Origin of the sequence: Cypionkella sp. (assembly GCF_030652235.1) — a bacterium.
Classification (GTDB): domain Bacteria; phylum Pseudomonadota; class Alphaproteobacteria; order Rhodobacterales; family Rhodobacteraceae; genus Cypionkella.
Window position 1 is genome coordinate 1 of record NZ_JAUSBA010000043.1, and the last position, 56,614, is coordinate 56,614.

The following is a 56,614-nucleotide window of genomic DNA, read 5'->3' on the forward strand; positions in this document are numbered from 1 at the left end:
GCACGGATGCTGGATAGTCTCACCAATGGTGACTCAATCGACGTCCAGTCTCACATACCCTGAATCAGTCTCAGAAATGCGACATAGGCAACCTATTGAAAACAAATGGACCCCAGCCTCAGAAACCTCGACCATCCGACATTCTTGTCAGCAGACCGGTTTTCGTGAGACTCGTCGGGATCCAAGGCGCCGAAATGTGGGCCACAGACCGCTCTCTGATGCCGGATTCCCGCTAATCCGCTGAAATCCGGTCGACATGGCCTTCACGCGAAACCACGCCGCATCTGTTGCATAGTCTCACAATTTCCGCTTCACCCTTCGCCCCGCCCCGTTCTTCCGGCGTGCCGCGAAGCTGCGAATGATCGCCATTCGAATGGTCACCGGCCAGGAGTCCATCTGCGCCATCAGCTTGGCGCGGCACGGCTCCTCACTGGCACTCAGGACGTGGACTGCGGTATTGATCGGGTTCTTTAGGATGCGCGCAACGCCGATCGCGAGCGCATAGCGCTCCGCGCGCGGGGCCATCGGCAAATCCGCGATCCTTGATGGATTACACCGGTCATAGATCGGCACGGCCAGATTGAATTCCGGCACAACAGCTGACAGGACCTGCTGTGTGAACCCTCGCGACCGCAGGGCCGGATCCCCCTGACGACATGGCGGCAGTCGCGCCAATTCCCAAGGCGCCGGCGGTGCCGGCCTGCGCAGGGACGACAACAGAAGCAACAAGGCGGAGTGGACTGAAACCGCCCCTCCATCTTCGCCCATAGCCCATCGGCGCAGCAATTCGGCGCCGCGATAAGCGGACGCTTCACCGCCGAGGAGGCTGGCACCCCGCATATCACTGCTTTGCAAGAGCCGGTGGTGTCGATCGCACCAGAACGAGAAGGTGAACGCCCAGGCCCGGAGCCTTGGCGCCCTCGCCAGACTGTCAGAACATGCGGAGCATGTTTCCCGCCCATTCAGCCGCAGCAAGCTCCGATATCGGGGCGGATCAGCGTGAAACGTCATCGCCAGCAACTGGTCGACCGACGTGTGCATTCCATAGGCCATCCGCGCCAGATCGCCCGGGTCGGGATCAACGTCCAGTTCAATTGCCGCACGCGCCCATCCCACATGTGTCTGGAACTCTTCCGGCGAGACCCGGTAAACATCGGCACTGCGTGCGATCTAGGAACTGAGGCGTTCGTCCGCCAATGGCGGCGGCACGACCGGCAGCGGCTCCCTCCCCTGCCCCACCGTTGTTAGGATGCCCCCGATGTGGAAACACGGTAGTTGAGGATAGCTTCCGGCGTGATCCGCTCAGCGCCTGCAAGAATGGCGTTCACTGCAAGCTCCGTGATCATCCGGAAGACCGCCGCCGTTATGCCTCCGCTGGCATCGACCAGCCGACGGAGCGCACTGTCGGTCAGTTCCGTTGGCAGGCGCAACGGCAAGGATCGCAGGAGTCCGCCGATCAACCCCTGAAAATTGGCATCGTTGCGCCAGGGCGGCAGCCCATAAGGCTCGAACCTGCTGTTCAGATGAGCATCCCCGCGGATCGCGTCACGCGCCTCGTGCGAGCCCAGACAGACCAGCGGTATCCGCAATTCGTTTCCCAGAAAGCGCAACAGATTGAGCATCCTGCGCTGTTCCCTGTAGGTTCCGGCGATCAGGTTCTGCACCTCGTCGATCACCAGCATGCGGGGCTCAATCTCCTGAAGCAGGCGGAGCGCCTGGGTTTCCAGTTGCCCGATCGTCGCACGGGTCGGCGGTGGCGCGCCGATTACCGACAGCAGCCGATGGTAAAAGCGCCCCTCATCCGGAGATGCGACCATCTGCACGACGACCACGGGGCGACAATGGATGCCCGTCTCGCGGTTAAAGTCGGCCGGATGCGCGCGCACGAATTTTTCGATGATCATCGTCTTGCCCATGCCCGAAGCCCCGGAAATCAGCAGGTTCGGCATCCGTGCACGTTTGGGAAACATCAGCAGTTCCTCAAGCTTGTCCAAGGCTTCGCGGGCCCGTGGGTAATCGATCCAGCGATCTAGGCGGATGTGCTCGATGCGCTCGCGCTCAGGCAGATCGACATAGGGCCACACAGCCGGATCGAGATGGCGCAGCGCGGTCATTCCCAGACCTCCGTGGGGAAATGCGGCAGCGAAATCACCGGCTCATCCGTCGGAATGTTCACGGTCTGCTTCGGTTGTGGCCTCTGCAGATGCGCGCGCCGTGCCCGCGACCTGCGAGATTGCATTGTGTCTCGGGTCGCCTGATCGACCAGAGCGCGTTGCGCGGCGATCGTCTCGAAGATGGTTTCTTCATCGATCTCACGGCGGCCACGTGCGCGCAGCGCACGAGACGCCGCTTTTTGCTCCCATAGTGTGATGGCTGGACGCCCAAGGTTGCGCGTCGGCGCCATGAGCCAGGCCTCATCCAGCTTGACGAATATCCGGCTGAGATCCCTCGGGTCATATTTGACAACGACCTTCTCCTCGCATCGCCCGATCCAAGGAGCAAAGCCATCGGACCAGTAGCGGATGGCGTGAATGTTGATGCCCGTCCGACGCAGCACACGGGTATCAAACGGCAGGAAATCGATCAGAAACACCAGCGGATCGCGCGACTGCCGCACCGGGCGGGCGCCGACCCCCTCTAGCCAGGCGGCAACAGGGGGTCGCCCGATTCCCCGATGCAGACCTGCATGGTAGCCAATGATCTCCAGCGACAGCCAGATCTCCAGCTCCCGCAAGGTCATCACCGCGCGCGCCTCGGAATCATACTCGCCCTTCTCCATGACATTCGAGAAATGCGTCCCTGGCAGCAGATGCACTGCTCCCATCATCGTGCCGATCAGGCGCTCGATATGCCCTCCGAACCTTGGTGTCCCCGGCGGGCGGTAAGTCAGTGCGATGTTGTGCTCGTCGCAACCGCGCCGGAAGGCGCGTGAGTGAAATTCGGCGCCGTTATCGACATGGATGCATTCCGGGATACCACTGGTCGGCCAATCGAGAGAGATCCCGCGATCTCGCAACCAGCCTGCCTTGTCGATGATCACATGCGTCAGGCACAGAGCCACAGATGTCACCGATGGCGCCTCAAGGGAAAGATGGAACCCCAACACCATCCTGGTACAGACATCGATCGCGATGGTCAGGATCGGTCGGCCGATCGGAAGCCGTTCGATCGGGTCGACCACCGTTACGTCGACCTTGGTATGGTCGATCTGGACAATCTGTAGCGGATGCTGGGCGGTCAACTCTCCTGGCAAAGCCAAAAATTGCGCTTCCGCCCGGGATTTTCCTTCCCGTCGACGCACCAGCGCTTCTGTGTCGAGCGTCGCAAGATAGGCCTTCAGGCGCCTGATCGACGGCGGGATCAGTGCATTCTTCCGGCAATGGAGGGAGATATGGTTCCAAAGCCGGGTCAGCGTTGGCCGTTCCAACGTAGCGTAGAAGGTCCTGATCGCCTCATCGACAATCGTCTTCACATCCGGATCGAAGGCATCAATCCCTGGCCGACGACCAGCTTTTCGGCTGATCAGGACACTGGCACGATCATCCTGCTGGAAGCGCTTCAGCCACCGAAACAGAGTAGCCCGGCTCACCCCAAGCTCAGCTGCCGCATCCGCGAGCTCGACCTGGCTCGGACGGCTCGGCAAACGCCGCAGCACCTCGGCATGAGCGACGGCGCGCTCCCACTCCGCATCATCGACATCCGTGCGATCCATGATCGTCCCGTGAGCAGGTGAAAAACGTAATCTCACTATATCCGAATCAAATTATAGCCTAGTCTCAACATAAATGCAGCTGTCTCAGTAAATCTGAATCGGATAACACCTTGGAAATGAACGATCCGACGTCTCATGAAAAACGGTCAGCTGACACTTCAGACCGGTCAATTGGCCCCGATGCCCACGAAGGCGACGACAACATTCGCTTGGGCGCGCGCCCGATTACCCTGCCCTCTGCTGTCGCAGGTTCCGGCACGCTCGACCGGCTGGTGGAGACCGCCCGCGACTACGCCCGTCAGGCGGTTTCAGAAAATACCCTGAAAGCCTATGCCAAAGACTGGGCGCAATTTGCCCGTTGGTGCAGGATGCGGGGCGCGGACCCCCTGCCCGCCTCACCCGGGCTGATCGGCCTTTACATCGCGGATCTCGCGGCACCTTCCGGCAGGTCCGCTGCCCTATCGGTTGCGTCCATCGAACGCCGGCTCTCGGGTCTCGGCTGGGGCTATGCGCAACGCGGTCAGCGGCTTGACCGCAAAGACCGCCACATTGCCAGCGTGCTCGCCGGGATCCGCCGCAAGCACGCAAGGCCGCCGGTGCAGAAGGAAGCGATCCTGCCCGACGACATCCGCGACATGCTGGCCACCCTGCCCCACGACCTGCGGGGCCTGCGCGACCGGGCGATCCTGCTGGTGGGCTTTGCCGGGGGCTTGCGGCGGTCAGAGATCGTCAGCCTTGACCACGGTCGCGACGACACGCCCGACAGCGGCGGCTGGGTCAAAATCCTCGACGACGGCGCCGTTCTCACGCTGCGCGGCAAGACCGGCTGGCGCGAGGTTGAAATTGGTCGCGGCTCCGCTGACCAGACCTGTCCGGTGCAGGCCCTGACGCAATGGCTGCACTACGCCAGGATCGACTTCGGTCCGATCTTCGTCGCTGTCTCTCGCAACGGGCTGAAGGCAACGCAGGACCGGCTCAGCGACAAGCATGTCGCCCGCCTGATCAAGCAGACGGTCCGGGAAGCAGGCATCCGACCTGACCTGCCAGAGGCGGAGCGGATCAAGCTCTACTCCGGCCACAGCTTGCGCGCGGGCCTGGCCAGCAGCGCCGAAGTGGATGAGCGCTATGTCCAAAAGCAACTTGGTCATGCCTCAGCCGAAATGACCCGCAGGTATCAGCGCAGGCGCGACAGGTTCCGGGTCAATCTGACAAAAGCGGCGGGGCTTTGAAGGCGGAAGCCACAAAATGCGATCAGAACTCAAGGGGCATGCCCAATTGGCCCTGCTCGTTTCGCTCTAAGGACAGATGCAACATGTAGCGCGTCGATCTGCCGCCTTCGGTGCCGCGCAGGATTGCGCCTCTGGCCTCCAGTTCAGCCAAATCCCGGGTCGCTGTGGCAAGCGAAACTCCCGCCATCTTCGCGAAAGGACTGGCACTAATACCCTCGGACACCCGTTGCGCTCCTTCGGCAAAGAGTCGGCGCAGAACCTTTTCGCTGCGGGGTGGAAGACCGGGAAACCGCAGGAAGAACCCGTTTCGCGCAACCAGAAACCGAGCCTCGGCCTCGGCTTCGCTGATCCCGGCAGTCAGGCGTTCCAGAAACCACAGGACGAACGGCGTGGCATCGATATGGCCCCCCGAGACAGTGCGACCGGCTTGAAGGGCGCGATAGTAGCCCAGCTTGTCGGCCTCGATCTGGCGCGACAGGGAAAACGGCAAAGCCGCATCCTGGGCAAAGACATCTTCGACAAGCGCCCGGCCAATTCGCCCGTTGCCATCACTGAACGGATGAATGGATTCAAACCATAGATGCGCCACAGCAGCGCGAATGGGCACTGGGCGGTCGTCAGATTCAAGGCTGCTCAGAAGTTCCTGCATATTGCTCGGCACCCCGATGGGCGCGCGATGCCACCACAGATGCTGCAATATCATCGGCGCGCTAGGCGGCACCGTCGATCGCGAAGCTGGCAACCGCTTCGCTTGTCACCGCGCGCAGAAAAATCTCGCGCCGTTCGTCTGCACTTAGTGCGGTTTGAAGGCCTTTGATCGACCCAAGACGCGCAGAAAAGTCCGCAAGCGGTCCTTCGGTTGCGGTCGCGTCATGCCGGAAGCGCGGCCATGCAGGGGTTCGCCAAAGATCCATGAGGAGAATATGTCGCTTATTCTCCTCACATTCCAGCAAGATATGAAGAGAATATGAAGGCTTTTCCTCTCTTCAGGGCAGTTCGTTGCGTTCAGGGGCGGCGCGCGGCGGGGTTGTTTGGAAATTTTTGAGGCACAAGCCTTGGGTGGCTGTCGCAACCGACCCATCCTTGCGCGACTGATTGATCTGCTGCGGCCCGGTGACGCGTTGATCGTTATCCGCCAGGCCGCAGGAAGACGAAAGTTTGCGACACCCCCCGGCGGGATGGCGTCATTGCAGATTATCCTCAGACGGCAAGGCGACCACCAAGGCAAGCGCTGCCAGTTTCAGCACGCAGGGGATCACCGCATAGGCCATGTTCAGGGTGGTCAGGGCTTGTGGGCTGTTCACTTGCCCCGGCATGAAACCGTTCCATTGCAGCAGCGGCATCACGATAAAAGCCGCCAGCGCCAGCCCCAGTTTGCCCGCAAACGCCCAGATGCCGAAGGCAAGCGAGGCTTTCAGCCCTGCCCGTGTCAGCGCCACCGAAAACATCGCGGGCAGCAGGATGGTGTCAGACCCAAGCGCCGCCCCGGCTGCCACGCAGATGATGGCAAAGCCCAGATAATCGCCGGGCGCAAGAAAGGCAGCCCCCGCAAAGCCAAGGATTGCCAAAGGCATCGAGATCAGCAGCGTGGTCTTGGCCCCCAGCCGTTGGCTGATGCGCGTCCACACCGGCACGCTGAGGCCTGCGCTCAGGAAGAACAGCGCCAGCAACCCCCCTGCCCTGCCCGGCAGTTGCAACCGATCTTCGACAAAGAACAAAAACAGCGTCGAGGTGATGGCGACGGGCAGGCTGTTGACCAAGGCCAGCACCAGTATCCGCAGCGCGCCGGCCTGGGCCAACCCGGCAAGCGAGAACGACTCTCCCATAACCACCGGGCGCTGCCAGATGGAATAGCTGAACACCGCCGTGATCACCGCCAGCCCGCCCAACACCAGCCCAAACGCGGCATAGCCCTGCCCCCCGGCCCCCAGTGCCACCAGAACCGCCGGGGCCATTGCCGCAAGTATAACGCCAGCCAACATGCCGCCTTCACGGTAGGCGGCGAGGGTCAGCAGGGCTTGGGGTTCAGGGCGCTCGGCCAAGGTGGCGCTGCGGCCATAAAGCAGAATTGTGCCAAGGCTGTAGGCGGAAAACAGCAAGACCAGTGCCGCCACCAGTTGCGCCACGACATGCGGCCCGCGTGACAGCGAAAACAACAGTGGAAAGCCCACCGCCAGCCCCGCCACGGCCGCCATCGCGAAAGTGCTTTGCAGGCGCGGCCAGCGGTCTATCGCCCAGCCGATCAGCGGATCTTGCGCAAGGTCGATGACCCGGATCAGCAGCAGAATGGTGCCGATGGTGCCCAGACTGATGCCCAGATTGATCGCGGCGAACTGCGGCAGGTGGATGTAAAGCGGGATCCCGGTTGCGGCCAGCAGCAGCGCATAGAGGCTAACGCGGGGGTAGTGGCGGGTGCCACGGGTGGGGTGGGCGGTCTGCATGCGTTGGGGGCCTTTGCAACGAGGTGCGTTAGATATGGTCCTGCTGTGCGGCGGGGCCAGTGAAATCGGAAGGGTTCACGCCGGCGCAAACTGCGGAAAGCTGGCGCCAAGCGCCCAAGCCAGACCCAGACCGACCCCCGCCGCAAGCGCGCCCGACCGCTGCCCGATCCACCGCCCCCTTGCCCTGCTGGTGCGGATCGGTTGGCGGCGCTAGCCTAAAGCGGCGCAGAAGGCGGCGACGGCAGATTCGAGGCGGTTGCGCGGGGTTTGGCTGAAATCGCGGTCAAGGTGCAGTTCCACCCGACCGGGGGCCATCGTGCAGGTGACGGCGCCGCCCATCAGATCCAGCCGTACCAAGGCTTCGGCGCGCGCGGGGCTGCGGGCTTTGCCGGGTTTTGTGGGGGTGTAAAGACCACGCGGTGCAAGCGGGTTGTCTTCAAAGCGGTCGGGGGCCTCGGGCTCGGTTGCGAAATGGCGCAGGATGTCGAGCTCGGTCGCCGCATCGCGCTGGGGATTGGCGCGCAGGGCGCGGCACAGGGCGGCGGTGCGCCCGGATTCGCTTTTCAAGGCTTGGTTCAGCGCAATGCCAAGCGCGCGCGGCATGGCTTCGGGAAACGCCAGCACCTTTTCCAGACGGTGGGTCAGCTCGGCAAAGTGGCGGATGTAGTTGCGCTTTTGCGGGCTGGCCGAGGCGAACAGGGTGTCGATGGCTTCTTCAAGGCTGTCAAAATCGGCTGCATTCTGGTCTTTATACACCATGGCGATGCGGCCCATTTCGGCCCAAGACAGATCTTTGCGCACCATGTTTTCATCCACCATGCGACGGTAAAGCTTTGCCGTGGTGGTGTATTCATCGACCGGAATGGCGGGAATCGCGGCGAAGCAGTCCAACCCTGTATCTGCCAACAGGGCGCGGTAGGCAGACAGTCTGCGCCAGCCTTGCACCAGTTCCACCGTGCCGGGACGTGAGATGTCAATGCGAATCGGATTTGACAGGCCTGTGGCAAGAATCGAGGCTTTCAGATCATCAATTTGTGGGTCGATGTGACAGGAGCGATCGCGTTGCAATCTTTTGGTGCTGATTGCATCGAGTGGGATAAACTGGATCTGCACGCCTGCGGGTGTCATGTGGAGGGGGTCCGGCAGGGTTTGCATCGGCAGTTCAGGGTTCGGCGCGGCGAGAAATGGGCGAGTCAGGGACATGGCATTTCCTGTGAAATAAGGCTGCTTCTGTGGAGAGCTTGACTGCAAAGCTGTTTCAGAAGGTTTTCGCGCCCGCGCGCCGTAAAAACCCCTTCCCCGCGGGGAATGACTTGTGGTTTTCACTTCACTCACCACAACATACAGAAATGTCTTGCGCGACTCGGATTCCTACGCCATTCAATTACGGTATAAACGGAAATAACCGATAAATGCCGTAACAAACGGTGTTAGACACAAAGTCTGGGCAGTGGGCAATGCAACGAAAAGACCGGATCGACCGTTTGGTCGGGGAACATGCGGCCAAGCTATCGGAGCGCCTGATGGCGCATCGCACGCAGCTTTTCCCGCCCAATGCGCAAAAGCAACTGCGGTCGTTCAGCAGTGGCGAGGTCGCGGGGCTGCTGGGCGTCAAGGATGCTTACCTTCGCAAGCTGTCGCTGGAGGGGCGCGGGCCGCAGCCGCAAACCGGGGCTGGCGGGCGGCGGTTGTATTCTTCGCAAGATATCATGGCGTTGCGGCAGATGCTGGAACTGGGCGCGAAGGCACCGGGCACCTACCTGCCGGGGCGGCGGGCGGGGGACCATTTGCAGGTGATCACCGTGATCAACTTCAAGGGCGGCTCTGGCAAGACCACCACGGCGGCGCATCTGGCGCAAAAGGCGGCGCTGGATGGCTATAAGGTGCTGGCGATTGATCTGGACCCGCAGGCCAGTCTGTCGGCGCTGCACGGCTATCAACCCGAGTTTGATCTGGCGGATGGCGGCACGCTGTATGATGCGATCCGCTATGATGATCCGGTGCGCCTGCGCGATATTATCCGCCCGACCTATTTCACCAACCTGCATCTGATTCCCGGCAATCTGGAGCTGATGGAATTTGAACATGACACGCCGCGTGTGCTGGCCGAGCGTGGCGGTAATCTTTTCTTTACCAGAATTTCCGATGCCTTGGCGCAGGTGGAAGGCGATTACGATCTGGTCGTGATCGACTGTCCGCCGCAACTGGGGTTTCTGACCATGTCGGCTTTGTCTGCGGCCACTTCCGTTCTGGTGACGGTGCATCCGCAGATGCTGGATGTGATGAGCATGTGTCAGTTTTTGCTGATGACCTCGAACCTATTGGGCGTGGTGGCGGATGCGGGCGGCAATATGAGTTACGATTGGCTGCGCTATCTGGTGACGCGCTACGAGCCGGGGGATGGGCCGCAAAACCAGATGGTCAGCTTTATGCGCAGCCTGTTTGGCGATCATGTGCTGAACCATACCGTTTTGAAATCAACAGCAATTTCCGATGCAGGCCTAACCAAGCAGACCCTGTATGAGGTGGAAAAAGCCGATTTCACCCGCGCCACTTACGAGCGCGCGATGGAAAGCCTGAACGCGGTGAATGGCGAGATTGAAGACCTGATTCAAGCGGCATGGGGGCGGTAAATGGCACGCAAAGATGTGTTGATCGGATTGCTGGCGACCCCTGCCCCCTCGACGGCAGCCGGGCCACCTCGGGCGCAAAAGGGGGCGATTGGGGCGGTTTCACGCTCGATTGCCGATCTGAAGGCGCGGGCGGTGATCGAGTTGGACCCCGATCTGATTGAGGCGGGCGGCTTGCAGGATCGGCTGGAAAGCGATCCGGTGGACGACAGCGCTTTGGCGCGCTCTATCGGTGAATATGGCCAGCAGGTGCCGGTTCTGGTGCGCCCGCACCCTGATCAAGATGGGCGCTATCAAATCGTTTACGGCCGCCGCCGGGTGCTGGCGATGCGCGCGCTTGGCCAGCCGGTCAAAGCGCTGGTGCGTGATCTGGATGACCGGGCGCTGGTGCTGGCGCAGGGGCAGGAAAACACCGCGCGGCGCGATCTGTCGTTCATCGAAAAGGTCAACTTTGCGCGGCAGTTGCAGGATGCGGGCTATGATCGCAAGGTGATCTGCGATGCGCTTTCGGTGGATAAAACCCTTGCCTCGCGGATGCTGTCGGTGGCGGGGCGGTTGCCGTCTGCGCTGATCGAGGCGATTGGCGCGGCGCCGTCTGTTGGGCGGGATCGTTGGCTTGCGTTGGCGGATCTGATCGAGGCGGGCGGCGACGGTGTGGCCGCGGCTGTGGGCGAGAGTTCGGACGCGCGGTTTCAGGCGGTGTGGCATCATCTGACCGCCAAGCCTGCGCGCGCTGCGCCCCCCCTGCCCCGCGAGGCCCCGCGCGTGGTGCTGGCCGAGGGCGGTGCGCCGCTGGCCGAGGCATCTTTGGGGGCCACAACAATGACACTAAAGCTGCGTCTGGCGCAAACCGCTGGGTTTGAGGACTGGCTTTTGGACAATCTTCCCGCCCTGCTGCGCGACTGGCAGAACGGCAAGCCTGATGCGTAACCCTGAACCAGAAAGGAGGCACGCTTCGGCATAACAAAAAGCCCCCCGGAAATGACATTCCGAGAGGCCCATTCTTGTCTTTGCACTTCAAGAAATAGGCCCTCTTATGCTCGGCTGTCAACCGCTGATTTCAGCGGCCGGAGCAGTTTTGCCGCGTGATACCCCAATGAAGCATATTTCCGTGACGCCGTTTGGGCGGCAAGCGATGACGGCTGGGCTGTTGGCGGCGCGTGCCTTAAGGGATGAAGCCCCCCTGCCCCGGATTGATAAATGGTCGCTTTTCAACGACTTGCGCACTGCGCGCGGGCGGTTTGGCGTTAGTGACCGCGATCTGTCGGTGCTGTATGCGCTGCTGACCTTCCTGCCTGCCAAGGCGCTGGAGGATGGCGCCGATCTGGTGGTGTTTCCATCAAATGCCTCGCTGTCAGACCGGGCGCATGGCATGGCGGAAAGCACGCTGCGGCGGCATTTGGCGGTGCTGGTGGGCGCGGGGCTGGTGTGGCGGCAAGACAGCCCGAACGGCAAGCGCTATGCGGCGCGGGATCGGTCGGGCGCGCTGGTGCAGGCGTTTGGGCTTGATCTGCGGCCCTTGTTGCTGCGCGCGGGCGATATTGTGGCGGCAGCGGCGGAGGTGGCCGAGGCCGCTGACCGCCTGCACCGCGCGCGCGCGGCTTTGGTGCTGCGGATGCGCGATGCGGCCAAGCTGCTGGCTTATGGCATCGAAGCCTGTCTGCCGGGCGATTGGGCGGGCCTGGAGGCGCGGTTGCTGCCGCTGCGGGCGGCATTGCGGCGCAAGATGGACGCGGGTGTCGTGGCGGGACTTCTGGGCGAAGCTGGGAGTATTTTACAGGCTTTGCGGCTGATGATTGAAAGCAATACAGAAGAAAAGTATGGCACTGCCGCTCATAATGAGCGTCACCATACGAATTCAAAACAAGACTCTTATGTATTTGAACCTTGCCTAGAAACAGGCAGGGGCGCGGGGCAGGAGAATCTTGTCCCTGAACTGGCGCAGCAGGATGACCCGGATGATGGGGCGCAAGATGCAGCGCAGATGCCAAGTATTCCGCTGGTATTGGTGTTGAAAGCCTGCCCGGATATTTTACCCTATGCGCGATCGAACTTGACGCAATGGCGCGATTTGGTCGTGGTGGCGTCGGAAGTGCGCGGCATGATGGGGATCAGTGCTTCGGCTTGGCAAGAGGCGCAACGTTTCATGGGGCCAGAGACGGCGGCGATCGCCGTGGTGGCGATGATGCAGCGGATTGGCAGTATTTCCAATCCGGGTGGGTATCTACGGGCGCTGTCGGGCAAGGCTGCGGCTGGCGGATTTTCGGCGGGGCCGATGATTATGGCTTTGTTGAACACTGAAACCGCGCGGGCGGCGTGAGGTTGACAGCTGTCAACTGGGCGCGAAGTTGTCAGCTGTCAACTTAATCGGGGTAGGGCAAACTTACCCCGATTGATGTTAGGATTGCTGCCGTAGCAGGGCCAGTGCGACATCCAAAGGCATCGCGCGCAAGCCATCGCCAAGGGGGGCCTCGCGCGCGCCTGCATAGACCAGAATACGGCGATCTGCCTGAATGTCGGCGGTCGCCAAGTGGAAGCCCCGCGATACTTTAGGGGCTGTGCTGCGCTTGATCTCTATCGCCCAGACCGCGCCTTGGGGCAGGCGCAGCACAAGGTCCAACTCGGCCCCGGCTGAGGTTCGATAAAAGAACGGCGCGGTCCCCCTGGGTGCGGCAGTGATCAAGGCTTCCAGACAAAACCCTTCCCAACTGCCAGCGACAACCGGGTGGCCCAGCAGGTTTTCCAGTGTTTCAAGCCCCAGTAAGGTGTGCAGAAGCCCGGTGTCGCGGACATAGACTTTGGCCGATTTGACCAGCCGCTTGCCGGTGTTTTCATGCCACGGTGTAAGACGGCGCACCAGCATCAGATCGACCAGCAGATCCAGATAGCGCCCGACGGTCTGGCCTGAAACCCCCAAGCCGTCGCCCAAGGCGGCAGCGTTCAGCAATCCGCCTTGGGCATGGGCAAGCATGGTCCAGAACCGGCGCAGCGTCGTGGCCGGAATACGGGGGCCAAGGGCAGGGATGTCACGCTGCAGATACCTGCGCAGAAAGTCTTCGCGCCAGTTGAGGCTTGCGCGGTCACTGACGGCCCTGAAGCTGTCGGGAAAGCCGCCACGCAGCCAAAGCCTGGTCATTTGATCATCGCCGACTTCATCCAGTTGCAGCGGCGGCATCTCGACATACCGCACATGGCCTGCCAGAGATTCGGCCGATTGGTGCAATAACAGGTTTGAGGCCGCGCCCAAAAGCAGAAATTGACCGCTGCGCAACCCTTTGCGGCGTCGCATGTCGATCTGACCGCGCAGGCTGTTGAACAGGCCGGGCATCTGCTGCACCTGATCCAGAACAACCAGTTTTCCGGCCTGCTCGTCCAGATAAAGATCTGGCTCGGTCAGAACCTGCCGATCCGCCGCGCGTTCAAGGTCAAGATAGACCGAGGGCATTTGCGCGGCGATCTCTAGCGCAAGGGTGGTTTTTCCGATCTGATGCGGGCCCAAAAGCACGACCGCCGCGTGTTCAGCAAGCGCCGAGATGACAAGGTGATTGCTGCTGCGTGGGTACATAGCGTGTAAATATGCCGTGAGTTGGAAGTTTTGCAAGGTTAAACGCGGATTATGCAGTTTAGGGTGGGTGGGGCCGCGCTTGCGCATGGCGCTGCCGTGATCGCCGTGCCGGGATACCCCGATGCGACAGCACAGCGGATTTCACCGATGCCGCCCCGCGTGCAGACCCATCCGTACCGGGTTCTGTGGGCGAGCTTTGGCCATCAGCGTGCAATGCCTGTCCCAGCTGTGCGCGGTGCGCTTACCGGGAAATGTTGCCATTTCAAGGCTTATCTCTAAGCTGTGTTGCAGCAATTTCGCGCGGTTATTTTTATATAAACCAGACTTGCCACAATCTTCAAATTTCCTATAGTCAGGTACGCAAAGGCATACGGAGACCGGTTGTTCTCTCGGCGGGCCATTGACGTTGATGGCTTTGGAGGAGGTCAACATGTCACGCTCTGCTACGTTTGACAGGCAAATGCTTGAGACAGCATTTTCAGAAATTGACGCTGTGCACCGGTCATTGCCGGAAGCCACATTAAGCACCCTTGCCGCCGAAGTTGTGACGCGGGTCGCGAACAATCTGCGGTTTGCAGTGCAGCCTGATATGGTGCCGTGCCTTGATGAAATAGATATGCTGTGCAACGCTTTGCTGTCGGATGATCCGCACGCGGCGACAGCCTTTATCGAGAATGTGCAGACCAAAGGGTCCAGCTATGAAACCCTGTGTCTGCTGTATCTGACCGTTGCCGCGCGACGCTTGGGCGAATGGTGGGACAATGATGACGTCAGCTTTTACCGCGTGACGGTGGCGGCGGGTCGGATCTATGCCATTCTGCGAATCCTGCGGATGGAGCGCCCGATCGGTGTGCCCGACATGCAGCGCGCTGCCGCCTTTGCTTCGGTTCCGGGCGAGAATCACACTTTGGGAATCACCATTGCCAGCGACCTTGCCCGCGAACGCGGCTGGGATATCGACCTGTTTGTCGGCCTTACGCATGACGCTTTGGTTGAAACGCTGGAACAACGTCAGCCCGCCCTGATCGGCCTGTCTGCCAGCGGCAGGCGATCTATGCCCGCGCTGACCCGGTTGATCGTGGCGCTGCGCATCAGCAATCCCAATGCGCGCATTTTGGTGTGCGGTCAGATCGCCGCGGCCAACCTTGCTTTGGTTGGTCTGACGGGTGCAGATGCCGCCGCGCATGATTTTCAAGGGGCGATCGGCCATATGGAACGCTTGCTGGATCTGCCCACGGGTCGGCTGATCTAACGGCTGCTGTTTGGGGCGATCAGAAAACCGCATGGGCCCCGCGATCATCAAGGGCCGCGCCGCGCACCAAACGCGCATAGTGGTCAAACAGCGTCTCTGACCCCGTGGCGGGGGTTGCATCCGCCGCATAGTGCCCGGTTGCCGCATCAAAAACCAACATGGATTCAGTGGCATAATACCGCCCGATCCGCGCAAGTTCCGCTTTGTCTTTCAGCCGTGGCGCAATCCGACCCAAACCGTCCAGCACAGCAATAACGCCGTCCAGCATCCGCACCGGCACCCGCCGAAACTTTGGCGCAAGACCCAAAAGCCGGAACAACGCTTCACCCTGCTGACGCGGTGTGATCGCAGGGCCGGGGCCGCCGATGGGCAGGATGCGGTTTTGCAAGTGAGGGTCGTCAAGGCAATCCGCCAGATAACGCCCAAGATCGCCGTCGCTGATCGGCTTGCATGCCGTCAGTGCCCCATCGCCAAACAGCAAAAACGGCTTGCCCGCCTTCACACGGTTCAACTGCCCGGACAGCGACTTGAAGTAAGCCGTCGGGCGCACGATGGAATAGATCAACCCCGAGTCGATCAGCGCCCTCTCAAAGGCGAGTTTTGCGTGCTGAAACGCCAATTTGGGCCGTTGCACGCAAATTGCCGACACCAGCACGAACTGTCGGACCCCTGCGGTTTGCGCCGCCGCCAAAGCCTGCAGATGCGCCTGGTGATCAATCGCCCAGGCATCCAACGGCGCACCCGTGCGCGAGGCAAGGCACGAGACGATGGCATCGAACCGCTCGCTGCGAAAACCGTCCCGCGCCAGCGATGCAGGGTCTGTCACCTTGCCAAAGCGAAAGCTGGCAGCGTAGGGCAGGGGGCCAGAACCCGGCCTGACAAAACACACCACCTCATGCCCGCGCGCCAGCAGCGCCGCAACCGTGGCGCGCCCGATGGTGCCGGTTGCCCCCAGCACAAACACCCGCAGGGCAGGGGCCTGCGCGCTCATCCCGCCCGCACCGTGTCCACCATCCGCGCGACGTTGTCCGGGCTGGCATCTGGCGTGATGCCGTGGCCCAGGTTGAAGATATGCGGCCCGCCCTTGAACGCATCGACCACGCGGCGGGTCGCCTGCACCAACGCCTGCCCGCCCGTCACCATATGGGTGGGCGACAGGTTGCCCTGCACGCAGCCGCCCGGTTGCAGATGCTGTGCCGCCCATTCCGGGCTGACCGCGTTGTCAACCGCCACGCAATCTGCCCCAGTCGCTTGCGCAAACCCCCCATACCCCGCGCCTGCTTCGCGCGGGAAGGCGATCACCGGCAGGCCGGGGTGTTTGGCCTTCAACGCGCTGATGATGCGGGCGGTGGGCTTCACCGCAAAGTCGTGAAAATCTTGCCCTTTCAGCGACCCGGCCCATGAATCAAACAGCTTCACCACCTCGGCCCCCGCCTGCACTTGCGCCGACAGATAGTCGATGGTGGCTTCGGTAATCACGTCGATCAGCGCTGAAAACGTCGCGCGGTCGGTGGCTTTCAACGCATGCGCCGCCGCCTGATCCTTGCTGCCACGCCCGGCAATCATATAGGTCGCCACCGTCCACGGCGCGCCTGCAAAGCCGATCAGCGTCGTCTCACCTGGCAATTCCCGCGCCAGTATCCGCACGGTTTCATAAATTGGTGCCAGCGTGTCGTGGATCGCCGCCCGCGGCTTCAAGGCCAAAATCCCCGCCATCGTGGTGATGGTGGAAAGCCTTGGCCCCTCGCCGGTTTCAAACCGCAGATCCGCCCCCAACGCCTGCGGCAGCAGCAGGATGTCGGCGAAAAGAATAGCCGCATCAAAGCCATAGCGCCGGATCGGTTGCAACGTCACCTCTGCCGCGAGTTCCGGGTTATAGCACAGTGACAGGAAATCCCCCGCCTGCGCCCGCGTCGCGCGATATTCCGGCAAATACCGCCCGGCTTGCCGCATCATCCAGATCGGCGGGGTGGGCAGGGTTTCGCCCGCAAGGGCGCGCAGGATCAGCTTGGTCATAGACCCTCCAGATACAGAAAAGCGCAAGATTGTTCGCGGGTGTTGTCAGCGCAGAGTGACAGCGTTATTCCTTCACACATGACACATCCGCTTCCCACCCCCGCCCAACCGTTCAAAATCGGCACCCGAGGCTCTCCGCTTGCCCTGTGGCAAGCGCATGAGGTGCGGCGCTGCCTGATGGCCGCCCATACCCTGCCGATTGAGGCGTTTGAGGTGGTGGTGATCAAAGTCACCGGCGATCAGATTCAGGACCGTGCGCTGAAAGACATCGGCGGCAAGGGCTTGTTCACGCGTGAAATTGAAGACGCCCTGCTGGCGGGCGGCATAGATATTGCGGTCCATTCGATGAAAGACATGCCCACGCTGCAACCGGATGGTCTGTGGCTGGATTGCTATTTGCCGCGTCAGGATGTGCGCGATGGCTTTGTGACGCTGGGCGGTGGCGGGCTGATGGATTTGGCCCAAGGTGCTGTGGTGGGTTCCTCCAGCTTGCGGCGTCGCGCGCAACTCGCGCACCGTCGCCCCGATCTGCATTTGGTCGAGTTTCGCGGCAATGTGCAGACCCGGATGAAAAAGCTGCATGACGGCGTGGCGGCGGCAACTTTCCTTGCAATGGCCGGGCTGAACCGCCTTGGCATGGCCGACGTCGCCCGCCCGGTCGAAGTGACCGAGATGCTGCCCGCCGTCGCTCAGGGTGCCATCGGGGTCGAGCGTCGGCAGAACGACCCGCGCGCCGAAGCGATGCTGGCCGCCATTCACCACACCCCCACCGGCCAGCAACTTGCTGCCGAGCGCGGCTTTCTGGCGCGGCTGGATGGCTCGTGTGAAACCCCCATCGCGGGGCTTGCGGTGCTGACAGGCGATCAGCTTTGGCTGCGTGGCGAGATTTTGCGCCCCGATGGCAGCAAGGTCATCGCCGGTGAAATCCGGGGCGGCCTCGCAGATGCGACCGCCTTGGGTCAGACTTTGGCCGATGAGGTGCTGGGCCGCGCCGGGCCGGGATTTTTCGACTAGGCGCATAGCGGATCCGCCTTTGCGCGGGCCTCTAGAAAATAGCGGATCAGGGCTGCGACCTGATCGGGCGCTTCCTCATGCACCAGATGCCCAAAGCGCGGCAGGTCGATCCATTCGGCGTTTGGCATGACCGCTGCGGCGCGCTGCGACACCACAGGCGGCACCGCGCGGTCGGCGGTCGAGGTGATCAGCAGGCACGGCCCGGTCTGTTGCGGCAAGCGCCGCATCAGCCCGGCAAGGTTCCATTGCGCCATCATCGCCAAAGTCGCTGCCACATGCCCCGGTTGGCGCAGCAGATGCAGATATTGCGCCTCACCGCCTGCGTCGATCCGCGACCCGGTCGAGGCCAAAAGCTGATGCACCTGACGCTCTGTGCCGGCCAGTTTGCTGAACAGCTGCGGCACCAAGGGCAGCCGCGCCAGCAGGTTGGCCAGCGCCGGAAACAGCCAGCCCGCCACGCCCTCAAACCCGCCCAAGGCTGCATTGATGCCGATCACGGCCTTGGTCGGGGTGATCTCGGCCAAGCGCAAAGCAACGGCGGCTCCGGCAGAATGGCCAATGATCGCAAGCGGTTGCCAGCCTTGCTGGGCGATCAGTGCTGCAATATCCTCGGCCATCGCATCCAGATTGCAGCGCGCGCGGTTGCCAAGCGTGGTAAAGCCCTGACCGGGAAAATCCAGCGCAATCACCCGGTATTCAGGGCTTAAAAGCGGGATCAGATGGCGAAAGCTATGCGTCGCCCCCCCCGCGCCATGCAGCAGCAGCAGCACAGGGCCAGCGCCTATCTCTTGCACATGCCACAGATGGCTTTTGCCGCGAATATGCTGCGAGGCGCTGCGATACGGCCAATCTGCGGGGATCACCGGGGCCAGCATGTCACGCCCCCAATGCCGATTGCAGCACGCCCGACAAGCGGTGCGCATCGGCGCGCGGCAGCGGCACATAGGCCGCCCCAAGGCTTGCCGCCAGCCGCTGCAATGCCGCTTGCGGGCGGCTTGCGATGTCCAACACCAGCGCCGGGATCGCCGCCGCACAGATCAACCGCGATAGCCGAAGCGCATCCGCCTCGGCCTCCACCCGGTTGGCGCTGCCATCCAGCGCGATATTGCCGCGCCCATCGGTCAAGAGCGCAATCGTCGGCGTCATCCCTCGGGCGCGGGTTTGCAGGCCCAGATCAAACGCCATCCGCAACCCCGCCGCCAAGGGCGTGCCACCGCCGCCCGGCAGGCCAGACAGCCGCCGTTTGGTCTGCACCAGCGACCGGGTCGGCGGCAAAAGCAATTCCGCCGCCAGCCCGCGAAACGCAATCAGCGCCACATGATCGCGCCGCGCATAGGCCTGCGCCAATAGCAGCTCGATCGCCCCCTTCGCCTCGGCCAAGCGCGACAGCGCCGACGAGCCCGACGCGTCCACCGCAAAGATCAGCACCCGGTCCGAGGTTTCCTGATACCGCTTCAACCGCAGATCTGAAGCCCTGATTTCCAACCGCACCGCATCAGGCGCGTGCCTGCGCAGCGGTTGCCAAGGGGCTGCGGCGCGCAAGGTCGCCACCAGATCAATCCGCTTACCCGACCCCGGAACGCCGGGGCGCGGCGGCAAAGGTCGCCCCCGATGATTGCCCTTGCGCGCAGCCCCGGTGCCGCCGCTGCCCTTCGCCGCCCGCGCCGCTTTGCCCGCCGCCAGTCGCGCCAGCAGATCAGCGGGCAGGGCGGCGCGCACGGCTTCCAGCAAAATCTCATCCGGGATGCGGTCGGATTGCGGGGTTTGCGGCTCCTCTGCCTCACCCGGTTCAGGCGGCGGCGGCGCGCTGTCCTGATCCTCCGCCACTTCCGGCAAATCCCCCCGATGCGCCAGCGTCAATTCGGCGGAATGGCGCAGGGTATCGTCCGAGGCCACAGCCTCCCCCCGCCAAGCCGCCAGCGCCCGTGCCACCGCAAGCGCCAACAGCGGCGCGCGTAGGCTGGCGATGCCCATGGCAAGCGCCACCGTCGTCAGGCTTTCCAGCGCCCCCGCAGGCAAAACCACCCCTGCCAACCGCCGCCGCGCCGCCGCAATCTGCTCTGCTGGCAGTACCAGCGCGCCGATATCCGAATACGCCAACTCTCCAAGATCAAGGAACAATCCCAGCCGATCCGCCAGCGCCGGGGCCAAAACCTCTTCCGCCTCTGCCCCTTCATCCAGTGCCACCAGACACGGGCCACTCTCATCCAACCACCGCGAAAGCCGCGCCGCAAGGGCAGGGGGGCAACGTTCCGCCATCGTCAGAACCAATGGCTCCGCCCCCGACAAAATCCCCATACTGCGCCGCAGCTGCCCCGCCGCCAAAGTCGCCGCCAGATCCACGCCGCCAAACAGCGCCACATCGTCGATGACGGGATGGATCCGCCGCGCCACCGGCAGCGCCTGCGTCACAACATCCCGCACCGGGCCACTGCGGGCGCGCAGCCACAGCCCCTTCACCCCCGCCGGATCAACCGCCAGCATCGCCAGCGCAGCCTCAACCCGGCCCCAAGGCGACAGCGGCTTGGTCACGGCAAAACTTCGGCGATGGTGCGGGCCACCCGCGCCCCCGATCCGGCCTCGTCCAGCGGATCGCGCCGCAACCGATGCCCCAAGGCACTGGCGGCCACGCTGCGCAGATGGCCACGTGTTACAACCCCAGCCCCTTCGAACGCCGCCTGCGCCCGGCCTGCGCGCAACAGCGTCAACTCGCCGCGCAAACCGTCCGAGCCCAAAGCGATGCACAACGCCGCGCAATCATGCAGCACCACCCCCGGCGTTTTCAGCCCCGGCAAAGCCGCCCGCGCCACCAGAATCGCCTTGCGCAGGGCGCTGTCCTTCGCCCGCCATTTCTTCATAAACGCCGCGTTGTCGTTTTCATACGCATCGCGCCGGCGCATCACCTCAACCCGCGTTTCGATGTCGCGCGGAGAGGCTACCTCAACCGACAGCCCGAACCGATCCAGCAACTGTGGCCGCAACTCGCCTTCTTCCGGGTTGCCCGACCCCACCAGCACGAACCGCGCCGCGTGGCGGATCGACAGCCCCTCACGCTCCACCACATTCTCACCCGATTGCGCCACATCCAGCAGCAGATCGACGATGTGATCCTCCAACAGGTTCACCTCGTCGATATAGAGATAGCCGCGATTGGCCCGCGCCAGCAGCCCCGGCTCAAATGCCTTTTCGCCGCGCGTCAGCGCCCGTTCAATATCCAGCGCCCCAACCACGCGGTCCTCAGTCGCCCCCAAAGGCAGGTCAATCACCGGGGTCGGGCGCTTGATCATCTTGCCCGATTTCACCCCCGCCCATTCCGGCACGTCCTGAACACGGGCCGAATTCACCGGGCAGCCCTCTACCGCCAAAATCTCGGGCAACAGCGCCGCCAAAGCCCGCACCGCCGTTGATTTTCCGGTGCCACGGTCGCCAAACACCAACACGCCGCCTATCCCTGGATCAATCGCCGTCAGCACCATCGCCTGCTTCATCGCGGCCTGACCGACGATGGCGGAAAACGGAAAAGGCTGGCTCATGTGGCATCCTTTGCAGCAAGCGGGCTGCGGCCACCCCATGTGCCCCAATCATCCAGAATCCGAAACCGCGCGTAAAGTTCTTCGGAAAACCAGCCCTCGGCCCGCACCGCCTGAATGGCGCGGCCATGCGGCCCATCACCGCGCGCAAAATGCGCCATGCTGGCCGCATCGGGCCAGATCGAAAAGGTGATCTGATGCAGCAGCGGCACCTCGCCAATGCCGATTTTGAAGATCACATTCGGGTCTTGCCCGATGGCGGCCGAGATATCGGGCACCCGCCGCCAAAACCGCAGAAACGTGGACACCCGCATCGTCGCCCGCGTCAGCGCCACAACCGGCCCGGTGTTGGGCGTGTCGTTGGCCGTGAAGGGTACGCGCCCCGACCATTGCCCGCGTGCCGAGGTCGGCTCTAACAAAATCGTCCAGTTTTCAGCGGAATGGCTGCGCCAACGCCGGAACACTGCCGCCTCTGCGATCACCCGCCGCGCCGTTGTCGCATCGGGCCATGTGGCAAGAATAGCCCAGACGGCGGTGTTCGGTTTCGGCGTAAAGCCTTCGCCGGTGCCAGAACCGCACAGCTTCCAAAACCCCACCTCGGGCATCCGCATCAATGACAGCCGCGCCGCGCCCATTTGCCCCAAAACCCAAAGCCGGGCGGGCAGCGAGGCAAAGCGAAACAAGGAAAGACTCACGGTGTTGATGGCAGACCTCAGGGCTACATGTCAGAATAGTCTGACAGTTTTTGCGGCGGCTGCAAAGGGAAATGCCAAGATTCCATAATGAAAATGCAAGTATTGTAAATTATACTAGACAGTATATCGTGACTTCATGCTGACAGATTCTCATCCCTCCCGCCCCGCCATGCCTCAAACCTCTGGGGCTGATGCCATTGTGATCGGCGCGGGCCTGGGCGGCCTTGCGGCGGCGATGCGGCTGGGGGCAAAAGGTTACCGCGTCACGGTGATTGACCGGCTCGACATGCCCGGCGGGCGTGGCAGTGCGATCAGCCAAGGCGGCCACCGCTTTGATCTTGGCCCCACAATCGTGACCGTGCCGCAGGGCCTGCGTGATCTGTGGGCGGCTTGTGGCCGCGACTTTGACCACGACGTTGATCTGCGCGCGCTTGAGGCGTTTTATCAAATCCGATGGCAAGACGGATCGACCTTCACCGCCCGCCAATCCACCGACGCGATGCGGGCCGAGGTGGCGCGGCTGTCGCCCGGTGATTTGCCCGGCTATGACAAATTCCTGAAAGACAGCGAAAAGCGCTATTGGTTCGGCTTTGAAAACCTTGGCCGCCGCGCGATGCACCGCTTTGCCGATCTGTTGAAAGTGCTGCCGACCTTTGCGATGCTGCGCGCCGACAAATCGGTCTACGCCCATGCCGCATCCCGCGTCAAAGACGAACGCCTGCGCTTTGCCTTGTCGTTTCACCCGCTGTTCATCGGCGGCGATCCGTTTCACGTCACCTCAATGTATATCCTTGTCAGCCATCTGGAGAAAGAATTCGGTGTTCATTACGCGATGGGCGGGGTGGCGGCGATTGCTTTGGCGATGGCCGGGGTGATCACATCCCAAGGCGGCAGCCTGCGCCTGAATGCCGAGGTGGATGAGATTTTGCTGGAAAACGGCCGCGCCACCGGCGTGCGGCTGACAGACGGCGCAGTGATCGCCGCCGATGTCGTGGTGTCAAACGCCGACGCCGGCCACACCTATGACCGCCTGTTGCGCAACCATCGCCGCAAACGCTGGACCCCCGACAAACTCGCGCGCAAGCGCTGGTCGATGGGTCTGTTCGTTTGGTATTTCGGCACCAAAGGCACCCGGCTGAAATGGCCCGAGGTTGGCCACCACACCATCCTTGTCGGCCCCCGTTATAAAGACCACATCCGCGATATTTTCATCCGCGGCAAACTGGCTGACGACATGAGCCTTTATGTCCACCGCCCCTCTGTCACCGATCCGTCGGTGGCCCCGTTGGGCGATGACACCTTCTACGCCCTATCCCCCGTGCCGCATCTGGGGATTGGTGAAACTGATTGGGAAACGGCAGCCGAACCCTACCGCCAAAAGATGCAACAGATGCTGGAAGACCGCCTGCTGCCCGGCCTTGGCACCCATCTGTCTGAACAACTGGTTTTCACCCCCAACAGCTTTCAAACCCGCTATCTGTCCCCCTTCGGCAGCGGCTTTTCGATCGAGCCGCGCATCCTGCAATCCGCCTATTTCCGCCCGCATAACGTCTCCGAAGAGGCCCGCGGCCTGTACCTTGTCGGCGCAGGCACTCACCCGGGCGCAGGCCTACCCGGCGTGATCGCCAGCGCCGAAGTCTTGGGCACCATTGTCCCCGACGCCCCCCGCAGCGCCACACTTCGCATGGCAGCCGAATGATCGCCCCCGCCGACATGGCCCATTGCCGCGAGGCGATCCGCACCGGATCACTGTCGTTCCACGCCGCCTCGCGGCTGCTGCCCAGTCCGGTGCGCGACCCCGCTTTGGCGCTTTACGCCTTTTGCCGCCTTGCCGATGATGCCGTCGATGACAGCGATGACAAAGCCCCCGCCGTGCTGGCCCTGCGTGACCGGCTGGATCTGGTCTACGCAGGTCGCCCCCGCAACGCGCCCGCCGACCGCGCCTTCGCCGCTGTGGTGCAAGATTTCGAGATGCCGCGCGCCCTGCCAGACGCCCTGCTGGAAGGTCTTGCTTGGGATGCGTTTGGCCGCCAATACCACAGCCTGCCCGATCTGCTGACCTATTGCGCCCGCGTCGCCAGTGCGGTGGGCGCGATGATGTGCGTGCTGATGCGGGTGCGCGACGCCGATGCCTTGGCGCGCGCCTGCGATCTGGGCCTTGCGATGCAACTGACCAACATCGCCCGCGACATAGGCGAGGATGCGCGGGCAGGGCGGCTGTATCTGCCGTTGGAATGGCTGGATCAAGCCGCCATCTCTCCCGCCAGCTTCCTGCACGCCCCGCAAGCCACCCCCGCCTTGCGCCAGCTGACCCAACGCCTGCTGACCGAAGCGCAAGCGCTTTACCGCCATGCCGAGGCGGGGATTTCCGCGCTGCCGCTGCTCTGCCGCCCCGGCATCTACGCCGCCCGCCATGTTTATGCCGGCATTGGCGGCGCTGTGGCGCGCAACGGCCATGACAGCATCAGCGCGCGGGCCCGCACCAACGGCTGGCAAAAACTCGGCTGGCTTGGCCTGTCGCTGACGCGAACTGCCGCCTCTGTCGTGCTGCCGGGGTCCGCCCTGCTGCACGCTCCGGCCCGCGCCGAGACCGCCTTCCTCGTCGAGGCCGCCGCCCGCAAATCGGCGCGCTTCAGCCGCTCTGACGCGCTGTTTGCAGTCCTTTCACAACTCGAATCCAAAGATCGCGCCCGCAGGCCCTTGGATCGCGCCGGCATATGACCTAGTTTCCTAGCTTCATATTCTGGAGCGACCCCGATGGACTGGCCTCTGTTTCTAACCTTTCTGGCCGCCTGCGGTGCCGCCGCCGCCACGGGGGCGATGTTCAACCCCGGCGCATGGTATGACGGCCTGCACAAACCAACATGGACCCCGCGCAACTGGGTGTTTCCGGTGGTCTGGACCACATTATACATGTGCATCGCCTATGCCGCGATGCGGGTGGCTGGTGTGGCTGGCGTAGCGGGAGAGGCAAGCAACGCGCAAGCCTTGGCGTTCTGGGCCTTGCAGATCGCGTTCAACACCCTGTGGACGCCCGTTTTCTTCGGCCTGCACCGCATCCGCGCCGCAATGGTGGTGATGGTCGGCCTGTGGCTTGCCGTGGCCGCGACGACCTACAGCTTCTTCGGGGTCGATTTCTGGGCGGGCGCGTTGTTCCTGCCCTATCTGCTCTGGGTCACGATTGCAGGCGCATTGAATTTCAGCGTCATGCGTCTGAACCCCAACGCGGGCTAAAGCCCCCTCTTGTTCCCGAACCGAAAGAAAACGCTCCAGTGGAGCGTTTTCCGGTTCGTTGCGCGTGCGGCGGAACGCCGTCGCGCAAGAGGAATAATGCATCAAGCCGTTCATCCGGTTAATCGAGGTGCGCCTGCTCAGTCAGGCGCGCGCTGATTTGACGCGTGTAAAATCGGGCAAGAACCCGCGACGTTGCATCAGAAACGCGGACAACCACAACATCTTGTGGAAAGCTGCCCTAAATCTTCCTAAAAAACACAAGTCATTCCCCGCGGGGAACGAATCTCGCACATCCCTACGGCCAACGCGCCCGCCTCGGCACCCGAAACGCCAGCATCGCTTTCACCACGGGTGATCGGAACCGCGCCAAATCCAACGCCTCATGCACGCCCGTCACCGTCTCGCCGTCGATCTGGGTTTGCACCACCGACCGGCTGTAAAACGGTGCGTCCAACAGCGCCTTGGTCTGGCGCGGCACAGCCCCGGCATCACAGCGCGTGTCGCGCTTGATCCGCCATCCGGTGCGGGCCAGCGGCGTCAATGGTGGCGGCGCAACTTGCACCGCCGCCCCGTTCGCCGCCACATCCAGCCCCAGCGCCAAGGTCGATCCATCCGCCCTGATGCCATCATAAAAACACGTCGTCCCGCCATGGCCGCGCGGATAGCGCCCCCATGTCCAGCGCTTAAAATCGGCCTCTAACGCCGCTTGGCCAAAGTTGGCATCGAAATAGCCATGCCCGGCCCAGGAATGCCCCTGCGACAGATCCACCTCGATCCGGGCCGAAGGCGCAAACGGTCGCCAGATATGCCGCGCATCCGGCGTCAACGTCGCCTCCACCTCTGTCACAGCCGTTGGCGTCAGCCTGATTTGCCCCTGCACACGGGCGATGATCGGCAGGCCCGACACCTCGTTCACCTCAATCACCAGCGTGCCATTTTGCCATGACATCCGGCTTGGCCCAATCTGCAACGCATCCCGGCTTTGCCGCAACGCAGCCCGCCCCCGGTCTGTCATGGTAAACCGCCCACCGGGGCCGTAAGTCACCACATTGATACAGCAATGATTGGCCGGATCGCGCCGCCCTGACCACGCATACCACGGCGAAAACACCGATCCGATAAAGCCAATCACCGAGACCGCGCGCGTCCCGTCAGCCGAGACACCATCGACATACCACCACGCATAACCGTCCGGGGCCACGACGCATCCGAAGTCAGGTCGATCTGTATCGCCTCGGCCGCGTGCTTGCCGGATAAGGCCGCCATTGGCACCCCCGCCCCCGGATGCGCGCCGCCCCCCGCCAGATACAACCCCTGCACCTTCGTCCGTGCGCCGGGGCGCTGAAAACTCGCCATCAGGCTGTGCGGACTGCGCCCATAAAGCGCCCCCTGCGACCCCGGAAACAGCCCCGCGAACCCCTGCGGCGTCATCAGCGCTTGGTCGCTGGGGGGGGCTGAAAACGTCAGGCCGAATTTGGCCAGTTGCGGAAAGGTTTTGCTGCGACATTCGGAAACCTCATGCGGGGAAAGGGTCGTCTTGGCGGGGGCGTTCATAATGATCTCAAACCGCTCTGCGCCGGACGGGGCGAAATCGGGCCCCGAGCGATCCTGCGCGCAGACATACAGCGTCGCCTCGTCCGGCATCCGGCCTTGGCGGATCGCGCCAAACTCGCGCGCAGGGTCGCTGGCGAAAAACACATTGTGATGCACCAGATCGAACGGGGCAGGGGTGGCGGCAAACGACCAGACCCAAGCCGAAAGGCTACGCGGATGTGCTGCAATCGGTTTCAGCGCCTGCTGCGCCCCATTGCCCAATAACCCCGCCAACAGCGCTGCCGGATCACCATTGAACACCACCGCATCGCATTTCATGGCGCGCCCGTCTGACAGTACAACCTCCGTCACACGCCCCGCTTGCCGCAAAATGCGCAAGGCCGAGGTGCCATAGCGAATCGTCACCCCCAACCGCATGGCCAGCTCCGCCAAGGCGCGGGCAAGCTGATGCATCCCACCCTTGACCGCCCAAACCCCCTGCGCTTCGGCCTGCCAGATCAGCGCCAGCACCGCAGGCGACAAATCCGGCGCCCCGCCGACGTAGGTAGAGTATCGCCCAAACAACTGCCGCAAACGCGGATCGCTGAAGCTGCCGCTCAGGTGCTTTGCCAAACTGCGCTGCGGCAAAAGTGCCTGCCAAATCGCAGGTGTCCGCAACGCGTTCACTGCAACGCCCGCGATATCAGGCCGCATCGCTTGCAGTATTGGCGCCTTGAACGCCTTGTAAAGCTGGGCGGATTGGCGATTGAAGGCATGAAACTCCGCCTCCGCCTTCAGTCCGGCAAATTCCGCAATCGCAGCCCCACTTTGTCCTGAATCGGTAAACAAATCCAACCGCCCTCCATCCAGCCACCAATGCCGCGCCAAGCGCGGCTGCGGCACAAGCGTCAGGTGATCTTCCAATCTTTCCCCCGCCTCGGCGAACAAATCATCAAACACCGCCCGCAAGGTCAAAACCGTCGGCCCTGCATCAATCGGCCCGGCCACGGACCCCAGACTGCGCATCTTGCCACCGGGATAGCCCTGCGCCTCGATCATAGTCACCTGCATGCCAGCGGTAGCCAAGCGGATAGCCGCGCTAAGCCCGCCGATGCCCGCGCCGATGACGATAATTTTTTGCCGTGTGGTTGCCATGTCTGATTGTTGACTTGCGGAAGGAAGCTGTCCAGTATGATTTACATATATGTGTCACTTTAAGCGGACACTTCCAGATGAAATTTGCCGGACATCCGGCCGTTGAGGAGCTTTTCCATGAAGATCGACGAACGGCTTGATGTGGTGACTGCGAAGGTTTTGCGCGGGGCTATGGCCGGCGATGCCCCGGCGAAACTTGCACAGGCGTTGCATTATGCCGTCACGCCGGGCGGCGCGCGGATCAGGCCGACGATTTTGCTAAGCGTGGCTCTGGCCTGCGGTGATGATCGGCCCGCGCTTTCAGATGCGGCGGCGGTGGCGCTGGAGTTGATCCATTGCGCCAGCCTCGTGCATGACGATCTGCCCTGTTTTGATGATGCTGACCAAAGGCGCGGCAAAGCCACCGTACATCGCGCGTTTTCCGAGCCATTGGCGGTGCTGACCGGCGATAGCCTGATCGTGTTGGCGTTTGACGTGCTGGCGTCCGCGGCGGGCAAGGATGCCGACCGCGCCTTGCAAATGATTCGCGTGCTGTCACGCCGTACGGGCATGCCGGATGGCATTTGCGCGGGCCAAGGCTGGGAGAGCGAGGCGCAGATCAATCTCTCCGCCTATCATCGCGCCAAGACCGGAGCATTGTTCATCGCTGCGACTCAGATGGGCGCGCTGGCCGCCGGGCAGGATGCCGAGCCTTGGGAGGAATTGGGCGCGCGGATCGGTGAGGCGTTTCAGGTCGCCGATGACCTGCGTGATGCGCTGTATGATGCCGAAACTTTGGGCAAACCTGCGGGGCAGGATGCAGCACACGGGCGGCCAAATGCGGTGACATCGCTGGGCGTGCAGGGGGCAATTCGGCGGCTGAAGGATATTCTGGGCGGCGCGATTGCCTCGATCCCGTCTTGTCCGGGCGAGGCGACGTTGGCCGATATGGTGCGCCGCTATGCCGAACGGATGACCCCGGTTGCCCCGGTTTTGCAGCGGGCCGACGTGCGGCGCTAGCATGACGGTTTTGCCCCGCCTACACCCCTTTCGACGCGGCTGGCTGTTGCGGCTGGCGGCGTCGCGCAGGTTTCAGGTTTGGGCGGCCCGGATCCCCGGTCTGCGAAGGATTGCCCGGGCCGAGGGGGCGGCATTGTTTGACGTGGTGGCAGGGTTTGTCAACGCGCAGGTGTTGATGGCGCTGGTGGAATTGCGGGTGTTGCACTTGCTGCAAGACGGTCCGGTTACGGTGCCGCAGATCGCAGGGCTGTGTGCGGTGCCGCCCGAGCGGATGCAGGTTTTGCTGCAAGCGGGGGCGGGGCTTGGTCTGCTAAAGCGTCACCGCGATGGCCATTTTGGTCTGTCGCTGCGGGGCGCGTCGCTGCTGGGCGTGCCGGGCTTGCAGGCGATGATCCTGCATCACCGCGCGCTTTATGCCGATCTGGCCAACCCTGTGGCGTTCTGGCGCGATGGCCGCGATACGCAACTGGCGCAGTTCTGGCCCTATGTTTTTGGCGCGGCGGGCGCGGTCGATCCGCAGGTGACTGCGACCTATTCCGAGCTGATGGCCGAAAGTCAGGTGCTGGTGGCCGAGGACACCTTGCGGATGATCAGTCTGACGGGCGTGACGCGGCTGATGGATGTCGGCGGCGGCACGGGTGCGTTTTTGGCGGCGGTTGGCACGGCCTATCCGCAGGTGCGGCTTGATCTGTTCGATCTGCCGGTGGTGCTGGAGGGTGCGCAGCAGCGGCTGGTGGCTTCGGGGTTTTCGGATCGGCTGACGCTGCACCCTGGCAGCTTTCGCGATGACCCTTTGCCGGTGGGGGCCGACGCGATCAGTCTGGTGCGGGTGCTGTATGATCACGATGATTCGACGGTAGCGCGGCTGTTGCATGCGGTGCATGCGGTTTTGCCCGTGGGCGGGCGGTTGATCATCTCGGAACCCATGTCAGGTGGTGCCGCGCCCCATCGCGCAACTGATGTGTACTTTGCAGTTTACACTTTGGCGATGCAAACCGGGCGGACCAGATCGGCCAGTGAAATTTCAGATATTTTGCAAGCGGCTGGTTTTGCAAGCATTTGTATTCATGTAGGTTTTCGACCATTTATCACCTCGGTCATCACGGCAATCCGGGCCTGACTTCAAAGAGAAGTTACCGCGAGTGTCAATTTAGTTTGACAGTTTAATCTGTAAGTCTAGAATGACAGTAACAGGATGGTGTGGGGATTGGTCTTGTCAGAAGACCAGAGCCTGACCGTCCGGGGAGTGATCGTGAAAACCAATGCAATCATACTTTCAGGGCCGAAGAACCTTTCGCTGGGGCAATTGTCGCTGACCCCACCGGGGGTGGCCGATGTGGTGGTGCAGATCGCTTATTCTGGTATTTCGACCGGCACTGAAAAGCTGTTCTGGTCAGGCACGATGCCACAGTTTCCGGGCATGGGGTATCCGCTGGTGCCGGGCTACGAGGCTGCCGGCGAGGTGGTTGAGGCTGGCGCTGACTCGGGTTTCCGGGTGGGTGAGCACGTGTTTGTCCCGGGCGCGAATTGTTTTGAGGCGACCGAGGCGGGCCCGGTGCGCGGGCTGTTTGGGGCGGCGTCGCAGATGCTGGTCACGTCTGGCGCGCGGGTTACGCGGATTGATCGGGCTTTGGGGGCGGAGGGGGCTTTGCTGGCGCTGGCCGCCACCGCGCGCCACGCGCTCGCCGGATTTGACCGCGCCTTGCCGGATTTGATTGTGGGGCATGGCGTTTTGGGCCGCTTGCTGGCGCGGCTGACCGTTGCCGCAGGTGCGCCGCCTCCGACGGTTTGGGAGACGGATGTGGCCCGCCATGCGGGTGCGGTCGGCTATCAAGTGATGCTGCCCGAAGCCGATGCGCGCCGTGATTATGCGGCGATTTACGATGCCTCTGGTGCTGCTGATCTGCTGAACAGCCTGATCGGTCGGATCAAAAAGGGCGGCGAGGTGGTGCTGGCGGGCTTCTATACCGCGCCCATTTCCTTCGCCTTTCCGCCCGCCTTTATGAAAGAGGCGCGGTTCCGCATCGCCGCCGAATGGGCTGCTGATGACATGGTGGCCACTCGGCAACTTGTTGAATCCGGGGCGCTTTCCTTGGCAGGTCTGGTCACGCACAGCCGTGCCGCCAGCGCGGCCACCGAAGCCTACGAGACTGCTTTCACGGATCCCAACTGCCTTAAAATGATACTCGACTGGAAGGGCCACGCATGACGCTTGATATTCCGAACCTTGTCGATTTCGACAACCGCTTGCGGGAAGAAGCCCACGAGGAACCTTCGTTGGCAATTCCACAATCCCCGCCGACCAAGAAGACCCAGATCATCGCGATTTACGGCAAGGGCGGCATCGGCAAATCGTTCACTTTGGCCAACCTTAGCCACATGATGGCCGAGATGGGCAAGCGGGTGCTGCTGATCGGCTGCGACCCGAAATCTGACACCACCAGCCTGCTGTTTGGCGGCAAGGCGTGCCCGACGATCATTGAAACCTCGTCGAAGAAAAAGCTGGCAGGTGAGGAAGTGAAGATCGGTGACGTCTGCTTCAAGCGCGGCGGTGTGTTCGCGATGGAGCTGGGCGGGCCGGAAGTGGGCCGGGGTTGCGGCGGGCGTGGGATTATTCACGGCTTTGAACTGCTGGAAAAGCTGGGGTTCCATGATTGGGATTTCGACTATGTGCTGCTCGATTTTCTGGGCGACGTGGTTTGTGGTGGCTTTGGTTTGCCGATTGCCCGCGACATGGCGCAGAAGGTTATTCTTGTGGCGTCAAACGATCTGCAATCGCTGTATGTCGCCAACAACGTCTGCTCGGCGGTGGAATATTTCCGCAAGATGGGCGGCAATGTCGGCATCGCCGGGTTGGTGATCAACAAGGATGACGGCACCGGCGAGGCTGCGGCTTTTGCCGAAGCGGTAAAAATTCCGGTGCTGGCGGCTATTCCGCAAGATGACGATCTGCGCAAGAAAAGCGCGAATTATCAGATTGTTGGCAGCTACGAGTCGCAGTGGGGGCCGATGTTTGCGGCGCTTGCTGAGGCGGTGGCGTTGGCGCCGCCGGTGCGGCCTGCGCCTTTGAACCAGGATGGATTGCTGGGGCTGTTTTCAGCAGAAGCCACGGGGGCCGCTTTTGTGCTTACGCCTGCGACGGATGCAGACATGCGCGGCAAGAATGCCGTTCTGAAGAAATCGCTGGAAGTGGTGTATGACCATGTTTGACCTGGACCGCCTTGCCGAATTGGAAGCCGCTTTGCGCCGCCTGACGGGTGCGAAATGACCGAAATCGGCTATGACAGCGCCCATGATGCGCCGCTGACCCAACTTGCGGCGGGCCAGCCCGAACCGCAACGCGAGGTCAGCGCGCCCGTCGATGGCATGGGCTGTCATGCTGGAGCGGCGACGATGGAAGCGGCGGCGCGCGCTGCGGGCAATTCGGAGCTGCTGGACCAATACGCGGCGGATTATCCGCAGGGCCCGCATGACAAGCCGCAAAGCATGTGTCCGGCGTTTGGGTCTTTGCGCGTGGGGCTGCGGATGCGGCGGGTGGCGACGATTTTGTCGGGGTCGGCTTGCTGTGTGTATGGGCTGACGTTTGTGTCGCATTTTTACGGCGCGCGGCGGTCGGTGGGCTATGTGCCGTTTAACTCGGAATCGCTGGTGACGGGTAAGTTGTTTGAGGACATTCGCGACGCGGTGCATGAATTGGCCGATCCGGACCGCTATGATGCGGTGGTGGTGACGAACCTGTGTGTGCCAACCGCCAGCGGCGTGCCGCTCAAGCTGTTGCCCAGCGAAATCAATGGGGTGCGGATTGTCGGCATTGATGTGCCGGGCTTTGGTATCCCGACCCATGCCGAGGCTAAGGATGTTTTGGCGGGTGCGATGCTGAAATATGCCCGGGCCGAGATTGAGGCGGGGCCGGTGGCTGCCCCTGCGCAGGGGCGGTCAGATCGCCCGCAAGTGGCCTTGTTGGGCGAGATGTTTCCAGCCGATCCGATGATGCTGGGCGCGATGCTGGCCCCGATGGGGTTGGCTGCGGGGCCAGTGGTGCCGTGCCGCGAGTGGCGGGAGTTGTATGCGGCGCTTGATTGCGATGTGGTCGCCGCGATCCACCCATTCTACACCGCTGCGGTGCGCGAGTTTCAAAGTGCGGGGCGCAAGATAGTCGGCTCTGCTCCGGTTGGGCATGATGGCACGGCGGCTTGGTTGGCGGCTATTGGGGAGGCGTATAACGTTGATCCGGCGCAGATTGCGGCTGCACAGAATGCGTTTTTGCCGGCGATCAAGGCGGCTTTGGCGGCGAACCCGATCAAGGGAACCATCACGCTTTCGGGCTATGAAGGCTCGGAGTTGCTGGTTGCCCGGCTGCTGATCGAATCTGGTGCGAACGTGCCGTATGTCGGCACCGCTTGCCCGAAAACCCCGTGGAGCGCTGCCGATCTGGAGTGGCTTGAGGCCAAGGGCACGCGCGTGAAATTCCGCGCCTCGCTGGAAGATGATGCCAGCGCGATGATGGCGATAAGGCCTGATCTGGCGGTGGGGACAACCCCGCTGGTGCAGAAGGCGAAAGAGCTGGCGATTCCAAGCCTTTACTTCACCAATCTGATTTCGGCGCGGCCGTTGATGGGGCCAGCGGGGGCGGGATCTTTGGGGCAGGTGGTGAATGCGGCCATCGCGGGACGGGACCGGATGGAGACGATGAAGGCGTTTTTCGAAGGTGTAGGCCACGGCGATACCGCTGGCATCTGGGAGGGCGCGCCCAACCTGCGCCCTGATTTCCGCGCTGTGCATCAGAAGAAGTTGGACAAACTCGCCCGCGCTGCCAAGGCCGAGGAGATGATCTGATGTTGGTGCAGGATCATGACCGCGCAGGCGGCTACTGGGGTGCGGTTTACGCCTTTTGCGCCGTCAAAGGATTGCAAGTGGTGATAGACGGCCCGGTGGGTTGCGAGAACCTGCCAGTGACAAGCGTTCTGCATTATACGGACGCGCTGCCGCCGCATGAATTGCCGATTGTGGTGACGGGTTTGGGCGAAGAAGAACTGGGCCGCGATGGCACCGAAGGGGCGATGATGCGGGCGTGGAAAACGCTTGACCCGGCTTTGCCTGCGGTGGTGGTGACGGGCAGCATTGCCGAGATGATCGGCGGCGGTGTCACGCCTGCGGGCACCAACATTCAACGCTTTCTGCCGCGCACGATTGATGAAGATCAGTGGCAGACGGCTGACCGCGCGATGACCTGGATTTTTACCGAATTTGCGATGACCAAGGGCCGCATGCCGCCTGAGGCTAAGCGGGCCGAGGGCGCAAAGCCACGGCTCAATCTGCTGGGGCCGATGTATGGCGTGTTCAACATGGCCAGCGATCTGCACGAGATCCGGCGGCTGGTTGAGGGCATCGGCGCCGAGGTGAACATGGTGATGCCCTTGGGCGCGCATGTGGCCGAAATGCGCAATCTGGTCAATGCTGACGTCAATATCGTGATGTACCGCGAATTTGGCCGGGGTTTGGCGGAAGTGTTGGGCAAGCCCTATCTGCAAGCGCCGATCGGGGTGGACAGCACGACGAAATTCCTGCGCAAGCTGGGCGAAATGCTGGGGCTGGACCCCGAGCCGTTTATCGAGCGCGAAAAGCATTCGACCCTGAAACCGGTGTGGGATTTGTGGCGCAGCGTCACGCAGGATTTCTTCGCAACCGCGACTTTCGCAATTGTGGCGACCGAGACTTATGCCCGTGGCATCCGCAACTATCTTGAGTCGGATCTGGGCCTGCCTTGTGCTTTTGCGGTGGCGCGCGTGCCGGGGAAAAAGACCAACAACGAGGCGATCCGCGGGCTGTTGAAACAGCATCGGCCCTTGGTGGTGATGGGCTCGATCAATGAGAAAATGTATCTGGCAGAGATGAAGGGCGGCTTTGGGCCTGCCCCCAGTTTCATCGCGGCCTCTTTCCCCGGGGCCGCGATCCGGCGCGCAACTGGCACGCCTGCGATGGGCTATGCCGGGGCGGTCTGGATCTTGCAAGAGGTGTGCAACAGCCTGTTTGATGCGCTGTTCCACATCCTGCCGCTGGGCACCGAGATGGATTCGGCGGCGGCCACCCCCACGACTTTGCGGCGCGATTTCCCTTGGGATGTCGATGCGCAGGCGGCGCTGGACCGCATTGTGAATACCCACCCGATCCTAACCCGGATCAGCGCCGCGCGGTCTTTGCGCGATGCAGCCGAAAAGGCTGCGCTGGATTCCGGGGCGGAACGGGTGGTGCGCGAAACCGTGGAGGGGCTGCCCGGCGTGGCCCTTTTGTCACCTCAGGGAGAGAGAACATGAGCGATTATACCGCCAACGGTGATCTGCATCAGGTCAAACGTGTGAATAAGACTGAATTCGTCATCTATTTTGCGCTGATCTTCAGCCTGGCTGTGCTGCCACATGTGGTGGGTTGGCTGCTGCAAACCGTGCGGCACGCCAAATTTCCCCGGTTGGGTCCGGTGGCGCGCGCGCTGAAAGATGCGGAAGCGGTCACGCCGATGATTTTTCGCGGATAACCATCCGCACACGCAATTCGCCCTTCCTGCAACGGGAGGACGAAACATCGGAGGGGCATTCCGCCCACCGTGGCCCGGCCGCAGGGAATGCGGCTTCAGTCCGAATATCCGGAGGGTACTATGGCTGATAGAACTGACCTGTCTTTCACAGGTTTAACCGACCAGCAGGCGCAAGAGCTGCACTCGGTCTACATGAGCGGGCTTTGGTTGTTCACGACCATCGCCGTGATCGCGCATGTGGCCGTGTTCATCTGGCGCCCGTGGTTTTGAGGGGGGACGAGATATGAGCAAGTTCTACAAGATCTGGCTGATTTTCGATCCGCGTCGCGTGTTCGTGGCGCAGGGGGTTTTCCTGTTTCTTTTGGCAGTGATGATCCACCTCGTCCTGCTGTCGAACCCCGCCTACAACTGGTTCGACATCGCGGCGGCCAAACATGGCTATGCGCCTGTGGTTGCTGCTCCGGCTCCTTGACAGGGGCTTGCACTTGGTGCGGGCGGCTTCAATCGGCCGCACCAAATTCAACTTACAAGAACAATAGACGGTCGCGGGGCTTTGCGGGTGCAAGGTGGCTGATCCGTCCAACCGCGGAGAGGGAAGCATGGCACTGCTCAGCTTCGAACGAAAATACCGCGTGCCCGGTGGCACGCTGATCGGCGGCAACCTGTTCGACTTTTGGGTTGGACCGTTCTACGTCGGCTTCTTTGGGGTCACGACCTTCTTCTTCGCGGCCCTTGGCACCATGCTGATCTTTTACGGCGCGGCGATGGGGCCAACCTGGAACCCGTGGCTGATTTCGATCAATCCGCCGCCGATTGAAAATGGCTTGGCGTTCGCGCCGCTTATGCAAGGTGGGTTGTGGCAGATCATCACAATGTGCGCGGCGGGATCCTTCATCAGTTGGGCGCTGCGCGAGGTTGAGATTTGCCGCAAGCTGGGCATCGGCCTGCATGTGCCGATTGCGTTTGGTGTGGCGATTTTTGCTTATCTGACGCTGGTGGTGATCCGACCGATGCTGATGGGGGCTTGGGGGTATGCGTTTCCCTATGGCATTTTCAGCCATCTCGATTGGGTCAGCAACACGGGCTACACCTACGGCAATTTCCACTACAACCCCGTGCATATGGTTGCGGTCAGTTTCTTCTTCACCAACTGCTTTGCGCTGGCATTGCATGGCGGGTTGGTCCTGTCGGCGGCGAACCCCGGCCGCGGTCAGGTGATGAAAACGCCCGACCATGAGGATACGTTCTTTCGCGATCTGATCGGCTATTCGGTGGGCACTTTGGGGATTCACCGTCTGGGCCTGCTGCTGGCGCTGAATGCCGGGTTCTGGAGCGCGATCTGTATCCTGATCTCGGGCACGATCTGGTTCGATCAATGGGTGGATTGGTGGAATTGGTGGCTGCAACTTCCATTCTGGGCAAACATTCCAGGAGGCGTAAATGGCTGAGTATCAGAACATTTTCACCCAAGTGCAGGTGCGCGCAGCGCCTGAAATGGGGATGGTCGAAAACGTCGATCTGTCCAACCGCACCAAGACTGCCGGGTTTTCGACCCTGATGGGTTGGTTTGGCAACGCTCAGTTGGGCCCGGTTTATCTGGGCACTTTCGGGGTGATCAGCATGGCCTGTGGGCTGATCTGGTTTCTGATCATCGGCTTCTGGTTCTGGCATCTGGCGGGCTTTAACCCGGCTGTGTTCATGCGCGATCTGTTCTGGATGGCGCTGGAGCCCCCTGCACCGGAGTGGGGCCTGCGGATGCCGCCGATGATGCAGGGCGGTTTGTTTCTGGTGGCGGGGTTGTTCTTTTTGATCGCGCTGTGGTGCTGGTGGATCCGTACTTATCTGCGGGCCGAGGCTTTGGGTCTGGGCAAGCACGTATCCTGGGCCTTTGCCGCGGCTTTGTGGCTGGTGATGGTGTTGGGGCTGATCCGCCCGGTGTTGATGGGCAGCTGGTCGGAAGCGGTGCCTTACGGGATTTTCCCGCATCTGGATTGGACCAACCTGTTTAGCCTGACCTATGGCAACCTGTTCTATAACCCGTTCCACGCGCTTTCGATTGTGTTCCTGTATGGCTCGGCCCTGCTGTTTGCGATGCATGGCGCGACCATTCTTTCGGTGACCCGCCTTGGTGGTGACCGCGAGCTGGAGCAGATCGTGGATCGTGGCACGGCGTCTGAGCGTGCGGCGTTGTTCTGGCGCTGGACCATGGGCTTTAACGCCACGATGGAGGGGATTCACCGTTGGGCTTGGTGGTTTGCAGTGTTGGTGCCGATCACGGGCGGGATTGGCATTCTGCTGACCGGAACGGTGGTGGATAACTGGTTTGTCTGGGCACAAGACCACGGCTATGCGCCACTTGACTGAACTTTGACGGATCGCTGGAAAGGATGGATCATGTCTGACGAGCATTATTATGAGGGTGAAACCCCGGTGGTCCGCTTGCGGGTATGGGCCTTGGGACAGATGATCTGGGGCGCGCTTTTGGCGGGTGTTGGGGTTGCGATTGTGGCTGTGGTGCTTTTGGCGATCTGGGGCGTGAGCCTATTGCTGCCCGAGGAAAGCAAGCAGGCGCCTTCGCCCTACACCGGGCTGGAAATCAGCCAGACTGTGGCAAGGATCGTATGATGAAAACCGGGCCTGGCAGCAGGATGTTGCCAGACCTGCAACGCCGTTGGGGCCAAATGCCGGCCCAAACTCTGGGCTCCTCCACAGCCCGGTTCCCTCCTGAATGGCAACAGGACCCTGGTGCCGTGTGTTCTGCACCCGGCACCTTTTTTCATAGCAAAGGCCAAAGCCATGCCACTGGAAACTCCGCTTCTTGACACCGTGAACACCCCGGCCGATTTGCGCGGGATGAGTGACGGTGACCTTAAGCTGTTGGCGGATGAATTGCGCGCCGAGGTGATTTCGGTGGTGTCGGAAACCGGTGGGCATCTTGGGTCGTCTTTGGGGGTGGTGGAATTGTCGGTGGCGATTCATGCGGTGTTCAACACGCCGGTGGACAAGTTGATTTGGGATGTCGGGCATCAATGCTATCCGCACAAAATCCTGACGGCGCGGCGGGCGCGGATGCGCAGTTTGCGGCAGGGCGGTGGGCTTTCGGGCTTCACCAAACGGTCGGAGTCTGAATATGATCCGTTTGGGGCTGCACATTCCAGCACCTCGATTTCGGCGGCTTTGGGCTTTAGCATTGGCCGCGATATGGGTCAGCCCACTGGCGATGCGATTGCGGTGATTGGCGATGGCGCGATCACGGCGGGCATGGCCTATGAGGCGATGAACGCGGCAGGTCATCTGGGCAAACGGTTGTTCGTTATTCTGAACGACAATGACATGAGCATTGCGCCCCCGGTTGGCGCGCTGAACAAATATCTCAACGGCTTGTCGGCGCATGCGCCCTTTGCGGCGCTGCGCGGCATGGCCGAAGGCTTTGAGGCGGCGTTGCCCGGCCCCTTGCGTGATGGCGCACGCCGCGCGCGGGCGCTGGTGACGGCAACGCCGGGCGGCGGCACCTTGTTTGAAGAGTTGGGCTTTACCTACATCGGGCCGATTGATGGGCATAACATGCCCGAATTGCTGGCGACGTTGCGGGCGGCGAAAACCCGTGCGACGGGGCCGGTGCTGATCCATGCGGTGACGGTGAAGGGCAAGGGCTATGCGCCGGCGGAAAGTGCGGCAGACAAATATCACGGCGTGGCGAAGTTTGACGTGATCTCGGGCGCGCAGGCGAAGTCGAAATCCAATGCGCCTGCCTATACTTCGGTGTTCGGCCGCGCCTTGACGGACGAGGCCGCGCGCGATGGCCGTATTGTGGCGGTGACGGCAGCGATGCCTTCGGGCACCGGGCTGGACATTATGGCGGCGCGGTTTCCGGCGCGGGTGTTTGATGTGGGTATTGCCGAGCAGCATGGTGTGACCTTTGCGGCGGGCATGGCGGCATCGGGGCTGAAGCCGTTTGTGGCGATATACTCGACGTTTTTGCAGCGCGGCTACGACCAGATCGTGCATGATGTGGCCTTGCAAGGTTTGCCCGTGCGGTTTGCGATTGATCGCGCAGGGCTGGTGGGGGCGGATGGCGCGACCCATGCCGGGGCGTTTGATGTGGGGTATCTGGCAAACTTGCCGGGATTCGTGGTGATGGCTGCGGGGGACGAGGCAGAGCTGGTGCATATGGTCGCCACCGCCGCCGCCTATGACGCAGGGCCGATCTCGTTCCGCTATCCGCGCGGTGAGGGATCGGGCGTGCAGATGCCCGAGCGGGGTGAGGTTTTGGAGATCGGGTGCGGCCGTGTGCTGCGTGAGGGCAGTGACGTGGCGCTGCTGTGTTTTGGCGCGCATTTGCCGGAATGTCTGCTGGCGGCCGAGGCTTTGGCGGCGCAGGGCGTTTCGGTCACGGTGGCGGATGCGCGCTTTGCCAAGCCGCTGGACACCGCGTTGATCGGGCAGTTGGCGCGGCATCATGCGGCGATCATCACGGTAGAGCAGGGCGCGGGCGGCGGGTTTGGTGCGCAGGTTTTGCAGTATCTGGCGAATTCGGGCGGCCTTGATCATGGCTTGCGTCTGCGGACGCTGACCTTGCCCGATCGGTTCATTGAACAATCCAGCCCGGCTGCGATGTATGCCGATGCGGGGCTGACGGTGGCCGATATTGCGGACGCGGTGCACAAGGTGCTGCCACAGCGGCAGAACGCCAAGCGCGCCTGATTTCAGCAGTTTAAGTTTGCGAAGATTCCGCAAGCTGGGCTTTTGAGTTTTGTTTGCGCGCGACCGGGCATGTCTTCCCAGCTGGGAACGCGATGTGGTTTGCGACTTTTTACATACAATATATGGTGTAGCCGTTTCGGATTTTGGGATACCAGATGCAAAAAGGCCCCCAAATCTTGGGGGCCTTTTTGCATTTTGCCATTTATGGCAGCTTACGGCGTGGTCGCTGGCGCAGGGGCGGCCGGATCGATGGGCGCTGCATCAGCCGGGGCCGCTGCGGCACCTGCGTTCGGGCTGAACTGGATCAGATAGGCGTAAAGGTCTTCTGCGATAGCCGCATTCTTCACCTTAAACATCATCTTGGATTTGGCACTTTTGTCGCCCAAGACGGTCTTCCAGTGGTTTGTCGGATCTTGCACGTAATCTACAAAGCTGGCCTCATCCCAGACCAGCCCGGTCTTGCCAGCGGCAATGATCGCGTCGCCATATTTGAAATCCGGATAGCTGCCGACCTGACGGCCGAACACGCCATAGAGGTTGGGCCCAGTCTTGGCACCCTTACCTGCCACGACCTTGCCAGTCTCATCCATCACCGAGTGGCAGGTCTGACATTGCTTGAATGTGGCTTCACCTTTGGTTGCATCACCTGCCGCAAAGGCGGGTGCCGCAGCGGTTGCCAAGACCGCGACTATGGCGAGTTTCAATTTCATCAGGAGCCTCCCTGTTACGCTGATACTTATACGTTTGTAGAGCCGATCTGGATCACCCCAGCACCTTCAAATGAACGTGATTTAAGCCACGGCATGCGAGATCGCGCAGCGGTGCCACAGCGCCGAAAGCGCGTTGGCCAGATGGTCAATGTCAGCGTCGGTGTGGCAGGGTGAGGGCGTGATACGCAGACGCTCGGTGCCTTTGGCAACGGTGGGGTAGTTGATCGGCTGCACATAGATGCCCCAGTCGCGCATCAGAATATCGCTGATCATGCGGCATTTTATCGGGTCGCCGATCATTACTGGGATGATATGGCTGTCGTTGGCCAAATGCGGGATGCCCAAACGATCAAGCCGGGCCCGCAGTTTCGCGACTTGTTCGCGCTGGCGCAGGCGTTCGACATCGCTGGTTTTCAGGTGCTGAATAGAGGCGGTTGCGGCTGCGGCGACGGCAGGCGGCAAAGCGGTGGTGAAGATAAAGCCCGAGGCAAAGCTGCGGATGAAATCGCACAGCGCTGCGGATCCGGTGATGTAGCCGCCCACCACGCCAAACGCCTTGCCCAAGGTGCCTTCGATCAGGTCAATCTGGTCGGCCAGCCCTTCGCGTTCAGACACACCACCGCCGCGCGGGCCATACATGCCAACCGCGTGCACCTCGTCGATATAGGTCAGTGCGCCATGGGCTTTGGCGACTTCGACGATCTCTTTGATCGGGGCGATGTCGCCATCCATCGAATAGACGGATTCAAACGCCACGATCTTCGGGCGGTCACCGACGGCGTGCAATTTGCGCTCCAGATCGCGCCAATCGTTGTGCTTCCAGATCACCTTATCCGCGCGCGAATGGCGGATGCCTTCGATCATGCTGGCGTGGTTGCCCGCATCCGACAGGATCACCGCATTCGGGATACGGCTGCCCAGCGTCGACAGCGCCGCCCAGTTCGACACATAGCCCGAGGTGAACAGCAGGGCTGCGGCCTTGCCGTGCAGATCGGCCAGTTCGGCCTCAAGCAGCAGGTGTTTGTGGTTGTTGCCCGAGATATTCCGGGTGCCGCCTGATCCGGTGCCGCTGGTTTGCACACAGTCGACCATGGCTTTGACCACGGCGGGGTGTTGCCCCATGCCAAGGTAATCATTGGAACACCAGACGGTGATCTCTGACACTGCGCCATCCTTGTGGTTATCTGCGCGCGGAAAGGCACCGCGTTTGCGTTCCAATTCGGCAAACGAGCGGTAGTTGCCTTCGGCTTTCAGGGCATCAAGCTGGCTGTGGAAAATCTGATCAAAGTCCATTGGCGTCCTCGAGCTGATCTTTTTGCGGTGTGAGGTTCAGGGTTTTGCGGGCCGGGATCATCCAGCGCCATAGTTTTTCGTCTGGCAGCGGCAGCACCATGAACCAGTGCTCCAGCAGGGCCAGCAGGCACAGGCAGGTCAGCAGCGCATAGCCCACCGACATGCTGGGATGTGTCACATTGATCGCGCGTTCCAGCAGCAGGGCAGAGCCTACGGTCAGCGCGGAAACCGAGAGCGGAAAGAAGGCGGTGATGCGCCCGATGCGGAAATAGCTGGCAAGATGCGAAAGCGGCCGGGGCAGAAAGTGCGTGTTGATGCGCGGCACGCCGAGAAACAGGTTCAGCTTGGCAAAGACGCGGGCGACAAACAGCAGCGCGAAGGTGCCAAAGGCAAAGGGGTTGGCGGCATGAAGCGAGGCGATGCCAAGGGCGGTCAGGGTGAGGATAAGCGTCAGTTCGTGCCAGGCGATGGTGCCGACGGCGTGCCAGAAACGGTCGGTCGGGCTGATGAAGGCTGGGCAGGGGGCGCGATTTGGCCCGGTGATGATACCGGAGAGAAAGGCAAGTTCGATCCATGCCCACAGCGCCAGTGCGGCCAGAAACGCAAGGTAGATGCCGTTGGCCGATAGGTCAGGCAAGGATGCGTTTGCGGCGGCAAAGCCGATTGCCAGCAGCGGCAGGCCGATGATCACCGAATTCAGATGATCTTGCGCCGTGCCATTGTCGGCCACCCGCACCCGCCACAAAATGACGCCGGTGGAGAACCACCACATGAACAGCGTCGTGAGTGCGGCGAGCCACGGGTTATCGCTCATCGGCTGTGGCCCTTTTGCGACCGAGCAGTCGGGCGGGGGCCGGGGCGCGCCCGCCCCAAACCCCCAACCTTATGCGGGACAGCGTTCAATAGATCGGCTCCAACCGCACGTCTTTGGGCGGATCGCGCTTGATCACCGGGATGGTGTAAAGGGCTACGAAGGCCGAGGCCGCTTTGACAACGCCCAGTTTGTGGCTGAACCAGCCGCCGATGCCGCCTTTGCGTTTGCCTGCATCCATCTGCCCAAACGCATCGCGCATCCGGCGCAGGTTGGGCAGCCAGCGTTTGTGGTCGATGTCGATTTCCAGCGGGAACACCTGCCGCGCGATGGTGGAGGTTTTGCGGAAGACCTCTTGGTCATACCATTCGATATCGACGCCAAGGGCTTTGTGGAATTCCGGGCGCTGATGGTCGCGCACGAACATCGTCGAATACACCGCCGTCAGAAAGAACCTGATCCAAAGTTTATTGGCGAAACTATTGGTCAGTTTTGGATCGGTGCGCATCAGCAAAGCGAAGGCTTCGCCATGGCGGAACTCGTCATTGCACCATTCGCGGAACCATTTGAAGATCGGGTGGAAGCGTTGGTCGGGGTTGGCTTCTAGGTGGCGATAGATGGTGATGTAGCGGGCATATCCAATCTTTTCAGACAGATAGGTGGCGTAGTAGATAAACTTTGGGCGGAAGTAGGTGTATTTCTTCGCCTTGGTCAGAAAGCCAAGGTTCACCGCAACACCTGCCTCGCGCAGCGCGTCATTGATGAAACCTGCATGGCGGGCCTCGTCGCGCGACATGTAGCTGAACAGCTCGCAGATATCTGGGTTAGAGCCGCGGCGCTTCATTTCCTTATACAGCACGCAGCCGGAAAATTCGGCGGTGCAGGAGGATACCAGAAAGTCGATAAACTCGCGCTTCAGCTTTGGCTCCATCCCGTCCCAGTTGGCATCCCATTCCGTCCAATCGACGGTTTTCTTGAAATGGCCCTTGTTGGGGTCGGCTTTCATCTCGGCCAGCAGGGCATCCCATTCTTTGCGCACTGGGGTGACATCGACGCGGTCCATCTCGTCAAAGTCGGTGGTGTAAAAGCGCGGGTTCAGCAGGGTGGTTTCGGTCGCCATCGCCTGCGTGTCTTGCGGTTGGGCGGCGGCAAGTTCGGCGTAATCGGCGTCAAGGCCTTTGGGGGTGGCGTTCATAGCGTCACCTCGTCGGAAAACGAAAACTCGCACAGTTCCATAAAGCCGAAATCGCCGGTGGCGCGGGTCCATTGCCGTTCCAGCCAACTGGCGCGGGTGATGGTGGCTTGGCGATCTTCGATGATCAACTCGCCGTAGGCGGCAAGGATCGGCGCGCCATGCACCAGAACCTCATCGCCTGGATAGACGACGGCGCCATTGTTGAAACGAACATGGGCGTGCAGGCTTTCGAAGCGGTGGCTGACCTCGACGGTGCAGGGCACTTCTTCGGCGATTTTACGAAAGATTGCCATCATTTGGTTCCCCTTATTATGATCACAGTTGTGACATGAGCCGTTCGAACGCAGCCCTGTTGTCAGACCCGAATGCGCCCAATTCTGCGCTCCATCCGGTGTAGTCATCTTGTGCCGTAAGGCGGCCATTTGCGTATTCCACAATGCGCAAAGGAAGTAATTTATCAACGCCAGCGGTCAAGCGGGCGCGTTCCATTCCGTTTTGAATGACGGTGATAAAGCCGCCATGTGGCAGATCCATCAGCAGCTTGCCATCGGTTGAAAGCACCGTCACCGCCTGCGCGCCGCCGCCTTTCAGGATGATGCTGCGCTCGGCCACGATGGGGGCAGATTTCGGCACACCAACATGATCGCGCCCGGTCAAAACCGAAAAGCTGACCACGGCAAGGCTTGCAATCACCAGCGCCAGCATCGCCAGCAGCAGGTGCTTGGGGATCATGTCCTTGCTGTCAGACGGGCGGGCGCGGGTTTGAGTTTGGCTGACCATGGTCGTCTCCTATTCCGCCGCCAGTGCCATGCCGTGGGTTACACGGCCGACCACAGGTTCGTTGATGCGGGTTTCTGCGGCATCGGCCAAGATCTTCGCCACACGGGCAGCATTTGCGATGCAGCGCAGCGTGGGTTGGGTTTTGGCAAAGCGCCACGGGCGCACATGTGGCCAGCAGACCAGATAGGAAATCCGGGTTTCGCCCAAGGTTTCCAAAGCGATCGAGCCTGTGCCGCCGCGTTTGGTTGCCAGTGTGGCCGCGCCGACCTGTTTGAACGGCACGTTCAGCGTCACCGTCAGCGCAGCCCCAATCCGCAAGGCGACGCGCGCCGTGGTGATGGTGTAAACGGTTGCGCGGGCTTGTATTAACGCCAGCAGGTAAAGCAGACCGCAGGCTACCAGACCGATGGCAAGATAGGGCAGCATCACCGCGATGACCGAGGCGGGGCTGCCATCTGACACCGCACAGGCCCGCCAGACCGCCAGCGCCACGAAATACCCCGCCACCCAAGTGATCTTGAAGGCATCGCGGGCCAAAGCCAAACTGTCGGGACGGCCTTGCCACAGCAACTCCTCGCCCACAGGCGGGCGTTCTGGCAGGCCGCGCACCGGTTCGGTGGCGAAATCGTCGTGCGGGGCGCTCATGGCTTCCACGCCAAGGAGCCGCCCTTGCGATTGCCTGCCGCATACAGCGTGCCGCCTGCGTAATAGGCGCTGATCTTTTCTTCTTCGAGCAGAGTCACTTCGGTCAGGGATTTGGTGCCCGGTACGCCGTCAAACAGATCGGACGACAGCGAATTGATCCGCACCCGATCCTTCCAGATTTTCACCATCGGCATCGGCACAAGGCAGCGGTGGCCCGAGTTAAGGTTGATTTCCAGATAGCGCACCAGTTGCTCGGGCGCATCGACCCACATATCGGAAATCCGGCCCACCACCTCGTTATCGCCCGCCTGCACGGGAAGGCCGCGCGGGTCACGTCCAGCCGAGACGGCAAAGCCTGCGGCCTGCGCCATCGGCACGATCTTGTTGTGGCCGTGGCCGTCAAGTTCCGGCACATCGCGGCGCGGGGCCCAAGCGGCGGGCCCGACACCATCGGTCATCGGATTGCCCAAGGGGGCGTGGGGGAAACCTTCGGAGACAGCGGTGCGGCCCAAGGCCACTTCGCGGGCTTCACGCGCGCCGTTCGGCACGGTGACTTCACCCCGGCCATGCGGCAAGATGAAGGTTTTGGGCTTTGGCAGCGGGAACGGGCCTTGGTTTGGCGCAGGTGATCCGTCCTCCAATTCCAGCGGATAGCCTTCGCGCATGTTTTCGGTTTGCAGATAATAGACCAGCAGCGCGAAAAAGCCCCAGAACAGCCAGATGGCCAGCGACGCGAGATCAAAGTTGCCAAAGAAAGTTGTGCCCAGCATGAGGTGTCCTCCGGGTTAGTTGGGGAAATCGACAAGGCCCAGACGGGCGGTGTCGGCTTTGGATTGCGCGGTGAAAAGAGCGACCCGCACTAGCGGGGCAAGGGCGATCAGGGTGACAAACAGAACGACGATTTCGATCATATAAACAACAGAGTAGCCAAAGGCGGGCGCTGTAAATACCGGGCCAAAGCCGCCCTGAAGCGCGTAGGCACCGACGCTGTCGCGCAGGCCGCCGCCGACCGCAATGGACAGGCCCGCAGCGGTTGCCTGTGCCGCCCCCCAAGCGCCCAGCACCAGCCCGCGCCCGGCCACGCCGTGCTCGGGCAGCGACATGGCGGCGGTCAGGGTTGCTACGGCGAACAGGCCCGCGCCCAGACCGATGCTCCACGCGCCGATGTAGAACATCACGGTCGAATGCAGTGGTGCTGCAAAGATCACCAACAGAAAGGCCACGACGCCGACCAGCAGGCCACGCGCCGACATGCGGAACATGTCGTGACCATTGGACATCCAGCGTCCGGCCAGCACAAAACCCACCAGCGCGCCCATCGCATTGCAGGCGGTCAGCCAAGTGGTTGACCCCACCGAAAGCCCAAGGATTTCAGCGCCGTAGGGCTCCAGCAGCACATCCTGCATCTGAAACGCCATCGTGCCGAGCATCACCACCAACAACAGCCGGCCAGCATGGCCGCCCGCCATCAGATCGCGCCAGCCTTCATGAAAGATCGGCCGCGCCTGCGCCATTTCCTCGGCGTTCATCGGGCGGACCTTTTCCTGTTTCCACAGGGCAACAAGGTTCAGCACCATGGTGGCCACGCCGCAGCCTTGCACGACGCGGATCAGGCGGATTTCGTCGAAATTGCGCAGCAGCAGGCCCAGCACCACGGCAGAAACCGCCATGCCCAGCAGGAACATCACATACAGCAGCGCCACAACGCGTGGGCGAGTCTCATCTGTGGCGCGATCAGAGGCCAGCGCCAGACCTGCGGTTTGCGTCATATGCATCCCCACGCCGGTCATCAGAAACGCGATGCCAGCCAAGGCTTTGCCCGCCCATTCAGGTCCATGCACCTGATCGCCCGACAGCACGATCAGCGCAAACGGCATGATTGCAAGGCCGCCCATTTGCCACAGGCTGCCGAACCAAAGGTAAGGCACGCGCTTCCAGCCGATCCAGCTTTTGTGGGTATCCGATTTATGGCCCAGCAGCGCGCGGAAGGGGGCCGAGACCACCGGCAGCGCGATCATCAGCGCCACGATGGAGGCAGGCACGCCAAGTTCCACAATCATCACCCGGTTCAGCGTGCCCAGCAGCAATACCGCCGCCATGCCGACCGAGACCTGAAACAGCCCAAGCCGCAGCAGTTGCGGCAGGGTCAGGCCTTCGGATGCGGCGTCAGCGAACGGCATCCATTTGGCGCTAAGCTGTTGCACATGTTTCGACTTGAAAAAGATCACGGACGATACTCCAGACATTCCGAGATATAGAACCCGCGGGAGACGCGGTCGATTTTGCTGACCCGGCCTTGGGTGGTGCGGTTCAGGGTGGTGAAGGCATGCGGCACCATGATCGGGCTGCGGTCGGCGCGGGGGAACAGTTTGCCCATGCTCCAGAACGTCATCAGAAACGCGGTTTTGGGGGCCACGGTGAACACCACGGCCTTGTCGGTGCGGCTGCCGAGGCGATCCAGGGCTGCGGTGATGTCGGTGGTGCCGTAGTAAATCAGGCTGTCCATCGCGATGACGTAATCAAAGCGGCCATGGTCGGCGGTCATGTCGCCGCTGGCAAAGCTGACGCGGGCAGCATGTTCGGCGGGCAGGCGGGCAAGGGCGATATCGACCAAGGCGGGCGAGATGTCGACGGCCATCACGTCGGCCCCGCGTGCGGCCAACTCAGCCGTCATCTGCCCCGCGCCGCAGCCTGCATCCAGCACCCGCGCGCCGCGCAGGTCGGTGGGCAGGCGCGACAGCATCAGCGCGCGCATTTTATCACGGCCCTCGCGCACGGTCTGGCGGATGCGGGACACGGGCGCGTCTGAGGTCAGTCGTTCCCACACTTTGGTGGCCGAACGGTCGAAGTAGTCTTCCACGCGGGTCAGGGTTGCAGCGTAACTGGTCATCAATCGAACCCCAGCAGTTCAAAAATCTCACGATCTGGCAGCGGCGCAGGGGTTGATCCGGGTTCCTGCACCGAGCGCCAAAGGTTGTCGGCCAGCCGCATATATTCGGCGCGGGCCATCACGATGTCTTCGCTATCGTCCATCTCGAACAGGGTTTTTTTCTTCAGGCGAGAGCGACGGATGGCGTCAATATCAGGCATGTGCGCGATACGGTTGAAGCCGACACGTTCGCAGTAGCGGTCCACCTCATTGGTTTCGCGCGATCGGTTCGCCACGCAGCCCGCCAGCCGCACCTTGTAGTTGCCGGATTTGGCTTGCACGGCGGCGATGATGCGGTTCATCGCGTAGATGCTGTCGAAATCATTGGCGGTGATGATCAAAGCGCGGTCGGCGTGCTGCAAGGGGGCGGCAAAACCGCCGCAGACCACATCACCCAGCACGTCGAAAATCACCACATCGGTGTCTTCCAGCAGGTGGTGCTGTTTAAGCAGTTTCACCGTCTGGCCCACGACATAACCGCCGCAGCCAGTGCCCGCCGGGGGTCCACCTGCCTCGACGCATTTCACCCCGTTAAAGCCGGTGGCAACGTAATCTTCGGGTCGCAGTTCTTCGGCGTGGAAATCCACGTCTTTCAGGATGTCGATGACGGTGGCTTGCAGCCGCCCGGTCAAGGTGAACGTGCTGTCGTGTTTGGGGTCGCAACCGATCTGCAACACCCGCTTGCCCATCATCGAAAACGCGGCTGACAGGTTGCTGGAGGTGGTGGATTTGCCGATCCCGCCCTTGCCATAGACCGAAAACACCTTTGCGCCTTCGATTTTGGTATCGGCGTCCTGATGCACTTGCACAGAACCGTCGCCATCAAGGCCGCGCAAAATAGGGAGAGGATGCAGGGTCATGAGCGGGTTCTTTCTGTGGAGGGATGGATCGCGGTCATTCTGCTGCAATCCCTTCAAGTCGATCTTCAAGTTCATCGGCGGCACCTTGCAGCGCGGCCAAAGTGGCGGCGTCTGGCGTCCAATAGCTGCGCTCTGACGCTTCAATCAGGCGGTTGGCCATCCGGGCAGAGGCCACCGGGTTCAGCGCGGCCATGCGTTTGCGCATCGCTTCATCCAGCACAAAGGTTTCCGACAGGCGCTGATAGACCCATGGATCGACCGCTTCCGCCGTGGCCGACCAGCCCATCGTGTTGGTCACATGCGCCTCAATCTGGCGGACACCTTCGGCGCCGTGTTTCAGCAGGCCTTCGTAAAATTTCGGGTTCAGGGTGCGCGAGCGGGATTCCAGCGCGATCTGGTCACGCAGCGTGCGGATTTTGCCGGTGCCGCGGGTCTGGTCGCTGATATAGACCGGCGTATCGCTGCCGCGCTGGCGTTTCACCGCGCGGGCGATGCCGCCCAGGGTGTCAAAGTAGTGATCGACCGAAGTGACGCCAAGTTCGACGGATTCTAGGTTCTGATAGGCGAGTTCAACGTTTTTCAGTGCCTTTTGCAGCATGGCGGCGTTTTTCACCGCTTTGCCATCGCGGCCATAGGCAAAGCTTTTGCGGGCCTCGTAAGCGTCGGCCAGCTCATCTTCCTGCCCGAACGCCGAGCTGTCGACCAGTTGGTTGACGTTCGACCCATAAGCCCCTTCGGCGTTGGAGAACACGCGCAAGCTGGCGGTCTCCATATCGACGCCCATCTGTTCGGCATAGGCGAGGGCGTGGGCGCGAATGAAGTTCTGGCTCAGCGGTTCATCCGCCATCGCGGCTTTGTAGGCGGCTTCGGCGAGCATTTTGGTTTGCAACGGCAGCAGGTCGCGGAAGATGCCCGACAGCGTCATCAGCACGTCGATACGCGGGCGGCCAAGCTGGGCCAGTGGTACCAGATCGGCCCCACACAGGCGGCCATAGCTGTCAAAACGCGGGCGGGCACCCATCAGGGCCAAAGCTTGGCCAACCGGGCCGCCATCGGATTTGATATTGTCGCTGCCCCACAGCACCAGTGCGATGGATCGCGGCAGGGTGGGGTGGGCGGCAAGCAGACGGTCGGCTTGGGCCGCACCATCGCGCAGGGCGAACTCGGTGGGCATACGGAACGGGTCGAAGGCGTGGATGTTGCGACCCGTGGGCAGGATTTGCGGGCTACGGATCAGATCGCCGCCGGGGACGGGGGCGATGAAGCGGGCGGACAGGGCGCGCAGGATGCCGGGGATTTCGGTATCCTGTTGCAACTGCGCGTCGATGCGGGCGCGCTCGGCTGCATCCATCGGCGGCAGCAGGTTCAGGTAATCGGCACGGGCGGCGGCGCTCATCGGCCGGCCCAGCACATGCAGGCCATCGGGGATCAGGGCGGCTTCGGCCTCGAGCAGTTTCAGCCAAAGTGCTGCGGGGGCATGGCCGGACATATCGACCACGGCGGCTTGTTCGGCGATCAGGGCTTCCAAGTCGGCGCGCTCGGGGGCGGCGGGGGCCAAGCTGCGCCAGCGGGTGAGTGAATCTTTCAGATCAACCAGACCCTTGTAAAGCCCAGCTGCCGCCAGCGGCGGCGTCAGATGGGTGATGGTGACGGCGTTGCTGCGGCGCTTGGCAAGGGTGGCTTCGGACGGGTTGTTGGCGGCGTAAAGGTAGATATTTGGCACCTCGCCAATCAGACGATCCGGCCAGTCATTTCCGCCAAGGCCCGCTTGTTTGCCGGGCATGAATTCCAACGCGCCGTGCATGCCGAAATGCAGCAAAGCATCGGCTTCAAAGGTGTTGCGCAGCCACAGGTAGAACTGCGCGAAGGCATGGGTGGGGGCAAAGCCGCGCTCGAACAACAAGCGCATCGGGTCGCCTTCATAGCCGAACGTGGGCTGCAATCCGACAAAGATATTGCCGAACTGTTTGCCCAGCACGAACACCCGGCGGCCATCGGATTGCACGCGACCGGGGGCGGGGCCCCAGACAGCTTCCACCTCGGCCAGATGGGTGGTGTTGCGCACGATGATATCGGCATCGACAAAGGCCGCGACATTGGCGGGCTGGCCGTAAAACGCGGCATTGCCCCCCAGAACAGCTGCGCGCAGGTCATCGACCGATACAGGCACATCAAGGGTGTAGCCATCGGCCTTCATCGCGGTCAGCGTGTTGTGCAGGCTTTCAAACACCGACAGGTAAGCTGCGGTGCCAGCAGCGCCCGCATTCGGCGGAAAGCCGAACAGCACGATGCCCAGCTTTTTGTCGGCATTTTTGGCCTGATGCAGCTTGGCCAGCCGATAGGTTTTCTCGGCCAGCGAGGTGATACGCTCGGGGCAGGCGGACATCGCGCGGCTGTCTTCGTGGCCTTTGCACATGTGGTGGCAACCTTGGCAGCCATCGAGGCCATGACGACCCGCAAAACGGTGGGGTTTGTTGCGCCGTCAATTTCCGGCAGCGCGATCAGCATGGTGGTTTCAATCGGGCCAAGGCCTTGGCCTGCTTGCGCCCACTGGCCGAGGGTCTGAAACTCCAAGGGGTGCGCGGCGATATAGGGCACATCCAGCGCCGACAGGGCGGCCACGGCGGCGGGGCTGTCGTTGTAGGCGGGGCCCCCGACAAGGCTGAAACCTGTCAGCGACACCATCGCGTCAATGCCTTTGAAATAGGCGTTGATCGCGGGGCGGCCATCAAGCCCACCCGCAAAGGCCGGGATGCAGGCGATGCCCTTGGCCTCAAACGCGGCGATCACCGCATCATAATGCGCGGTATCCGACGCCAGCACATAAGACCGCAGCATCAAAAGGCCGACGGTGGCGGTGGCCCCCGCAGGACGCGGTACGCTGGCAAGATCGGTGGTGATGCGGCCCGCAAGCTTTGGGTGATAAAGCCCGACATCGGGGTAATCGACCGGGGCTTTTGACGCCGCCCCGCGCCAATCCTTATGTGTGGAATAGCGGCCAATCAAAAAGCGCACCATCTGCTCGATATTGTCGTCAGAGCCACCCAGCCAATACTGCATCGATAAAAACCACGCGCGCATGTCTTGGGCTTTGCCCGGAATCCAGCGCAGGATTTTCGGGATGCGGCGCAGCATCGACATCTGCTTCTCGCCGGAATTGGCAGAGGTCTTGGCACTGGGCTTCAGCTTTTTCAGCAAAGCCATCGCCGCCGAGGCAGGCTTGGACATGTCCAGATCGCCCATCTTGGTCAGCTTGACGATCTGCGTATCGGCGATGACACCGATGAAGGCATCGACGCGCGGGCGGGCTTCGGTCAGGTCGGGCAGGATGGCGTTGATGTGTTCTTCAATGAAGATCAGATTGGCGATGATGATGTCGGCGGTTTGCAGATCTGTCTTGCAGCGCAGCAAAGCGGCGGGGTTTTCGGCCCATTCGGCGGCGGCATGGATGGTGATGGTCAGGCCAGGGAAATCGCGGACCAATCGCGGTGCCACCCGTGCGGCAGGGCCTGCGGCGTGTTGATCCAGCGTGACCACAACGATGTTGTAGCTGACGCGGGTGCCGGTGAGGGGGGGGTCAGCGCGCATAATGGGCTTTGGCCTCATACAGTGTTTCGATACTGATCCGGGTCAGCCCTTTACCTTCGGCATACTTTTCGGTGTTGCGGCGCGCCTTGCCTCGCACGAAGAACGGGATCTTGCGCAACTCTTTTTCGGCATCCGACAGCCAGATCACGTTGGAGTCGGTGGCGGTTTCTTCGACAACGGTGGCGATCTCGGCGGGCATCGAGCCCGCTTCTGTCGCGGCCGCGGCCGCGGGGGTGGCTTCGGCGCTGGCCGGGCGGGCGATGTGCTGGCCACCGTGGTGCGACGCGCCCGCCTCGTCATGAAATTCGAAATCATCGCGGAACATGTGCAGCAGGTGTTCTTCCAGACCCATGACCAAGGGATGCACCCAAGTGTCAAAGATCACATTCGCACCTTCCCAGCCCATTTGCGGCGAATAGCGGGCGGGAAAATCTTGCACATGCACCGGGGCCGAAATCACGGCGCAGGGGATGCCGAGGCGCTTTCCGATGTGGCGTTCCATCTGGGTGCCAAGGATCATCTCGGGGTGCAGCGCGGCGATGGCGGCTTCGACCTCAAGGTAGTCGTCGGTGATCAGCGCCTCGACGCCGTAGTCTTTCGCCAAAGCGCGGATCGGGCGGGCCATTTCGCGGTTGAAGCAGCCAAGTCCAGCCACTTCAAACCCCATCTCGTCGCGGGCGATACGGGCGGCGGCTGCGACATGGGTGCCGTCGCCGAAGACGAACACGCGTTTGCCGGTGAGGTAGGTGGAATCAACGCTGCGGGTCCACCATGGCAGGCGCAGGCGGGAGGTATCGGATTTGATCGGCAGGCCGGTGATTGCGGCCACTTCGGCGAGGAAATCATGCGTCGCCCCCACGCCAATCGGCACGCATTTGGTATAGGGCTGCTTGCAATTCGTCTCCAGCCAGCGGGCGGCGGATTCGGCGTGTTCGGGGTACATCAGGACGTTAAAATGTGCAGCTCCAAGCCGGGCGATATCAGATGGGCGCGCGCCCATCGGGGCGCAGACACTGACGTTGATGCCCATGTCGGCCAACAGGCGGGTGATTTCCACGATATCGTCGCGGTGCCGGAAGCCGAGCGCTGTGGGGCCGATCAGGTTGGCGGTGATCTGCGCGCTGCGGGCAATGGGTTTGGCAAGATGGCGGACGATCTGCAAGAACGTCTCATCGGTGCCGAAGCCTTCCTTGCGCTGATAGCTGGGCAGGTCCAGCGGGATCACCGGGATGCCTAGATCCATGCTTTCGGCCAAACCCGCCGGGTCATCCTGGATGAGTTCAGCGGTGCAAGACGCGCCCACAATCAGCGCCTCGGGGGCAAAGCGGTCAACCGCATCCTGACAGGCGGTTTTGAACAAGGTGGCGGTGTCGCCGCCCAGATCGCGGGCCTGAAAAGTGGTGTAAGTGACCGGTGGGCGATGGTCGCGGCGCTCTATCATGGTGAACAGCAGGTCTGCGTAGGTGTCACCCTGCGGCGCGTGCAGGACGTAGTGCAGGCCTTTCATGCCGGTGGCTACGCGCATCGCACCGACATGCGGCGGGCCTTCATATGTCCACAAAGTCAGCTTCATTCGGCGGCCTCCATCCGGGGGGCCAAGGGCGCAAGCAAAGCGCGGCGGCGCAGCGGGCGGGCAAACAGGGCGGCCAGATCGCCGGCCTGTTCGTAGAAATGCACTGGGGTGAACACCAGCTCGATGGCCCATTTGGTCGCCATGCCTTCGGCTTCCAGCGGGTTTGCAAGGCCAAGGCCACACACGGTCAGATCGGCGCGGGCTGCACGGGCGCGGGCGAGTTGTTTGTCAACGTCTTGGCCTTCCGAGATCACAGGACCGGCCGCCAGCAAAGCCAGTTCCGGGGCCAGCAAATCGCGGTGCAGGAACGGGGTGCCGACCTCTAGCGCGGTCATGCCACATTCGCGGGTCAGAAAGCGTGCGAGGGGGATTTCAAGCTGGCTGTCGGGGAAGAAGAAAATCGACTTGCCGTCAAGGGTTTGGCGGGCTGCGGCGATGGCCTTTTCTGCACGGGCGCGGGGGGCGGCGATAACGGCATCAAACACCGCCTGTGGCACACCAAATTCGTGGGCGATGGCTTGCAGCCACAACGTCGTGCCTTCGGCGCCGAACGGGAAGGGTGCTGCAATATGGCGCGCACCCCGGCGCAGCAGGGCGGCATGGGTGTCGCCCAAGAACGGTTGCACCAGCGCGAACACGGTATTTTCGCCGACCTGCGGCGCGTCGGCGCTGCGACGGGCAGGCAGGCAACGCACATTGGTGATGCCCATCGCGGCCAGCAAGGCAAGCGCCTGATCTTCCACCACATCGGGTAACGCGCCGACAATCAACACCTCGCGTGCCTCGCTGTGCGCCAGTGCAGGCACCATGGCGGCAAGACAGGCGTCTTCGCCTTGGGTGAAGGTGGTCTCAATGCCCGAGCCGGAATAATTCAGCACCCGCACATGCGGCGCATGCGCTGCACTCATCCGCTCAGCCGCGCGGTGCAGGTCAAGTTTGATCACTTCGGACGGGCAAGATCCCACCAGAAACAGCTGCCGAATGTCAGGGCGGCGTGACAGCAGCCGCGCAACTTCACGGTCCAACTCGGCTTGGGCATCGACCAGACCAGCGAGATCTTTCTCTTCCAGAATCGCGGTGCCAAAGCGCGGTTCGGCAAAGATCATCACCCCTGCCGCCGATTGCAAAAGATGGGCGCAGGTGCGCGACCCAACCACCAGAAAGAACGCATCCTGCATTTTGCGGTGCAGCCAGATGATGCCGGTCAGCCCGCAGAACACCTCGCGCTGGCCCCGTTCTTTCAGCACGGGCGTATTGGTGCAGCCAAGGGCGGGAAGCGTGCCGGTCATGCCCGCACCGCCTGATCCAGCCGTGCAAGGCGCAGCTTGCGAATGAATTGCCCGGCGTTGATCGCGTAGGTCAGGTAAGCGGTCAGCGCCAGCGCCATCTGCCCCATTGGCGACAGCGCCCCGGTCCAAAGCGCTATAATATAAGCAGAATGTAGCGCGATGACGGCAAAGCTGAACATGTCTTCCCAGAAGAACGCAGGCGCAAGCAGGTATTGCCCGAACACCACCTTCTCCCAAATAGCGCCCGTGACCATGATCAGGAAAAGCAGGCCGGTTTTCACCAGAATGGAGAGGGTTGCCGCGCTGTAACCGTCACCCGTCAACATGTAGCGCAGCACCAGAGCCAACGAGATCGCGAAGGCCAGAAACTGCACCGGGGCCAGAATACCCTGCACCAGCGTCCATTTGGTGGCATCGCGGCGCGCACGCTCTGCCGCAGTGTAGAGCGGCTGGCGGAGAGGCTTCTTCGGGCGATTCGCTGGCATGGCTGGGCTTTCAAACGACGTGTCTGCTTGCTAACCCTAGCCCTCCGATTTCGAATGTGTCAACTAAAACTTACACTATTTTAGTTGACACTCTCTGCGATTTCCGGCGTGAACCCCAAACTTTTGCTGCACCAAAAGATAGTGATTATTATTTAGAAACATGTGCTTGTAAAATCTATCGTGCATACTTAATGTTTATGGTGTCAATTTTCTTT

Annotated in this window: 53 protein-coding genes and 1 pseudogene; 22 read left to right on the forward strand and 32 right to left on the reverse strand. The window is 61.9% G+C overall.

Annotation, left to right across the window (positions count from 1 at the left end; genetic code table 11):
* Positions 1-297 precede the first annotated feature (297 nt).
* The 3 genes from Q7V03_RS14510 to Q7V03_RS14520 all read right to left on the reverse strand — a co-directional run bounded on the left by Q7V03_RS14510 (position 298) and on the right by Q7V03_RS14520 (position 3,712).
* A complete protein-coding gene (locus Q7V03_RS14510) occupies positions 298-840 on the reverse strand; it encodes a hypothetical protein (RefSeq protein WP_304926311.1) in 543 nt (180 codons plus the stop codon).
* A gap of 404 nt (positions 841-1,244) precedes the next feature.
* Positions 1,245-2,114, reverse strand: a complete 870-nt coding sequence (locus tag Q7V03_RS14515) for a TniB family NTP-binding protein (RefSeq protein ID WP_304926312.1) — start codon at positions 2,112-2,114, stop codon at positions 1,245-1,247.
* Entirely contained in the window at positions 2,111-3,712 is a 1,602-nt protein-coding gene (locus tag Q7V03_RS14520; protein ID WP_304926313.1) for a Mu transposase C-terminal domain-containing protein, read from the reverse strand. Before Q7V03_RS14520 ends, Q7V03_RS14515 begins: the two co-directional genes overlap by 4 nt.
* A gap of 116 nt (positions 3,713-3,828) precedes the next feature.
* Between Q7V03_RS14520 and Q7V03_RS14525 the strand changes: the two genes are divergently transcribed.
* Positions 3,829-4,941, forward strand: coding sequence for a tyrosine-type recombinase/integrase (locus Q7V03_RS14525; protein ID WP_304926361.1), 1,113 nt, complete (start codon positions 3,829-3,831; stop codon positions 4,939-4,941).
* A gap of 22 nt (positions 4,942-4,963) precedes the next feature.
* Here Q7V03_RS14525 and Q7V03_RS14530 read toward each other — a convergent pair whose 3' ends face one another.
* The 4 genes from Q7V03_RS14530 to Q7V03_RS14545 all read right to left on the reverse strand — a co-directional run bounded on the left by Q7V03_RS14530 (position 4,964) and on the right by Q7V03_RS14545 (position 8,585).
* A complete protein-coding gene (locus tag Q7V03_RS14530; protein ID WP_304926314.1) occupies positions 4,964-5,590 on the reverse strand; it encodes a Fic family protein in 627 nt (208 codons plus the stop codon).
* 61 nt (positions 5,591-5,651) lie between these two features.
* Complete coding sequence (locus Q7V03_RS14535) at positions 5,652-5,855, reverse strand: DUF4172 domain-containing protein (RefSeq protein ID WP_304926315.1); 204 nt, start codon at positions 5,853-5,855, stop codon at positions 5,652-5,654.
* 270 nt (positions 5,856-6,125) lie between these two features.
* Positions 6,126-7,382 carry an MFS transporter gene (locus Q7V03_RS14540; protein WP_304926316.1) on the reverse strand — a complete coding sequence of 419 codons (1,257 nt, stop codon included), beginning with the start codon at positions 7,380-7,382 and terminating at the stop codon, positions 6,126-6,128.
* A gap of 210 nt (positions 7,383-7,592) precedes the next feature.
* Positions 7,593-8,585: a ParB/RepB/Spo0J family partition protein gene (locus tag Q7V03_RS14545; RefSeq protein ID WP_304926317.1), complete on the reverse strand. Its 993-nt coding sequence runs from the start codon at positions 8,583-8,585 to the stop codon at positions 7,593-7,595.
* 254 nt (positions 8,586-8,839) lie between these two features.
* On the opposite strand from Q7V03_RS14545, the gene repA reads away from it, so the two are divergent.
* The 3 genes from repA (at position 8,840) to repC (ending at position 12,332) form a co-directional block, all read left to right on the forward strand.
* Complete coding sequence (gene repA / locus Q7V03_RS14550) at positions 8,840-10,015, forward strand: plasmid partitioning protein RepA (protein ID WP_304926318.1); 1,176 nt, start codon at positions 8,840-8,842, stop codon at positions 10,013-10,015.
* Positions 10,016-10,942 (forward strand): plasmid partitioning protein RepB, encoded by a 927-nt coding sequence (gene repB / locus Q7V03_RS14555; protein WP_304926319.1) that lies wholly within the window; start codon positions 10,016-10,018, stop codon positions 10,940-10,942.
* A 166-nt stretch (positions 10,943-11,108) separates the two neighbouring features.
* Positions 11,109-12,332: a plasmid replication protein RepC gene (gene repC / locus Q7V03_RS14560; RefSeq protein ID WP_304926320.1), complete on the forward strand. Its 1,224-nt coding sequence runs from the start codon at positions 11,109-11,111 to the stop codon at positions 12,330-12,332.
* Positions 12,333-12,410: 78 nt separating this feature from the next.
* Here the strand turns inward: repC and Q7V03_RS14565 are convergent, their stop codons facing one another.
* Together Q7V03_RS14565 and Q7V03_RS14570 are read right to left on the reverse strand one after the other, a co-directional pair.
* Positions 12,411-13,577 (reverse strand): ATP-binding protein, encoded by a 1,167-nt coding sequence (locus Q7V03_RS14565; protein ID WP_304926321.1) that lies wholly within the window; start codon positions 13,575-13,577, stop codon positions 12,411-12,413.
* A gap of 141 nt (positions 13,578-13,718) precedes the next feature.
* Positions 13,719-14,009 carry a hypothetical protein gene (locus tag Q7V03_RS14570; protein WP_304926322.1) on the reverse strand — a complete coding sequence of 97 codons (291 nt, stop codon included), beginning with the start codon at positions 14,007-14,009 and terminating at the stop codon, positions 13,719-13,721.
* Between Q7V03_RS14570 and Q7V03_RS14575 the strand changes: the two genes are divergently transcribed.
* Positions 14,008-14,829 carry a B12-binding domain-containing protein gene (locus Q7V03_RS14575; RefSeq protein ID WP_304926323.1) on the forward strand — a complete coding sequence of 274 codons (822 nt, stop codon included), beginning with the start codon at positions 14,008-14,010 and terminating at the stop codon, positions 14,827-14,829. The genes Q7V03_RS14570 and Q7V03_RS14575 overlap by 2 nt on opposite strands.
* 19 nt (positions 14,830-14,848) lie before the next feature.
* Here the strand turns inward: Q7V03_RS14575 and Q7V03_RS14580 are convergent, their stop codons facing one another.
* Positions 14,849-15,820 (reverse strand): NAD(P)H-binding protein, encoded by a 972-nt coding sequence (locus Q7V03_RS14580; protein ID WP_304926324.1) that lies wholly within the window; start codon positions 15,818-15,820, stop codon positions 14,849-14,851.
* A complete protein-coding gene (gene hemE, locus Q7V03_RS14585) occupies positions 15,817-16,845 on the reverse strand; it encodes a uroporphyrinogen decarboxylase (protein ID WP_304926325.1) in 1,029 nt (342 codons plus the stop codon). Before hemE ends, Q7V03_RS14580 begins: the two co-directional genes overlap by 4 nt.
* A gap of 78 nt (positions 16,846-16,923) precedes the next feature.
* Here hemE and hemC point away from each other — a divergent pair, with 78 nt between their 5' ends.
* Positions 16,924-17,859 carry a hydroxymethylbilane synthase gene (gene hemC / locus Q7V03_RS14590; RefSeq protein WP_304926326.1) on the forward strand — a complete coding sequence of 312 codons (936 nt, stop codon included), beginning with the start codon at positions 16,924-16,926 and terminating at the stop codon, positions 17,857-17,859.
* Here hemC and bchO read toward each other — a convergent pair.
* The 4 genes from bchO to crtA are packed head-to-tail and all read right to left on the reverse strand — an operon-like array spanning position 17,856 to position 22,084.
* Positions 17,856-18,734 (reverse strand): alpha/beta fold hydrolase BchO, encoded by an 879-nt coding sequence (gene bchO, locus Q7V03_RS14595; RefSeq protein WP_304926327.1) that lies wholly within the window; start codon positions 18,732-18,734, stop codon positions 17,856-17,858. The two genes, hemC and bchO, sit on opposite strands and share 4 nt — an antisense overlap.
* A gap of 1 nt (position 18,735) precedes the next feature.
* A complete protein-coding gene (locus Q7V03_RS14600; protein ID WP_370651135.1) occupies positions 18,736-20,343 on the reverse strand; it encodes a magnesium chelatase subunit D in 1,608 nt (535 codons plus the stop codon).
* A gap of 44 nt (positions 20,344-20,387) precedes the next feature.
* A complete protein-coding gene (gene bchI, locus Q7V03_RS14605) occupies positions 20,388-21,392 on the reverse strand; it encodes a magnesium chelatase ATPase subunit I (RefSeq protein ID WP_304926329.1) in 1,005 nt (334 codons plus the stop codon).
* A complete protein-coding gene (gene crtA / locus Q7V03_RS14610) occupies positions 21,389-22,084 on the reverse strand; it encodes a spheroidene monooxygenase (protein ID WP_370651133.1) in 696 nt (231 codons plus the stop codon). Before crtA ends, bchI begins: the two co-directional genes overlap by 4 nt.
* A 136-nt stretch (positions 22,085-22,220) precedes the next feature.
* Between crtA and Q7V03_RS14615 the strand changes: the two genes are divergently transcribed.
* From Q7V03_RS14615 to Q7V03_RS14625, 3 genes are read left to right on the forward strand one after another with little or no spacing between them, the layout of a single operon-like run.
* The gene (locus tag Q7V03_RS14615; protein WP_370651134.1) at positions 22,221-23,783 is read left to right on the forward strand and encodes a phytoene desaturase; all 1,563 of its coding nucleotides are present in this window, start codon (positions 22,221-22,223) and stop codon (positions 23,781-23,783) included.
* Positions 23,780-24,805 (forward strand): 15-cis-phytoene synthase, encoded by a 1,026-nt coding sequence (gene crtB / locus Q7V03_RS14620; protein WP_304926331.1) that lies wholly within the window; start codon positions 23,780-23,782, stop codon positions 24,803-24,805. The genes Q7V03_RS14615 and crtB overlap by 4 nt, the downstream gene beginning before the upstream one ends.
* 36 nt (positions 24,806-24,841) lie before the next feature.
* Positions 24,842-25,318, forward strand: a complete 477-nt coding sequence (locus tag Q7V03_RS14625) for a TspO/MBR family protein (RefSeq protein WP_304926332.1) — start codon at positions 24,842-24,844, stop codon at positions 25,316-25,318.
* A gap of 295 nt (positions 25,319-25,613) precedes the next feature.
* On the opposite strand, the gene crtC is transcribed toward Q7V03_RS14625, so the two are convergent.
* Positions 25,614-26,450 (reverse strand): carotenoid 1,2-hydratase, encoded by an 837-nt coding sequence (gene crtC / locus Q7V03_RS14630; protein ID WP_304926363.1) that lies wholly within the window; start codon positions 26,448-26,450, stop codon positions 25,614-25,616.
* Entirely contained in the window at positions 26,447-28,006 is a 1,560-nt protein-coding gene (gene crtD, locus Q7V03_RS14635; RefSeq protein ID WP_304926333.1) for a 1-hydroxycarotenoid 3,4-desaturase CrtD, read from the reverse strand. Before crtD ends, crtC begins: the two co-directional genes overlap by 4 nt.
* A 171-nt stretch (positions 28,007-28,177) precedes the next feature.
* Between crtD and Q7V03_RS14640 the strand changes: the two genes are divergently transcribed.
* The 13 genes from Q7V03_RS14640 (at position 28,178) to dxs (ending at position 40,241) form a co-directional block, all read left to right on the forward strand.
* Positions 28,178-29,005 (forward strand): polyprenyl synthetase family protein, encoded by an 828-nt coding sequence (locus Q7V03_RS14640; RefSeq protein ID WP_304926364.1) that lies wholly within the window; start codon positions 28,178-28,180, stop codon positions 29,003-29,005.
* 10 nt (positions 29,006-29,015) lie between these two features.
* The gene (locus Q7V03_RS14645) at positions 29,016-30,125 is read left to right on the forward strand and encodes a methyltransferase (RefSeq protein ID WP_370651136.1); all 1,110 of its coding nucleotides are present in this window, start codon (positions 29,016-29,018) and stop codon (positions 30,123-30,125) included.
* A gap of 132 nt (positions 30,126-30,257) precedes the next feature.
* On the forward strand, positions 30,258-31,214 hold the full coding sequence (gene bchC, locus Q7V03_RS14650; RefSeq protein ID WP_304926365.1) for a chlorophyll synthesis pathway protein BchC: 957 nt from the start codon (positions 30,258-30,260) through the stop codon (positions 31,212-31,214).
* Complete coding sequence (locus tag Q7V03_RS14655) at positions 31,211-32,215, forward strand: chlorophyllide a reductase iron protein subunit X (protein ID WP_304926335.1); 1,005 nt, start codon at positions 31,211-31,213, stop codon at positions 32,213-32,215. The genes bchC and Q7V03_RS14655 overlap by 4 nt, the downstream gene beginning before the upstream one ends.
* Positions 32,216-32,371: 156 nt before the next feature.
* A complete protein-coding gene (gene bchY, locus Q7V03_RS14660; RefSeq protein ID WP_304926366.1) occupies positions 32,372-33,841 on the forward strand; it encodes a chlorophyllide a reductase subunit Y in 1,470 nt (489 codons plus the stop codon).
* Positions 33,841-35,319 carry a chlorophyllide a reductase subunit Z gene (bchZ, locus tag Q7V03_RS14665; RefSeq protein ID WP_304926336.1) on the forward strand — a complete coding sequence of 493 codons (1,479 nt, stop codon included), beginning with the start codon at positions 33,841-33,843 and terminating at the stop codon, positions 35,317-35,319. Before bchY ends, bchZ begins: the two co-directional genes overlap by 1 nt.
* Complete coding sequence (pufQ, locus tag Q7V03_RS14670; protein ID WP_304926337.1) at positions 35,316-35,537, forward strand: cytochrome PufQ; 222 nt, start codon at positions 35,316-35,318, stop codon at positions 35,535-35,537. The genes bchZ and pufQ overlap by 4 nt, the downstream gene beginning before the upstream one ends.
* A gap of 120 nt (positions 35,538-35,657) precedes the next feature.
* Positions 35,658-35,807, forward strand: a complete 150-nt coding sequence (gene pufB, locus Q7V03_RS14675) for a light-harvesting antenna LH1, beta subunit (RefSeq protein WP_304926338.1) — start codon at positions 35,658-35,660, stop codon at positions 35,805-35,807.
* Between the two features lie 13 nt (positions 35,808-35,820).
* Entirely contained in the window at positions 35,821-36,009 is a 189-nt protein-coding gene (gene pufA, locus Q7V03_RS14680) for a light-harvesting antenna LH1, alpha subunit (RefSeq protein ID WP_304926339.1), read from the forward strand.
* A 127-nt stretch (positions 36,010-36,136) separates the two neighbouring features.
* The gene (pufL, locus tag Q7V03_RS14685; RefSeq protein WP_304926340.1) at positions 36,137-36,985 is read left to right on the forward strand and encodes a photosynthetic reaction center subunit L; all 849 of its coding nucleotides are present in this window, start codon (positions 36,137-36,139) and stop codon (positions 36,983-36,985) included.
* Entirely contained in the window at positions 36,978-37,901 is a 924-nt protein-coding gene (gene pufM, locus Q7V03_RS14690; RefSeq protein ID WP_304926341.1) for a photosynthetic reaction center subunit M, read from the forward strand. The genes pufL and pufM overlap by 8 nt, the downstream gene beginning before the upstream one ends.
* Before the next feature lie 30 nt (positions 37,902-37,931).
* Positions 37,932-38,162 carry an RC-LH1 core complex protein PufX gene (pufX, locus tag Q7V03_RS14695; protein ID WP_304926342.1) on the forward strand — a complete coding sequence of 77 codons (231 nt, stop codon included), beginning with the start codon at positions 37,932-37,934 and terminating at the stop codon, positions 38,160-38,162.
* A 171-nt stretch (positions 38,163-38,333) separates the two neighbouring features.
* Positions 38,334-40,241: a 1-deoxy-D-xylulose-5-phosphate synthase gene (gene dxs, locus Q7V03_RS14700; protein ID WP_304926343.1), complete on the forward strand. Its 1,908-nt coding sequence runs from the start codon at positions 38,334-38,336 to the stop codon at positions 40,239-40,241.
* 212 nt (positions 40,242-40,453) lie between these two features.
* On the opposite strand, the gene Q7V03_RS14705 is transcribed toward dxs, so the two are convergent.
* From Q7V03_RS14705 to bchF, 15 genes and pseudogenes are all read right to left on the reverse strand, one after another.
* Complete coding sequence (locus Q7V03_RS14705) at positions 40,454-40,951, reverse strand: cytochrome c family protein (RefSeq protein WP_304926344.1); 498 nt, start codon at positions 40,949-40,951, stop codon at positions 40,454-40,456.
* Positions 40,952-41,032: 81 nt separating this feature from the next.
* Positions 41,033-42,244 carry a 5-aminolevulinate synthase gene (gene hemA, locus Q7V03_RS14710; protein ID WP_304926345.1) on the reverse strand — a complete coding sequence of 404 codons (1,212 nt, stop codon included), beginning with the start codon at positions 42,242-42,244 and terminating at the stop codon, positions 41,033-41,035.
* Positions 42,234-43,058, reverse strand: coding sequence for a putative photosynthetic complex assembly protein PuhE (gene puhE / locus Q7V03_RS14715; RefSeq protein ID WP_304926346.1), 825 nt, complete (start codon positions 43,056-43,058; stop codon positions 42,234-42,236). The genes hemA and puhE overlap by 11 nt, the downstream gene beginning before the upstream one ends.
* Before the next feature lie 85 nt (positions 43,059-43,143).
* Positions 43,144-44,250, reverse strand: coding sequence for a magnesium-protoporphyrin IX monomethyl ester (oxidative) cyclase (acsF, locus tag Q7V03_RS14720; RefSeq protein ID WP_304926347.1), 1,107 nt, complete (start codon positions 44,248-44,250; stop codon positions 43,144-43,146).
* Entirely contained in the window at positions 44,247-44,543 is a 297-nt protein-coding gene (locus Q7V03_RS14725; protein WP_304926367.1) for a hypothetical protein, read from the reverse strand. The genes acsF and Q7V03_RS14725 overlap by 4 nt, the downstream gene beginning before the upstream one ends.
* Positions 44,544-44,565: 22 nt before the next feature.
* On the reverse strand, positions 44,566-45,030 hold the full coding sequence (puhC, locus tag Q7V03_RS14730) for a photosynthetic complex assembly protein PuhC (RefSeq protein ID WP_304926348.1): 465 nt from the start codon (positions 45,028-45,030) through the stop codon (positions 44,566-44,568).
* A 9-nt stretch (positions 45,031-45,039) separates the two neighbouring features.
* Positions 45,040-45,675, reverse strand: coding sequence for a photosynthetic complex putative assembly protein PuhB (gene puhB, locus Q7V03_RS14735; RefSeq protein ID WP_304926349.1), 636 nt, complete (start codon positions 45,673-45,675; stop codon positions 45,040-45,042).
* Positions 45,672-46,445, reverse strand: a complete 774-nt coding sequence (gene puhA, locus Q7V03_RS14740; RefSeq protein WP_304926350.1) for a photosynthetic reaction center subunit H — start codon at positions 46,443-46,445, stop codon at positions 45,672-45,674. Before puhA ends, puhB begins: the two co-directional genes overlap by 4 nt.
* Before the next feature lie 15 nt (positions 46,446-46,460).
* Positions 46,461-47,900 (reverse strand): PucC family protein, encoded by a 1,440-nt coding sequence (locus Q7V03_RS14745; protein WP_370651137.1) that lies wholly within the window; start codon positions 47,898-47,900, stop codon positions 46,461-46,463.
* Positions 47,900-48,565 (reverse strand): magnesium protoporphyrin IX methyltransferase, encoded by a 666-nt coding sequence (bchM, locus tag Q7V03_RS14750; RefSeq protein ID WP_304926351.1) that lies wholly within the window; start codon positions 48,563-48,565, stop codon positions 47,900-47,902. Before bchM ends, Q7V03_RS14745 begins: the two co-directional genes overlap by 1 nt.
* Positions 48,565-49,464 (reverse strand): ferredoxin:protochlorophyllide reductase (ATP-dependent) iron-sulfur ATP-binding protein, encoded by a 900-nt coding sequence (bchL, locus tag Q7V03_RS14755; RefSeq protein ID WP_304926352.1) that lies wholly within the window; start codon positions 49,462-49,464, stop codon positions 48,565-48,567. Before bchL ends, bchM begins: the two co-directional genes overlap by 1 nt.
* A 34-nt stretch (positions 49,465-49,498) precedes the next feature.
* A pseudogene (locus Q7V03_RS14760) lies at positions 49,499-53,052 on the reverse strand (magnesium chelatase subunit H).
* The gene (gene bchB / locus Q7V03_RS14765) at positions 53,042-54,625 is read right to left on the reverse strand and encodes a ferredoxin:protochlorophyllide reductase (ATP-dependent) subunit B (RefSeq protein ID WP_304926353.1); all 1,584 of its coding nucleotides are present in this window, start codon (positions 54,623-54,625) and stop codon (positions 53,042-53,044) included. The pseudogene Q7V03_RS14760 and the gene bchB overlap by 11 nt, the downstream one beginning before the upstream one ends.
* Complete coding sequence (locus Q7V03_RS14770) at positions 54,622-55,914, reverse strand: ferredoxin:protochlorophyllide reductase (ATP-dependent) subunit N (RefSeq protein ID WP_304926354.1); 1,293 nt, start codon at positions 55,912-55,914, stop codon at positions 54,622-54,624. The genes bchB and Q7V03_RS14770 overlap by 4 nt, the downstream gene beginning before the upstream one ends.
* Positions 55,911-56,399 carry a 2-vinyl bacteriochlorophyllide hydratase gene (gene bchF, locus Q7V03_RS14775; protein ID WP_304926355.1) on the reverse strand — a complete coding sequence of 163 codons (489 nt, stop codon included), beginning with the start codon at positions 56,397-56,399 and terminating at the stop codon, positions 55,911-55,913. The genes Q7V03_RS14770 and bchF overlap by 4 nt, the downstream gene beginning before the upstream one ends.
* Positions 56,400-56,614: the final 215 nt, after the last annotated feature.

Bases quoted from the DNA above. Each gene is read 5' to 3' on its own strand.
- Q7V03_RS14625 (WP_304926332.1), top strand. From the start codon at position 24,842: ATGGACTGGCCTCTGTTTCTAACCTTTCTGGCCGCCTGCGGTGCCGCC.
- acsF (WP_304926347.1), bottom strand. From the start codon at position 44,250: ATGAACGCCACCCCCAAAGGCCTTGACGCCGATTACGCCGAACTTGCC.
- Q7V03_RS14540 (WP_304926316.1), bottom strand. From the start codon at position 7,382: ATGCAGACCGCCCACCCCACCCGTGGCACCCGCCACTACCCCCGCGTT.
- pufQ (WP_304926337.1), top strand. From the start codon at position 35,316: ATGAGCGATTATACCGCCAACGGTGATCTGCATCAGGTCAAACGTGTG.
- bchY (WP_304926366.1), top strand. From the start codon at position 32,372: ATGGGCTGTCATGCTGGAGCGGCGACGATGGAAGCGGCGGCGCGCGCT.
- Q7V03_RS14535 (WP_304926315.1), bottom strand. From the start codon at position 5,855: ATGGATCTTTGGCGAACCCCTGCATGGCCGCGCTTCCGGCATGACGCG.
- hemC (WP_304926326.1), top strand. From the start codon at position 16,924: ATGACACATCCGCTTCCCACCCCCGCCCAACCGTTCAAAATCGGCACC.
- Q7V03_RS14725 (WP_304926367.1), bottom strand. From the start codon at position 44,543: ATGGCAATCTTTCGTAAAATCGCCGAAGAAGTGCCCTGCACCGTCGAG.
- pufA (WP_304926339.1), top strand. From the start codon at position 35,821: ATGAGCAAGTTCTACAAGATCTGGCTGATTTTCGATCCGCGTCGCGTG.
- bchO (WP_304926327.1), bottom strand. From the start codon at position 18,734: ATGCTGGCCCCGGTGATCCCCGCAGATTGGCCGTATCGCAGCGCCTCG.
- Q7V03_RS14705 (WP_304926344.1), bottom strand. From the start codon at position 40,951: ATGAAATTGAAACTCGCCATAGTCGCGGTCTTGGCAACCGCTGCGGCA.
- bchL (WP_304926352.1), bottom strand. From the start codon at position 49,464: ATGACCCTGCATCCTCTCCCTATTTTGCGCGGCCTTGATGGCGACGGT.
- bchB (WP_304926353.1), bottom strand. From the start codon at position 54,625: ATGAAGCTGACTTTGTGGACATATGAAGGCCCGCCGCATGTCGGTGCG.
- repB (WP_304926319.1), top strand. From the start codon at position 10,016: ATGGCACGCAAAGATGTGTTGATCGGATTGCTGGCGACCCCTGCCCCC.
- hemA (WP_304926345.1), bottom strand. From the start codon at position 42,244: ATGGACTTTGATCAGATTTTCCACAGCCAGCTTGATGCCCTGAAAGCC.
- puhA (WP_304926350.1), bottom strand. From the start codon at position 46,445: ATGCTGGGCACAACTTTCTTTGGCAACTTTGATCTCGCGTCGCTGGCC.
- bchI (WP_304926329.1), bottom strand. From the start codon at position 21,392: ATGAGCCAGCCTTTTCCGTTTTCCGCCATCGTCGGTCAGGCCGCGATG.
- Q7V03_RS14575 (WP_304926323.1), top strand. From the start codon at position 14,008: ATGTCACGCTCTGCTACGTTTGACAGGCAAATGCTTGAGACAGCATTT.
- Q7V03_RS14520 (WP_304926313.1), bottom strand. From the start codon at position 3,712: ATGGATCGCACGGATGTCGATGATGCGGAGTGGGAGCGCGCCGTCGCT.
- Q7V03_RS14655 (WP_304926335.1), top strand. From the start codon at position 31,211: ATGACGCTTGATATTCCGAACCTTGTCGATTTCGACAACCGCTTGCGG.
- puhE (WP_304926346.1), bottom strand. From the start codon at position 43,058: ATGAGCGATAACCCGTGGCTCGCCGCACTCACGACGCTGTTCATGTGG.
- pufB (WP_304926338.1), top strand. From the start codon at position 35,658: ATGGCTGATAGAACTGACCTGTCTTTCACAGGTTTAACCGACCAGCAG.
- repA (WP_304926318.1), top strand. From the start codon at position 8,840: ATGCAACGAAAAGACCGGATCGACCGTTTGGTCGGGGAACATGCGGCC.
- Q7V03_RS14640 (WP_304926364.1), top strand. From the start codon at position 28,178: ATGGCCGGCGATGCCCCGGCGAAACTTGCACAGGCGTTGCATTATGCC.
- repC (WP_304926320.1), top strand. From the start codon at position 11,109: ATGAAGCATATTTCCGTGACGCCGTTTGGGCGGCAAGCGATGACGGCT.
- bchM (WP_304926351.1), bottom strand. From the start codon at position 48,565: ATGACCAGTTACGCTGCAACCCTGACCCGCGTGGAAGACTACTTCGAC.
- Q7V03_RS14580 (WP_304926324.1), bottom strand. From the start codon at position 15,820: ATGAGCGCGCAGGCCCCTGCCCTGCGGGTGTTTGTGCTGGGGGCAACC.
- Q7V03_RS14770 (WP_304926354.1), bottom strand. From the start codon at position 55,914: ATGACCGGCACGCTTCCCGCCCTTGGCTGCACCAATACGCCCGTGCTG.
- dxs (WP_304926343.1), top strand. From the start codon at position 38,334: ATGCCACTGGAAACTCCGCTTCTTGACACCGTGAACACCCCGGCCGAT.
- Q7V03_RS14565 (WP_304926321.1), bottom strand. From the start codon at position 13,577: ATGTACCCACGCAGCAGCAATCACCTTGTCATCTCGGCGCTTGCTGAA.
- Q7V03_RS14510 (WP_304926311.1), bottom strand. From the start codon at position 840: ATGCGGGGTGCCAGCCTCCTCGGCGGTGAAGCGTCCGCTTATCGCGGC.
- hemE (WP_304926325.1), bottom strand. From the start codon at position 16,845: ATGACCAAGCTGATCCTGCGCGCCCTTGCGGGCGAAACCCTGCCCACC.
- bchZ (WP_304926336.1), top strand. From the start codon at position 33,841: ATGTTGGTGCAGGATCATGACCGCGCAGGCGGCTACTGGGGTGCGGTT.
- Q7V03_RS14545 (WP_304926317.1), bottom strand. From the start codon at position 8,585: ATGTCCCTGACTCGCCCATTTCTCGCCGCGCCGAACCCTGAACTGCCG.
- pufL (WP_304926340.1), top strand. From the start codon at position 36,137: ATGGCACTGCTCAGCTTCGAACGAAAATACCGCGTGCCCGGTGGCACG.
- pufM (WP_304926341.1), top strand. From the start codon at position 36,978: ATGGCTGAGTATCAGAACATTTTCACCCAAGTGCAGGTGCGCGCAGCG.
- puhB (WP_304926349.1), bottom strand. From the start codon at position 45,675: ATGAGCGCCCCGCACGACGATTTCGCCACCGAACCGGTGCGCGGCCTG.
- puhC (WP_304926348.1), bottom strand. From the start codon at position 45,030: ATGGTCAGCCAAACTCAAACCCGCGCCCGCCCGTCTGACAGCAAGGAC.
- Q7V03_RS14615 (WP_370651134.1), top strand. From the start codon at position 22,221: ATGCTGACAGATTCTCATCCCTCCCGCCCCGCCATGCCTCAAACCTCT.
- Q7V03_RS14600 (WP_370651135.1), bottom strand. From the start codon at position 20,343: ATGCTGGCGGTTGATCCGGCGGGGGTGAAGGGGCTGTGGCTGCGCGCC.
- Q7V03_RS14525 (WP_304926361.1), top strand. From the start codon at position 3,829: ATGAACGATCCGACGTCTCATGAAAAACGGTCAGCTGACACTTCAGAC.
- Q7V03_RS14530 (WP_304926314.1), bottom strand. From the start codon at position 5,590: ATGCAGGAACTTCTGAGCAGCCTTGAATCTGACGACCGCCCAGTGCCC.
- crtD (WP_304926333.1), bottom strand. From the start codon at position 28,006: ATGGCAACCACACGGCAAAAAATTATCGTCATCGGCGCGGGCATCGGC.
- bchF (WP_304926355.1), bottom strand. From the start codon at position 56,399: ATGCCAGCGAATCGCCCGAAGAAGCCTCTCCGCCAGCCGCTCTACACT.
- pufX (WP_304926342.1), top strand. From the start codon at position 37,932: ATGTCTGACGAGCATTATTATGAGGGTGAAACCCCGGTGGTCCGCTTG.
- crtB (WP_304926331.1), top strand. From the start codon at position 23,780: ATGATCGCCCCCGCCGACATGGCCCATTGCCGCGAGGCGATCCGCACC.
- Q7V03_RS14515 (WP_304926312.1), bottom strand. From the start codon at position 2,114: ATGACCGCGCTGCGCCATCTCGATCCGGCTGTGTGGCCCTATGTCGAT.
- Q7V03_RS14570 (WP_304926322.1), bottom strand. From the start codon at position 14,009: ATGTTGACCTCCTCCAAAGCCATCAACGTCAATGGCCCGCCGAGAGAA.